This is a genomic window from Pseudomonas laurylsulfatiphila, from assembly GCF_002934665.1.
In the GTDB taxonomy this organism is placed as follows: Bacteria; Pseudomonadota; Gammaproteobacteria; order Pseudomonadales; family Pseudomonadaceae; genus Aquipseudomonas; species Aquipseudomonas laurylsulfatiphila.
This window is the reverse complement of sequence record NZ_NIRS01000001.1, coordinates 743,513-801,183: the sequence shown is the minus strand read 5'-3', so window position 1 is coordinate 801,183 and position 57,671 is coordinate 743,513. Positions and strand designations below refer to the sequence as shown.

Here is a 57,671-nt window from a genome sequence, read left to right as displayed (position 1 = left end):
GAGCCACGAAAAAGCCCGGCTGTTGAGGCCGGGCTTTTCGTTGAGTCCTGCGGTAAAGCACTGCATTCAGACAGCGCGGCTTTCGATCAGACGATCCGAACCGCCTTCAGCGACGCGGTTTTGCAGGAGTTTGTCGGAACCGCCTTCGGCGACGCGGTTCTGCAGCAGTTTGTCGGAACCACCTTCAGCGACGCGGTTCTGCAACAGTTTGTCGGAACCACCTTCAGCGACGCGGTTTTCCAGCAGTTTGTCGGAACCGCCTTCGGCAACACGTTTTTCCAGCAGACGATCCGAACCACCTTCAGCCACGCGATTCTCGATCAGGCGATCGGAACCACCCTCGGCCACACGGCTTTCAATCAGACGATCCGAGCCACCTTCTGCGACCACAGGTTGAGCAGAGCTTGCGGCGAAAGCGTTAACTGCGAAAACCGAGAAAGCGATGCTGAGCAGGGTTTGGCGTTTCATGATGGTGTGCTCCGGGGTGCTGATGGGTTGGTATGGAGCAGATGTTACGCCGGGGATTTTTTAAGAGAACTTCATTGAAATGATGGTGACTATCGATGCGGTCAATGGATCGCAGATCCATGTGGGAGCGAGCTTGCTCGCGATGGCAGTTTCACATTCAACATCTGTGTCGATTGACACACAGCAATCGCGAGCAAGCTCGCTCCCACAGGTTTTCATGTGCCTGACAACGGGGCTCAAGCCTCGCTGATCTGGCTGACGCTGGTGATCTGCCCATTCCAGACCATCTCGTAATGCGCCGCTTGAATGATCGAGGACACGGGCCTCGGCGTCATCAACGCCCAGCAATGACTGCCCGGCATCCGCACCGAGTGATAGCGCAACCCGGGACAACCGGCGTCCCGCACCGCCCGCCCCAGCACGCGGGAATGGCTGTAATCGTCCGACGCATACACCGGATCGGCCAACGGCAGGGCGGTGGCGTCCTTCATTCCGCCATCGCCAAAGGCACAGGCCAACCCGCGGAACACAAACCGCTCATAGTTCAGGCTCGGCACCTTCGACCAATACAGAGCCTGGTGATGCCGCACTTCGGCCAACGCCGCTTCCATCGAATCCGCCAGGTACAACACCCCGAAACTGCCGTCACTGAAGCGCGACCCCGCCGGATTGACATGGGTAAACGGCGCAATGGCGTAAGAGCACCCGGCAATCCCGAACGGGATCTCGCTGCGCGCAATCAACTCCAGCTGACCCACTTCATTCTTCAACCGCGGATTGGTCAGCGCCTGAATCTCGAACAGCACCTCAAACTCATCCGCGTCCGCCACGTCATCAAACAACGCAATCGGCGGAAACTTCGAATTGACCAGGCGATACGCCTGCAACGACTGACCGGCAAATACCGCCAGCTCACTCGCCATCACCATTGCGCACCCCGCAACATGTCGATGCGGCGGAAGGTTTCATACAGCGCAATCATGTCGCCCTGGGCCATGATCTCCAGCGGGCTGCGGCCATTGAAAAATTCGTTGTCGTTGGCCATCGAGGCAAAGCCGTACACGTTGTCCGGGTTGTCGAACACCAAGCGCAGCGTGGCGTGAATGTTCAGTACAAAACTGATGCGCTGCATCTGGTCTGCATCCAATGCCACCGCCCAGTCCGGGTCACGCTGACGGGCGCGGGTGTAGGTGCTGCGGGAAATGCGCAGGATGCGACAGGCTTGGTCACTGCTGGCCTGCCACTTTTCCAGAATGCTCACGGCGGCGCGCAGGCCGGTGACGCATTGGTTTTTTGTGAAGGATTGGGCTTGGATGGAGACGGCCATGCTTGCGTGCTCTATTTGAATCTGTAGATTCAAATGTAGATGTAATGAATCTATAGAGCAAATTTGCCGCGACCGGTGGACTGTCGTATCTCAACAATCGGACGCCCCTTAGGAGCCCGTTTTTATTGATGGCTCACCTCCAAACATCATTGATCCAATGCTTGCGTTACCGCTTGCCCGGCCACCGCCGTTTTCCCATAGGGAATAAACGCCGCACTGCCATTCTCATGCGCATGAAACAACCGGGCGCCGTTGTTGGGCTTGGTGGTAATCAGTTGATGGTCCGCCGTCAGATACTCCAGCGGCAATTGTTTCAGGTCCTTGTATTGCTCGACGATGATCGTGCGCTCGGGATTCCAGGTCTCGCCACTTTTCTTTTCCAGCCACGCCATCAGCGCCGCTGTGTCGCCGGTTTGTGGGATGTCCGAATCCGGGAGCACGTAGTAGAACGGCGAGCCATGATTCTGCAGGTACATGGGCAGCTTGTTGTCGACATCCACCAGCACCATGCGCCATTCGTTCCACGGCGCCGTCTTGACGGCTTCGGCGCGTACATCCTGGGTGAATTGCATGACACCGCCGGCGCCGCTGTTGGTCCAGGGATAGACGACGCCAAGGACCACAAACAGGAACCCGGCCGCCCCGGCAATGCCCTGGGTCCAACCGGGCCCGCCGGCTTTGCCGGCCGCTTCACGCGCCGCCATGCGCCGGGTGACCCACCAGGCCGCCAGCAATTGCGCGAACGGCACCAGCGGTAATACGTAATAGCTGCGCCGGCTGCCACTGGCGGTGAAGAACAGGAACAGCAACCCCAGGCCCCCGATGAGCCAGCGAACATTGGGTTCGGTGTGCTTCCAGCTGCGCACGGCCACCCACAGGCCGAGCATCCAGCAGGGCGCCCAGGGCAGGGTGTAGACCGGCAGATACAGCAGATAGGTGTAGATCGGGCCGATGTTGTCGAACGGCTTGAAAAACCGAACCACGTTCTCCTGAAACACCAGGCCCAATCCGCTCGGACCATAAGTCGGCGTGCCATAACGGTGTGACAGCAAGAACGGCAGCATGTAGACCACACCGCCCACCAGCATCGCCAGAAACAGCCGTGGATTGAGGTGGTTTTTCCAGCGCTTTTCGCTGAGCAGGTGCGGCAACAGCATCAGCCCCGGCAGGATGAACCCGATCAAGCCCTTGAACAGCGACGTCAGCGCCAGCATCAGGAAAAACACGTTGTAGCGACTCAGCCGGGTGTCGTCCGGCCCGCGCCAGTACCACCAGACAGCGGCCAACACTCCGCAAACCGTCAGCACGTCCGCCGTGGCGACCCGGGCCCAGAACACGAAAAAGAACGTTGTCGCCAGAAACCAGCCGGCCATCAGGCCGGTGCCTTTGCTGTACAACTTTTCACCGATCAAATAGACCAGCCAGATACTCAGCCACGCCGCCAACACAGAAGACAAGCGCAGTGACCAGTGCCCGAGGCCGCCCATCAGGTGGGCAGTGGCCGTAATCAACCAATAGGAAGGCAGCGGCTTGTCGTAATAGGGCATGCCCTTGAGGTAAGGGTCGAAATAGTCGCCGGTTTGCAGCATCTGCAACGCGATGTTCGCCCAACGCGTTTCCGCGCCCCAAAGCTCCCTTGCGCCCAACCCGAACAGCAATAGAAACGCCGATACGCCAAGCAGCAGGATCAGCGCACCCCGGTCACTTTTCAGAAACCTGACTATCGAATGGTTCATCATTATTTCGCACGTTGCGCTCACCGTGACGACGGAGAAGCGGCTGGAATAGCAAGGCTATCGGGCGAAATGTGATGGGATTGTCAGTAGATCGAGAACAAACCATTAGTGCTGATGGGACGGTGCGCGCCACATCCATTGAAATCAGGCCGTGATGGACAGGATGAAAAATTGTTCATGCCCATCACGGCTTCCTCATTGATGAAAGGTACGCCCCAGCGCATCCAGCCGCGTGGCAATCGGCGGCAGTTGACGACTGCTCGACGCCAGTGTCTGCACATCATCCGCCGTGTTCTGCGCGATGCTCTGCACCGACTGCAAGCGCCCGACAATCTCGACACTCGCCGTGGATTGTTCGCGGGTCGTCGTGAAAATTCGCCCGTTGAGTTCATCGATCTGCGAGATGTCACTGCCGATGGCCTGCAACATCGCCGCCGCCAACTGACTGTCCTCGACACAGCGCTCCACGCCTTCGCGGCTGTCCTGCATGGCCTCCACGGCTTTGCGGCTGCCTTGCTGCAAGGCCTCGATAATCGTCCGGATTTCCTTGGTCGACACCGCCGTGCGCTGCGCCAGGCTGCGCACCTCATCGGCCACCACGGCAAAGCCGCGGCCTTGCTCGCCGGCTCGCGCCGCTTCAATCGCCGCGTTGAGCGCCAGCAAGTTGGTCTGCTCGGCAATGCTGCTGATCACCTCCAGCACCGTACCGATCTGCTGCGCCTGCCCGGCCAGCACCTGCACGGTCTGGTTGGTGCCTTCCAGGCGCGAAGCCAGCTGGGTGATTTCCTGACGGGCACGGTGCACGCTTTCCTGCCCGCGGGTGATCTGCACACTGGCCTGGCCTGCATGCTCAACGGCATGCTCGACCTGCACCACGATGTGCTCCATCGCATCGCCCATGCGCTGCATCGACCCGGTCATCTGCGCGATTTCCGTCAGCTGATGCCTAGCGCCTTTCTCCAGCGTGTTGCTGGCCTTGGCCAACTCCTGGCCCAACTGGCCCAAGCCGTTGGAGTCACGCACCACACCGTCCACCAACGCGGTGATCTGCATCAGGAACTGATCGAACCGCTGCGCCAGCGACACATGCACCCGCGCCTTGTCACCCTTGCCGGGGTCGGTTGTCAGCTGCGAAGTCGCGGCGAGCATCTTGTCCAGCATGTCCTGGCTCTCTACCGCATCGGCCTGGCTGTGCAGCGCCAGATAGAGCAGTGCGACCGTCTCCATCAGCACATAAAAGGCGTGAACGAACACCATCGTCCAGCCACCGTGATGTGCCATCACAAACACCGGAAAACCCTGGTGCTGCAGCACATGGAACACCACGTGATGCAGCGCAATCGTCACCGCCGCCGCCAGAATCGGCAGCCAGTCCCGATAAAACGTAAGCACCGCCAACAACGCAAAAATCCCGAAGTGCGACTCAATGACCCCCTCGGCCTGATTGATGTGCAACGCCGCCATCACCATCAAGCCTGTGCCGAGCAAACAGCGCATCACCCGCGAGCCGCCGATGGCGCGATACAGCAGCGTCAACAACAGGCTGGTACCGCCACCGACCAACAGCGCCTGCTTGAAGGTGTCGTGCCAGAACGCCAGGCCCACCGCGAAAGCGAACATCAGCCAGATCAGGCCCAGCATGATGCGGTCGGCTTTGCGGTAGTGGTCGAGGAAGCGAGGGGGGAAGGGCATGTACGCGGACTCCATGTAATCGAACCGGGAAGAAGCTGGGGTTGGACTGATACCGGAAGACAAGCCTTTTATCGCTTGAACCATTGAGGCAAACCGGTTGCCGTCATGGTCGAGGTGTTGAGAAATCGTGAGGAGTGTAGCCGTTTGCCATCATCCCTGGATGGGTTGGCGGGGCAGGGGCGAACAATGTCAGATTTAGAGGCAAGGAATGCTGAATTGGCGGGGGGGAGGGGGCCGCATGCATGGACGCGCTGGAGCCTTTGGCGAGGCCGATATCGGTCTATGCAGTCACTCGTTACAAGCAGCGATCGGCTGCGGACTCAACCGCTCGATACATTGAGAAAGTGGCGATTTTTCTTGGCCCGAATACCCCCCACCATCGCACCCTGTATCGGGGGAAATTCCCCGTCATCGGGGCTTTCATCCTGGCTTCTCATACGCCTGCCACACGCCAAAAGACACGGAGAGCATGGCATAGAGCTATTGGTGACCTCCTGTCATTTTTGGCAGGGAAGTTGCGTCGTTACCATCCCGGCTCGAAATCAAGCGTTTCGCCAGCCGGGCTCGGCGCATTGGCTCGTTACACCTGCATTGCCACGCGCTCCGAAGAACCCGTCAGAGGTGTTTGCGATGAAACTGGATACCGGAAGGTTGAATCCTGGTGCATTGTCCAAAACCAGACTGGCGCTGAGTATCTCTGCTGCCGTGATCATGCTGGGGCTGGGCTTTTCCCAGACCCAGGCAGCCCCCCTCGACAACACCGATCCACCGCCTCCCACCGACCCGTCGGCGTTCACCAATCAGCCCGCCGACCCCAATGCCGCCTTGAGGGACTTGCTCAAGCTGCCTCGTGCAAACGTAGGCGCCTTCGACCTGCCCAATGGCGTGGTCGGTAACCGCAAGACCCCCTTGGCCGACAATGTGCTGCCACCCAATCTGCAAACCAGCTTCAACATCCCCACTAACGGAAATGCCAGCCCAGTGTTCGGGGCCCAACCGTTCACGCAGAAGCTCGAGCTTTTCGAGGAGTTCGGCTCGAACAAACTGAACGCAGCCGACCCGCCGTCACCCGTTCCGTTTCCGGTTCCGACGGTGGGCCCCGCACCGGCGCAAGATCCCTTGAAGGTGGCGCGTAGCGGCCCGTCGCCGGCTGCGCTGGATGCCTTTCTCAGGCAGCCGGCATTGACGCCTTTCCCCACAGAGTTCTCCAATGTGCTGGACCGCAACCCCTGGAAAGCGCAGATCGAGGATTTCCTCAATCGCCGGGTCGATTCGCCCGCAGAAGGCCGGCCGCCGGGAAAAGGCTGGTCGCACCAGCGTTTCAATGAGTTTTTCCCGCGCGACGCCTTCAAGACGGTGCAAGCCGGCGCGCACGTCAACAGCGGCTTGCGTGACCGTATGCAACGGCATAACTACGCCGTGGGGGAATTCGCGCCAGGCGGGCTCTATCACAACACCAACGGTAACCCGGCCAACGAGGGCACGACCAAGGGCATTCAAGTGCAGTTTCACCCCAACTTGCCTGTCCAGGACCATAATGCGTTGTGGACGTTCGACGGCACCTTTCCGCCCAAACTGCTCCAGGTACGTTATGGCCAGGCGATGCTGATGCGTCATTACGATGCCTTGCCCATTGACCCGTCGGCCAACCGGGGCTTTGGCTTGCACACCATCACCACCCATGAACATAACGGCCACTCACCTGCGGAAAGCGACGGTTTTACCAACGCGTTCTTCTTCCCGGGCCAGTACTACGACTATCGCTGGCCGATCCAGTTGGCCGGTTACGACAGCATCAATACCAGCGCTCAGGATCCGCGTGCGGCGTTCCCGTGCGATCCCGGAGAAAAGCTTTTCGTCAACGACGCCGCCCCCGGCTTCAAGACCTGCAACAACGGCACCATCAAGATCCGTGGCGATTGGCGCGAAACCATGAGCAGCCACTGGTTCCACGACCACATGCTCGATTTCACCGCGCAGAATGTCTACAAGGGCAATGCGACGGTGATGAACTACTACAGCGCCGTGGATCGTGGCAACGAGACGGTCGATGACGGGGTCAACCTGCGCTTGCCCAGCGGTTCGGCGCTGGGCTGGGGTAACCGCGACTATGACATCAACTTGACGATCGCCGACAAGGCCTGGGACCAGGCCGGCCAGTTGTGGTTCAACCCCTTCAACACCGACGGTTTTCTCGGTGACCAGGTGCTGACCAACTGGGAGTACAAGCCCTTCCTGGACGTACGTGCCCGCCGCTACCGTTTGCGCATTCTCAATGGATCGGTTTCCCGCTACTTCAAGCTGGCGCTGGTGCGTCAGGTCAATGGTAATGGTGGCGAGTTTCCCGGCCCGAAAAACTCCGGGGTTTCCTATAACCGGGTGCCGTTCCACATGATTGCCAACGACGGCAATATCATGGAACACGCGGTGCCGTTCGATGGCAGCCTGGACCTCGATGGTGACGGCGACAGGCAGGACAACAATGCCATTTTGCCGATGCTGGGCGTTGCCGAACGCTATGACCTCGTCGTCGACTTCGCGAAAAACGGCATCAAGCCGGGCGACAGGATTTTCTTCGTCAACATCGAGGAGCATGAAAACGGCAAGCGTCCCAATCGTGACATTCCATTGGCGGATGTACTCTCCGAGAGGTACCTGCCCGTCGTCAGGCAAACCAGCCACGGGCCACAGTGGATCAACGGTGACCCGGGCGTGGGCGTGTTCATGCAAGTGAACGTCAAGCCTTACACCGGCCAGGATGTCAGCATGAATCCGGTCGACTTCGAGCCCGCCAAGCCTGGCAAGCCCGAGGGCAGGTTCATGATCCCGCTGCCCTTGCACCGCGACGACCCTGCCGATATCGCCCGGCTCGCCCAGGCGCGGCACCGCACCTTTATCTTCGGCCGCTCCGACGGCACAGACTTTGCGCCCTGGACGATCAAGACCGATGGCGGCCCAGGCTTCAACATGGACCCGCGCCGGATTTCGGCCGCGCCACAACTGGCTACTGGACCGACACCGGCAGGGTTCAAGGGGGAAGGCACACTGGAAGTCTGGAAAGTCCAGAACGGCGGCAATGGCTGGGATCACCCGGTGCATGTGCACTTCGAGGAAGGGGTCATTCTCACTCGAGGGGGCAAAACTCCACCGGAATGGGAAAAAGGGGCGCGCAAGGATATCTACCGGATAGGCCCCGATCCGGACAGTGGCGACAATGTCGAAATGGCCATACGCATCCGTGAGTTTGCCGGTACCTACATGGAGCACTGCCACAACACACAGCATGAGGACACCTCGATGCTGCTGCGCTGGGACTCCGAGCACCCCGGCCAGATCCAGTTGATGCCCACGCCATTGCCCAGCTGGGACGGCGTGAAATTCGTGGGCTCGGTTGCGTTACCAACCTTCCGTACGGGAGATGGCGTCGGGCCACAGGTCAAGGTCAACAATGACCAGGGAAGTAGCAGTGGCAGTGGGAGTAGCAGTGGAAGTGGCAGTGTTAGCGGAGGCAAAGGCTAGCGTCGTCTATCAAGCCACTTTTCTCGTCGGAAAAAAAACGGGCGCGTTCTGCGCCCGTTTTCATTTACTGCGCCACCTGCGCCCGCAGCCGCCGACCAATCACATCCATCAAGTCACAACCATCGCGCAACGGAATGACCAGCAGCTTGGAAAAGTCTTCCAGCACCACCGTGTCGCAACCGAGCTCGGAACGGTAGGCGATGTTTTCCAGCACCTGCGTGACTGTCCGAATCCGGTAATCGGCCATGGCTTGCAGGACGTCGAGTGGGGCTTGGGTGTCGATGAGCAGGGAGGCCGGAACCAGGTCGATTCCGGTGAGAGGCATGTATCGATTCATTTTGAATGATCTCTGTTTGATGGGCTCAAGGCCGTCAGTTGGTCATTCTCTATGTTCAGGTCGCCAAACCCGGTCGCCATTCTGGGCGACGGCGCCGACTATAAGCCGCACGAGATCAGCGCGGGAAGGTGAGGCATTCCGAGCTTTGTGTAGGACCTTTGAGGATGAAACTTCAGACCTTTCACCTCAGGTTGCTGGAAATCCAGACACAGACCTGAGATGGTCATCGCCCCTTGGTTTCAGCCACCCACGCTATCCTTAATCATCGCTCCTGCCGTCGAGATGGATCTTCGCCCATGCAAACCCCCAACCCCCAACGCCCGCTCTGGAAAACCTACCTGTTTTTCCTCGCCCCGATGGTGCTGTCGAACTTCCTGCAATCCATGTCCGGCACGGTCAACAGCATCTACATTGGCCAGATGCTTGGCACCCAGGCGTTGGCGGCGGTGTCGGGGATGTTCCCCATCGTGTTTTTCTTCATCGCCCTGGTGATCGGCCTCGGTGCCGGCGCGGGGGTGTTGATCGGGCAGGCGTGGGGGGCGCGGGAGACGCATCTGGTGAAGGCGATTGCCGGGGCAACCTTGTTGTTGGGGGTGTTGATTGGGTTGACGGCGGCGGTGGTGGGCAGTGTGTTTGCGCGGTCGGCGTTGGTCGGGTTGGGGACGCCCGCGGATGTGCTGGACGATGCGGTGGCGTATGCCCATGTGATGTTGTGGATCATGCCGTCGCTGTTGGTGTTTGTGCTGTTCACGCAGTTGCTGCGCGGGGTGAGCGATACCTTGTCACCATTGTTGGCGCTGGTGGTGTCGACCATTGTCGGGTTGGCGCTGACGCCGGCGTTGATTCGCGGGTGGATTGGCTTGCCGCCGATGGGGATTCAGAGTGCGGCGATTGCCGGGTTGGTGGGTAACCTGGTGGCGATGGGGTTGCTGGCGTGGCGCTTGATTGGCAAGGGCCATCCGCTGGCGCCGGACCGCGAATTCTTTGCGGCGATGAAGCTGGACATGGCGATTCTCGGCAAGGTGCTGCGCATCGGTTTGCCCACCGGGTTGCAGATGGTGGTGTTGTCATTGTCGGAGCTGGTGATTCTGGCGCTGGTGAACCAGCACGGTTCCCAGGCGACGGCGGCCTATGGCGCGGTGACGCAGATCGTCAATTACGTGCAGTTCCCGGCGTTGTCGATTGCGATTACCGCGTCGATCCTCGGGGCGCAGGCGATTGGGGCGGGGCGCATCGAGCGCATGGGGCCGATTCTGCGCACGGGGTTGATGATCAACGTGTGCCTGACCGGTGGTCTGGTGGTGCTCGGGTATTTGCTGTCGCATTGGCTGCTGGCCTCATTCCTCACGGAGGAGGCGACGCGAACCATGGCTCAGCACCTGTTGCACATCATGCTCTGGAGCCTGTTGGTGTTCGGCTTCCAGGCGATCATCGGCGGCATCATGCGCGCCAGCGGCACGGTGATGGTGCCGGTGGCGATTTCCATTGTCTGCGTGGTGGGGGTGCAGTTGCCGGCGGCCTATCTGCTGGATGCGAAGTTCGGGCTGCAAGGGGTGTGGATGGCGTTTCCGGTGGCGTATCTGGGGATGCTGGTGTTGCAGACGCTGTATTACAAACTGGTGTGGCAGCATCAGAAGATTGAGCGGTTGGTGTAGGCGGCACGTAGAGAGCGGATAATGCTCTGCACCGAAACCTGTGGCGAGCGAGCTTGCTCGCGCTTGAGTGCGTAGCACTCACAAAACCCGGTCATCGTTATCGGTTATTTTGGGCCGCTGCGCAGCCCGGCGGGAGCAAGCTCCCTCGCCACAAAAGCCCTTGCTACAAAAGGCAGGTTTGGCTGAAGTTCGCAGGCGCAATCGCCTGGGGAGGTTTTCACATGAGCCCCTTGTCCCATTCCATCCTGCAAGACCGGCCAGCGGCCGGGCGGCGTTTGATCGAGCCGCTGCTGCCTTACGCCAATCGCCCCGATGTCATCGTTCTGGCCTTGCCCCGTGGCGGTGTGCCGGTGGCTTACGAGGTGGCCACGGCGCTGAAGGTTCGCCTGGACCTGATGCTGGTGCGCAAGCTCGGCGTGCCGACCCACCCCGAATACGCCATGGGCGCGATTGCCAGCGGTGGCATCCGGGTGCGTAATGAAGAGGCGCTGCGGATGCACCCGATTGACCGTGCGGCGTTCGACGCCGTGGTCGAACGGGAAAGCCGCGAGTTGCTGCGCCGCGAGCAGGTCTACCGCGGCACGCGGCCGCCGGTGCAGCTCAAGGATCAGGTGGCGATCCTGATCGACGACGGCCTGGCCACCGGCGCTTCGATGCGGGCGGCGATCCAGGCGCTGCGGGTGCAGGAACCTGCGCGCATCGTGGTGGCGGTGCCGGTGGCACCGATCGAGACGGTGGAGGCGCTGCGCCGCGAGGTGGATGAACTGGTCTGCCCGCTGATGCCCGAGTGGTTCACTTCGATTGGCCATTGGTACATGGACTTTTCCCAAACTGCGGATGCCGAGGTGATCGACCTGTTGCGACGGGCGTGGCAACGCGAGGCGTGCGGATAGCGCTGACGGTCATCGGCAGGTGGTCGCAAATCAACGGCTGAAGTGGAATAAACGCCGGTTGTTTGCTTTAGTCCATCTGGTGCCGGCCTTCGTGTGCGGCACGCCAACTCAACACGGGAGTCCTCCCGGAGAGTGCCATGAACCTTCGATCAGCGCGTTGCATCGCTCTGGCCGGCACGTTGGTGTTCGGCCTGGCGCCGTTCGCTGACGCCGTGGAATACAAGGAAGTCAACGCCAAGGCCAGTACCTTGAGTTTCACCTATGAGCAGATGGGCTCGAGAACCTACGGCACCTTCGGCAAATTCAAGGCCAATCTCGACTTCGACACCGATAACCCGGGCGCCGCCCACGCCGCGCTGACCATCGACCTGAAGAGCATCGACGCCGGCAGCAGCGACGCCAACACCGAGCTGCAAAAACCGCCATGGTTCGACACGGCGACTTATCCGGTGGCGACGTTCGAGTCGACGTCCATCAAGGCCCTCGGCAATGACCGCTACAGCTTCACCGGCAAACTGACCCTGCGTGGGCTCACTCGGGAAGTGAGTGTGCCGGTGCTGCTGAAGTCGGAGAGTTCCATCGGCATCTTCGATGGCCAGCTGGTGCTCAAGCGTGACGACTTCAAGATAGGCGAGGGCGAGTGGGCGGACAGCATGGTGTCCAACGAGATCAATATCCGCTTTCGGATGGTGGCGCCGCAGCGGTGACTGTGTGGCCGCCTTCGCGAGCAAGCCCGCTCCCACAGGGGATCTGCGTCGAGCATAAGCTCCTTGTGGGAGCGGGCTTGCTCGCGAAGGCGTTGTAACAGTCAATAAAAAGACTCTCGGTCCCCCCGCACGATCCGCAAAAAAAAGCGCCCGGTCCACATTGCATGGGCCGGGCGCCGATCAGTCCGCTCTAGTGCACTGGCACTGTCACGGTTTTGCCGAAGGCCGACTTGATGGTTGCTGTCGGGCTCGGCGAGGGGGCACTGCCGACAGTCGTCACCGCTATATTCCAGCGCGCGCCAGTAGCCGTAGGCGTCATGGTGGCGGCGCCAAGGTTCGCCGTACCGGTTGTGGCCGTGGCCGTCGCCGTGATGCTATTGCCCGGGCCACGCGAGGTGGTGCCGGACAGCACCCAATACCAGCGGTTGTTACTGCGGGCGGTGACGGTAGCGCTGGTGACGATCAGGTTCTCGACAACCGCTCCCGAGACCGCCACGGACACCGTTGCCGGTGCCGACTCCGCACCCTTGGCATCGGCAGCCTTATAGGTAAAGGTCGCGGTGAACGGCGCGGGGACCGTGGCCGGTGGTGTATAGATCACGCGCACGCCATCGGTGGTGACCGTGCCCTTGCCGGAGTCCGGTTGCTCCAGGCCCACCACTTTGAGCGGCACATTGCCGTCAGGGTCGCTGTCGTTGGCCAGCACGTTGATGGTCACGGGTTGGCCGTTGCTGGCGGCGCTGTCGGGATTGGCGATTGGTTTTTTGTTATCGCCGTCGGTATTGCGAGTATCGCCAGTGCGGAAGGTAGGCAGCGCGGCGGAGTTCACATAGTTGACGCCGTCCCAGCCAGGCAGGGGCGTTGGCATCAACTGGAACTGGCCAGGGTGCTCGATATCCCAGCGCAGCAGCATGGCGTTGTCCTCGTGCTGGGTGTTGTGGCAGTGCTCCATGTAGGTCCCGGCGAATTCGCGGAAGCGGATCGCCATTTCCACTTCCTGCGAGCTGTCGATGCCTTCGCCGATGCGATAGACGTCCTTGCGTGCCCATTTTTCCCATTCCGGCGGTGCCTTGCCATCGCGGGTGAGGACGACGCCTTCTTCGAAATGCACGTGTACCGGGTGGCTCCAGCCACCGCCGCCGTTCTTGATTTTCCACACTTCCAGGGTGCCGTCGCCGGAGAACCCGGCATCGGTCGGGCCGTTGGCCAGTTGCGGCGCGGCGCTGATCCGCCGTGGGTCCATGTGGTAGCCGAAACCGCCGTCGGTCTTGATGGTCCAGGGTGCCAGGTCGGTGCCGTCGGAGCGACCGAAGATGAACTCGCGATGCCGCACGGTCTTGAGCTTGGCCTGCATCGTTGGATCGTCGCGGTTGACCGTCAGCGGAATCATGACCTTGCCGGCCGCTTTACCCGGTTTGGCGGGTTCGTAGTCGGCGGGGTTCATGCTCACGTCCTGGCCGGCATAAGGCTTCACCACCATTTGCATGAACTTGCCCACCACCGGGTCGCCGGCGTCCCATTCCAGCCCTTTGCTGCCCGACTTGAGCACGGCCTTGTACTTGCCGGACAGCACATCGGCCAGACTCAGCGGTACACTCTCCGGACCCTTGCCGGTCTGGTGCTCCATCAAGTTGACGAAGTACAGCTTGTCGCCGACAGAGATCCCGTTTTTCGCGAAGTTGACGATGATGTCGAAACGTTCGGCAATGCCCTGGGTGGGCAGAATGGCGTTGTGGTCCTGCACATCACCGTCACCGTCCAGGTCCATGCTGCCGTCGAACGGCACGGCGTGTTCCATGAGGTTGCCGTCGTTGGCGATCATGTGGAACGGCACGCGGGTATAGGACACGCCCGAACCTGCCGGGCCGGGAAATTCACCGCCGGTACCAACGACTTCACGCACCAGCGCAATCCTGAAGTAGCGCGATACCGAACCATTGAGGATGCGGAAGCGATAGCTGCGCGCGCGCACGTTCAGGCGTGGCTGGTACTGCCAGTTGACCAGGATCTGATCGCCGAGGAAGCCATCGGTGTTGAACGGGTTGAACCACAGCTGACCGTTTTGATCCCAGGCCTTGTCGGCCACTATCAGATTGACGTCATAGTCGCGGTTGCCCCAGGGCAACGCCGAACCGCTGGGCAGGCGCAGGTTGACGCCGTCTTCCATGGCTTCGTTACCGCGGTCCAGGGCGCTGTAGTAGTTCATCATCACCGCGTTGCCCTTGTAGACGTTCTGCGCGGTGAAATCGAGCATGTGGTCGTGGAACCAGTGGGTACTCATGGTTTCACGCCAGTCGCCACGGATCTTGATGCTGCCGTTGTTGCAGGTCTTCAGGCCCGGAGTGGCGTCGTTGACGTACAGGGTTTCGCCCGGGGCGCAGGGGAAGGCCGCGCGCGGATCCTGTGCATTGGTGTTGATGGTGTCATAGCCGGCCAGTTGCACCGGCCAGCGATAGTCGTAGTACTGCCCCGGAAAGAAAAACGCATTGGCATAGCCGTCGCTTTCGGCCGGGGAGTGGCCGTTGTGTTCGTGGGTGCTGAGGGTGTGTAAGCCAAAACCCATGTTCGCCGACGGATCGATCGGCAGGGCGTTGTAGTGCCGCATCAGCACCGGTTGGCCGTAGCGCACCATCAACAGTTTGGGCGGAAAGGTGCCGTCGAAGGTCCAGAGCGCCTTGTGGTTCTGAATCGGCATGTTGGGGTGAAAACGCGTGTCGATGCCTTTGGTGGTGCCCGCGATGACCGGGGCGTCCGACGTCTGGTTGTAGAGCCCGCCTGGCCCGAATTCACCGACGGCGTAGTTGTGCAACTGGCGGCGGTCACGCATGCCGCCGTTGAGCTTGGCGCCCGCTTGAGCGGTCTTGAAGGCGACCTGTGGGTAGAACTCGTTCCAGCGCTGATGGGACCAGCCTTTTCCTGGCGGACGCCCCTCGGCCGGCGAGCCGACCGGATGGCGATTGAGGAAAGCTTCGATCTGCGCTTGCCACGGGTTGCGGTCCAGCACGTTGGAATACTGTGACGGAAACGGGTACAGCCCGGGCTGGCGCATGAAGGCTTCGAGCGCCGTGGCCGAAGGGCCGCTGCGGGCGATGCTGTTCGGGTCCTGCACGGGCGCCGGGCCGACGGTCGGAGGCGGGAACGTCAGGGGCGGTGCTGGCAGTGTCGGGTCGAGTTTTTCCGTGCCGAATTCTTCGAGCAGCAGCAGTTGCTGAGTGTACGGCTGGGCTCCGAACAATGGGCTGGGCTTGCCATTGGTGGGAATTTTGAATGATGTTTGCTGGGCTGGCTGCAGCACGTTGTCGGTCGTTGGCGTGGTGCGGGTGCCGTACATACCATTGGGCAGGGCGATGGCGCCCTGGTAGGTGGGTGGCATGGTCAGAATGGCATCCAGCGCGGCCTTGGGGTCGGCAGGCGGATTGGTATACGCCGAGGGGTCCGTTGGTGGTGGCTGGTTGACATCGTCCAGCGGTGCGGCGTGGACAGTGCTGAGGCTGAACAGCATCACAGCGGCGATGCCCGGTTTGCTGAAACTGAGCGGTTTGAGGTCAGGCAGGCTTTTCATAGTGTTTCCCTCGGGGCGCGCCGATGTGGCTGACGATCGCAATGCGGTCGATGCAAGAGCTACGCCAATCGCGAGGAAGTCTCGGAGGGTATGGAGGGCTGATTTGTATCAAGATATTGAAGACTTTTCTGCAGCGCCGAATTGGGTGGCAATCCTCAGGTTCGGGGGCCTTGACCCACCCACTTCCCCCAATCATCTGCCACACCCCCATCACCCTTCGGACCGCAGGTGTCAGGCGCGTTATGATAGGCGGCCCTTGCCTCCCGGAGCCTGTCACCGCAATGCCCCTGATCAGCCACTTCAAGACCCCATGCCCCGAGCACATCAATAGCCAGATCCTGCAGATGGTGGTCGACAACCTGACCGACATCAGCATGGTCGCGATCCCGCCCAGCAACCTGCTGTACAACCTTTATCAATACGCGATCGGCTATGAGGTGCACCTGTACCTGGAGGCGCTGAACGGTGAAAAGGGCATTGCCGTGGAGTTGATCGTTGCCACGGACGAAGACGATCCGCAGAAGGTGCTGGGCTTTGTGCTGTACCTGCCGGTGCAGGACGACCCCGACGCGTGTGGCGTGGCGTACATGGCGGTACAGGCCGAGTATCGGCGCCAGGGTGTGGCCCGACGGATGCTGCGGGAAATGGTCGGCCGCTATCCCCATGCCGAGCTGACCTGCGCGGTGGCCAAGGTGCCGTATTTCGAGGCGATGGGTTTTCAGGTGGTGGGCGTGCGTGCGACCCAGGTGTTGATGAACACCCGCGACCACAGCACCGGTGGCTTGATGGCGCTGCTGGACGTGGCGTCGATCTACAGCTCGCTGGAAGTGCGGCAGATTCATACCTACCTGCTGCAAAAGCACGGCAAGCGGGCCATGACCGACGCGGAAAAACAGCGCGACCGGCATCTGGACCAGTTGACGCGCAAGGCCAATGAATGTGTACGCGAGCGCTTGGGTGATGAGGCGGTACCGGCGTCTGGCCCCTGGCTGCGCCTGGTCTGACCACAGGCTCCCAAACACCACAAATCCTCTGTGGGAGCGGGCTTGCTCGCGAAAGCGGTGCATCAGCCAACATTTTTGGCGACTGACACACCGCCTTCGCGAGCAAGCCCGCTCCCACATTGGTCCGCGCAGTGTCAGGCCAGCTTCACATTCATGGTAATCCGCGCCGTGAATACCTTCTTGCCCTCGGCATCGTGAATGTCCACCGGCACGATCTTGTCGCCCTCGGTGGTCCAGTCCACTGCATCTCCTTCGGCTACAGCCGTCACATCGCTCTTGGCCTTGGCCAGGTATTCCACGGTCATGCCCTTGGGAATCCAGCGGGCGCCGGCGGGAATGGACACGTCGGTCATCATCCCGGCGGCCAGCTCGGCGGCGTTGCACATCGCTATCGCATGCACCGTCCCCAAATGATTGGTGATTTCCCGGGCAAACGGCACGTGCACGGTGGCCGAGCCTTTGCGCAAATCCTGGACCAGCGGGTTGATGGTGGAGAAGTAGGGCGCCACCTGGCAGGCCATTTTGCTGAACCCTTCTGGCCCGGCGCTGTTGAACATGCTGAGGAACTGACTCATTTTTTTGCCTCTTGAGGATGACGGTTTGCAGAACAGTCTTCCGTAACAGAATAATGTTCTGTGGCGGAACAGTATTCTGTCGAAAGGAAAACTGTCAACCTGAGGCCACTTGTTCGCTGGCAACCGCCAGCTTCCACCCATGACTTTTGCGGACTGTTTTTCAGCATGGATACCGCCGATCTGCTCGAACGCTGCTACCCCGGACGACGCGCCGAACTCAAGCGCGACATCTTCAGAAAGGCCCTGTGCCTGTTCAACGAACAGGGAATCGAGGCCACCACCATCGAAATGATCCGCGCCGAATGCGATACCAGTGTCGGCGCCATCTATCACCACTTCGGCAACAAGGAAGGCCTGGTGGCGGCGCTGTTTTTTACCGCCCTGGATGATCAGGCCCGCTTGCGCGACAGCTACCTGGCGGACGCACAAACCACCCAGGCGGGGGTGCACGCGCTGGTGCACAGCTATGTGGATTGGGTCGATAGCCAGCCGGACTGGGCGCGGTTCCAGTACCACGCGCGATTTGCCGTCACCAAGGGGCCGTTCAAGGACGAACTCGCCACCCGCAACAAGGCGCGCAACAAGCAGTTGCTGACATGGCTGGGCGCTCACGGCGATGAATTGGGGGATTTTCCGGCGGAGTTGCTACTGTCGCTGATCATCGGCCAGGCAGACAGTTACTGCCGCGCGTGGTTGTCGGGCCGGGTCAAGGGCAGCCCGAAGGCGTATCGGGACATGCTGGCACAGGCGGCGTGGCGGTCGCTGTGCCAATGACGACTCACTGTAGGAGCTGGCTTGCCGGCGATCACGGCGGTCCATTCGACGTGGATGTGACAGTCAGACCGCTATCGCTGGCAAGCCAGCTCCTACAGGGGGCGTTGTGTTGGTTTTTCAGAGGCAAAAAAAGAGCCTCAAAGCTCTTTGATGGGGAGGAAGTAGAGCCGAGAGGCTCAAGATGCGCATGAAGCAGGCGGTGAGCTTGGTAGGGGTTCAGTTCACTCACCACCTACGCAGCGGCTTGCACAAGCAAGCGACTGCGTAAGTTCATCCTAAAAAGACCGAGTGTTTCACTCAAGTACCGCTAGTCGCATCCCCCGGCCAGCCGGCGCGGCGCAACGCCTTGAGCAGGGTTTCGGCATCCAGCCCCGGCACCCCATGCCCGTTGCCTTCGGCGGTGTCGGCGGCGAGAAGGGCATTGATGATGGCTTCTTCCACGGCTTCGGTGGCGGCCAGGAACAGCTCGCTGATGTGGTCGTTGTTGACCATGCTCAGGTTGTTTGTGGTCGGCGCTTTCTTGCTTTCGTAGGCAGCCGGTGGCACGTGATCGTTACCGGTGGCGAAAGCGATGAAGATGTCGCCGCTGTGGTCTTCATTGCCGCCGCCGGTGCGGGCCAGGCCAAGGCTGGCGCGTTGGGCCAGGCGCGTGCACTGGTGTGGCAGCAGCGGCGCATCGGTGGCCAGGCAGACCACGATCGAACCCATGCCCGGATGGGGTAGCGAGGCCTTGAGGAACGGCGAATCGACCTGTTCCATGTAGCGCCCGACCGGATACCCGTCGACGCGCAGTTCGTTACGGATGCCATGGTTGGCCTGGACAATCGCCCCGACGGTCCAGCCGCCCTGGGCGTTGTTCAAGCGTCGCGACGCGGTACCGATGCCGCCCTTGAATTCGTGGCAGATCATGCCGCTGCCGCCACCGACATTGCCCTCGGCCACCGGGCCACCGACCGCCGAGTGCACGGCCTTGGCTACGTGCTCGGGTTTGACGTGAAAACCGTTGATGTCGTTGAGCAAGCCATCGAAGGTTTCCAGCACCACCGGCATGTTCCAATAGAGGCGTCCGTCATCGGCTTGCTGCTCGCGGTCGACCACGATCAGTGCATCGCGCACCACGCCCAGGCTGTGGGTGTTGGTGAAGGCGATGGGGCTGGTCAGCAAGCCCGCTTCGCGAATCCACTCCAGCCCGGTGGCATCGCCATTGCCGTTGAGTACATGCACGCCGGCAAAACAGGGTTGCTGACTGGTGGAACCGGCGCGTGGTTCGATGACGGTGACGCCGGTGAGGATGTCGCGGCCGTTGGCCGTGCGTCCTCGTACATCACAGTGGCCGACCCGCACGCCGGGGACGTCGGTGATGGCATTGAGCGGACCGGGTTGCAGTTGGCCGAATTGGATGTTCAGGTCGCGGGCGCGTGGTTTCATGGATTTTCTCATCTTCGATTCGTGGCAGAAAAAGTGCGGTCACCCCCTGTAGGAGCTGCCGAAGGCTGCGATCTTTTGATCTTGAAAGATTCCAAATCGACAAAAACAAAAGATCAAAAGATCGCAGCCTTCGGCAGCTCCTACAGGGATTTGGGTTATTGGCCGTTCTTGACCTTGCTCCAGATTCGCGTACGCACGCGCTCGGTCGCCGGCGGCAGGGGCTGGAGGGTGAACAGGGTGGCCATGGCTTCCGCTGACGGGTAGACGGCCGGGTTGTTGCGGGTCGCTTCGGCCACTAGCGTGGTCGCGCTGCGGTTGCCGTTGGGGTAGTTGAGGTGGTCGCTGACCGGGGCGATGACTTCAGGGCGCATCAGGTAGTCGATGAAGGCCATCCCTTGTTCCGGGTGCGGGGCGTCCTTGAGCAGCACCAGGGTGTCGAACCACACCGGCGCGCCTTCCTTGGGCAGGCTGTAGGCGATCTTCACGCCGTTGCCGGCCTGCTCGGCGGTGGTCTTGGCTTCAAGCATGGCGCCGGACCAGCCGACCGCCACGCAGATGTTGCCGTTGGACAGGTCGCTGATGAACTTTGACGAGTTGAAGTAGGCAATGTGCGGCCGCAGCTTGAGCAGCAGCGCTTCGGCTTTCTTGTAGTCTTCTGGATTGGTGCTGTTGGGCGGCAGACCGAGGTAGTGCAGGGCGACCGGCAGCATCTCCGACGGCGAGTCGAGCATGGCCACGCCGCACTCGCCGAGTTTGGCCAGGTTCTCTTCCTTGAACACCAGGTCCCAGGAATCCACCGGCGCCTTGTCGCCCAGTACCGCGCGCACTTTGTCGACGTTGTAGCCGATGCCGTTGGTGCCCCAAAGATACGGCACGGCGTACTGGTTGCCCGGATCATTGTTGGCCAGTTTTGCCAGCAGATCGGTGTCCATGTTCTTGAAGTCCGGCATTTGCGCCCGGGGCAGTGGGGCGAGGGCACCGGCCTTGATCAGGGTCGGCAGACTGAAGTTGCTGGCCACCACCACGTCGTAGCCGCTGCGGCTGGTGAGCAGCTTGCCTTCGAGCACTTCGGCGCTGTCGAAGGTGTCGTAGACCGGCGCGATCCCGGTATCACGCTTGAAGTCGTGCAGGGTCGTGGGGCCGATGTAGTCGTACCAGTTGTACACGTGCACGGTCGGGGCTTCGACGGCTTGCGCCGACAGCGACACCGCCAGACAGGCGCCAAACCCCAGATTGAAATACAAGCGGTGACGACTCATGATGCGGCACTCCTGGCCTGTTGCGGCCGGTGGTAATCAGGAGTTTGCAGCGTATCGACCGGGGTGGCCTTCACCCATTCCCATCATGGGTTACTCAAAAGGGGTAGTGCGTGGACGCGTTGTTGAAAGAGTTGCCGGTGCACCAGGGGCTGGCGCGGGTCTTCACGACGGTGGGGCGGGATGGTTTCTGGCGGGCGCTGGTCGATACCCTGCGGCTGTTGGTGCCGCTGGACAACGCGCTGGTGGCGTTGATGCGCTCGGGCCACGTACCGCACCTGCTGATTGATTTCGATGCCAAGGGCAACAGTGCCGAGCAGGAAGAACTGGCGGATTACCGCGCCGGCATGTACCTGCTCGATCCGTTCTATCAAGCCGTTTGCGCCGGCATCGCCGACGGCTTGCACAGCCTCGAATCGGTGGCCCCCGACCAGTTCCAGCACAGCGAGTACTACCTGAGTTACTTCAGCACCGTGGTCGGTGGCGACGAGTTGCAGTTCATGGTCAACCTCGACGGTGCCGTACTCGGCCTGTCCCTCGGGCGTTCGACGCGCTTCAGCCTTGAGGATCAGGGGCGCCTGCTGTGCGTGCGGGACTGGGTGCTGTCGGCGATGCGCCGACACCTGGATTTGCAGCCTCCGGAAGGGCCGGTCGCCGAACCGCCGGCCGGCGATCTGGCGACCTTGCTCGATCGCTTCGATGCCCGCCTGACGCTGCGGGAAATCGAAACCGCGCGCCTGATTCTCCAGGGCTTCTCCAGCAAGGCCATTGCCCAGCAAATGGGCATCTCTCCGGAGACGGTGAAAGTGCACCGGCGCAACCTCTATCACAAGCTCAACGTGAACGGGCATGGCGAGTTGTTTGCGCTGGTGTTGCAGCCGCGTTAATCCGGATTGTCTGGTTGACCAAGCCGTCGCCTTCGCGAGCAGGCTCGGTCCCACAGTTGAACTGCATTCCATTGTGGGAACGAGCCTGCTCGCGAAGGGCGCTATACGGTCTTCAGCCCTGCTGTTCCTGCCAATGCGCCTTGAGGTATTCGATGAACACTTTCACCTTGCGCGTGTTGCGCCGGTGGGCCAGGTACAGCACGTAGATCCACGGCCCGAACGCACTGGGTTCACGCCAGTACTGCGGCATCAACTCGACCAGTTCGCCACGCGCCAGATAGGGCGCGGCACTCCATTGCGGGATGAACTGCAAACCTTGCCCATCGAGCAGGCAGGCCAGCAGAAAATCAAAGTTGTCGCTGGCTACCCGCGGCGTCGGTTGTGTCAGCCGAATCCGTTGTTCGCCTTGTTTGACCCACCAGAAATGCCGGTTGAGCAGCGGGTGGCGGAAGATCAGCCAGTCGTGCTGCTGATAATTGTCCAGTGAAACATCCTCGCCCTTGCGCGCCAGGTAAGCCGGGCTGGCGCAGAGCAACATCTGATTTTCCACCAGCGGCTGCGCGATCACGCCAGGCAGGTCGATGGGGCCGTCGCGCAGGGCCAGGTCGTAGCCGCCGTCCACCGGGTCTTCGAAGTTATCGCTCAGGTCCACTTCCAGTTTGACCTGCGGGTGCGCGGTCAAAAAGCGACAGCACACCTGGTTCAGAAAAGCCGGTGCGAACGAGGGCGGGGCGGTGATCCGCAGGTCGCCGCGCAGCTCATGCTGCAACTGCTCCACGTCCTCGGTGGCCAGTTGCAGTTGCATCAGCGCCTGGCGTGCGCCTTCCAGGTAGATGCGACCGGCTTCGGTCAGCGCCATGCGCCGGGTGGTGCGGTCGAACAGGCGCGTGCCGAGTTCTTCCTCCAGTTGGGCCACGGCCTTGGTCAAAGCCGATGGGGTCTTACCGAGCAGGTCGGCGGCGCGGCTGAAATTACCCTGTTCGGCGGTGGCGACGAACATGGTCAGGGCACTCATTTTATCCATTTATCTATTCCTGATAGGCACAGAAGTTGTGCGGGAGCAGGCATTCAGTTCTCGATTCGGCTTGGATAGTCTTGGCTACAGCCCAACAAAAATAAAGAGCCACCCATGAAACAGATTCTGACCCTGGCCGCGTCACTTGCTCTGGCCTGTTCCTCGATGGAAAGTATGGCCGCTGTCGATCTCATCCTGCACAACGCCAGGGTGTACACCGCCGAACCTGGCCAGCCCTTGCAGCAGGCCATCGCGGTCGAGAACGGCAAGGTTTCGGCAGTGGGTTCCGATGCCCAGGTGCTGCGGCTCAAACAGCCGGGTACGCGCATCGTCGACCTGGGCGGCAAGGTGCTGATGCCGGGGTTTATCGACTCGCACTCACACACGGTGAAGGGCGGCCTGCAATTGCGTCAGGCCAATCTGGACGGCGAGTTGCTGGTGCTCGATGAGCTGGAAAAACGCCTGCGCCAGTGGCGCGAAGACGGCAAGGCCAAACACGGTGACATCCTCAGCGTCGGCGGCCTGCCATCGACTTACTGGAGCCAGGTCGAGGCACTTGAGCAGCGCTTCAATCAGGGCGAATGGGCTGACACGCCGATTCTCTTTCTGGGCTGGGACCTGCACACGGGGTGGGCCAACCGGGCCATGCTCCAGCGTGCCGGTGTGGATGCCGCGCGGGTCAAGGCGTTGAAGGACGAAGAGCAGGCCACGATCGGGCATCACGACGATGGACAGCCCAATGGCTTCCTGGTCGACGCCGGACTGTATCCGGTGCAGGCCCTGCTGCCCCCGCCGACCACCGAGGAATTGATGGCGGGCGCGCGTGCAGCACTCGACTATTACAAAAGCCTGGGCATCACCGGTTGGATGGACCCCATCGCCAATGAAATTCCCGGCGGCGATGTGAACAATCAATCGCTGGGGGTGTTGCCGATCTACAAGGCGCTGGCCGAACGCGGCGAGCTGACCGCGCATGTGGCCGCACTGCTGATGGCCGATTCGAAAGCCACACCGGCCGATCTCGATGAACTGGACAAGGTTCGCCAGCAGTTCCTCGGCGTGCCCAACCTGACCCTGCCGGGGATCAAGGTGTTTGCCGACGGCGTGGCGGAAGTCCCGGCGCAAAGCGCCGCCATGCTGGAGCCCTACAAGAACTCGAAAAAATCCGGCGAATTGCTGATCGATCCGGCGCACTTCGGCGAACTGGTCAGCGCTGCCGACGCCCGTGGCTGGCTGGTGCACATCCACGCGATTGGCGACCGCGCGGTGCGTGAATCGCTCAACGGCATCGAACAGGCGCGCAAGGATCGACAAAGCGGGATTCCCCACTCCATCACGCACCTGCAAATGGTCAACCCCAAGGAATTCGCCCGGTTCAAAACCCTCAACGTGATTGCCTCGATGCAGCTGTATTGGGCCATGGCCGATGAGTCGAGCATGGATCTGGTCAAGCCCTATGTCAGTGCCATGGCCTTCCTGTATTCGTACCCGGCCCGCTCGTTGCTCAAGAACGGCGCGACCATTGCCGGCGCCAGCGACTGGCCGATCACCACGCCGGATCCGTGGAAGGCGATCTACCAGGCGGTCAGCCGCACCGGCCCCAAAGGCGTGCTCAACGCCGCCGAAGACATCGACCGCCAGACCATGTTCCAGGCCTACACCCTCAACGCCGCCCGCACCCTGCGCCTTGAAGAACAGATCGGTTCGCTCAAGCCTGGCAAACAGGCCGACATGATCGTCCTCGACCGGGATGTCTTCACGGTCAAGCCCGAAGCCCTGCGCGATACCCGGGTGTTGCAGACCTGGTTCGCCGGCCGCGAAATCTACACCCGCAATCCCTAACGCCGGGACCTGTAGGAGCCGGCTTGCCGGCGATGACGGCAGATCAATCAACACCGATGTTTCCTGCCAAATCCTTATCGCCGGCAAGCCGGCTCCTACAGAGACCTGGTGCTCTCAAACATCATCAACGTAAAAAGGAACCCTTCCGTGAAACTGCATTGCTTCGTCACCGACACCCACAACCCACAGATCCGAGGCCAGCAAATCGGCGAAACCTGGGCGGCGCAAATCGGCCAGACGGTGGCGCTCTATCTCGACTTTTTCAATCAGGTGGGCGTGGCGCCCGAGCAGGTGCGCGCCCTGGGCGAAGCCAGCCTGCAAGCACTCACCGACTGGAGCCCGAGCCTGGCCCAGGAACTGCGAGCCACGGCCGAAGGCGCCGGGATTCCCCTGTGGCAACTGGCGAGCCTGAACGCCCGCACGGAAATCCTCGCGGTGATGCCTGCCTCGCTCGAGGGCGAATGCTCGACAGCAGTCTTCGCGCCGTCGGGGGTCGATGCGCCCAGGACCATCCAGACCTGGGACTGGCACGATTCGCTGGTACCCCACGGCATGCTGCTGCAACTGACAAACCGTTGCGGCATGACCGTCAAGCTGTTCACCGAGTTCGGCATGCTGGGCAAGATCGGTGTGAACAGCGCCGGCCTCGGGCTGCATTTCAACATCCTCCACCACGCCAGCGACAACGCGGTAGCCGGCGTACCGGTGCACGCCATTGCCCGACGGATCCTGGAGGAGGCGACCAGCGTTGAAGAGGCCATTGCCCTGGCGCGGTCGGCGCGGGTCAGTGCGTCGACCGTCCTGACCGTGTTCTCGAACCGTGATACGGCACCTCGGGCGGCGAGCATTGAAATGTCCGCCGCCGGCACCGCCGTGGTCCTGCCCGGCGAAGACGGCTGGATCACCCACACCAATCACTTCCTTGACCCGGTGCTGAGCCTTGGCGAGCGAACGCCGGATGCATCGACCACCTACGCACGCCTGGCCCATGTCAACGCGGCCCGGGTCGGCATGATCCATGGCGACTTGAATCGCCGGGCAGCGGCCATGTGCGGTGACGCCGGCGACGAGGCGCCGATCTGTTTCCATCCGGACCTGAGCCTGCCGGCCACCGAGCGCTGGGAAACCCTGCTGACCATCGGCATCGACAGCGAAAACGCGGTCCTCGAATACGCCGCCGGCAACCCGATGCTGCTGGCCCGCGACGGCTTCCAGCGCTTCTGAAACGACGTCCTCCATAACAACAAAAAGAGCACTCGATATGGCTAGTTACGGTCATTCCCCGGCGGGTTCGCAGTCCGCCCTCAGAACCTTCTTCGTCTCCGGCATGGGCACCGCGCTGGAGTTCTATGACTTCGTCATCTACGGCACGGCGGCGGCGCTGGTGTTTCCCAAGGTGTTCTTCCCGCAGATGGACCCGCTCACCGCCACGCTGTTTGCCTTTGGCGCCTTTGGTGCGGGCTTTTTTGCCCGGCCATTGGGCGGCATGGTGTTCGGGCACTACGGCGACAGGATCGGCCGCCAGAAAATGCTGGTGATCACCCTGTTGCTGATGGGCTTGAGCACCCTGTTGATCGGCTGCCTGCCGGGCTATTCGTCGATAGGCCTGGCCGCGCCGGCACTGCTGGTGTTGCTGCGGTTGATACAAGGCTTCGCCGCCGGTGGTGAGTGGGGCGGGGCGGCGCTGTTCGGCATCGAGTCGGCGCCGCCCGGTCGACGAGGGTTGTGGGGCAGTTTCACCAGCATGGGGATCGGCATTGGCGGCATCCTCGGCGCAGCAGTGTTCGGCATTGTCAGTGTCGCCTCCAACGATAATCTCGCCGATTTCGCCTGGCGCATTCCCTTCTGGCTGGGCGGTGTGCTGGTGTTGATCGGGCTCTATGCGCGGCTGCAAAAATCAGTTGAACAGCGCGTCGAACACAAGACGCCGGTGCGTATGCCACTGATCGCGGCACTGCGGGCGCGGCCGAAAGAAATGCTGCTGTGCACCGGGATCGCGTTTGGCTACGTGACCATTGCCTACATCGGCAGCACGTTCTTTTTATCGTACGCCACGCAGATCGGTTACGGCAGCACCGATGCACTGATCTTCGATTTTTCGCTGTCGGTGGCCATCGTGGTGACCGCGCCGCTGTTTGCCCTGCTGTCCGACCGGATCGGCCGCCGCAAGGTCATGATCCTCGGTGCAGTCATCATGGCCGTCGGGTTCTTTGCTTTCTTCCCATTGGTCGGCATGAAAAGCCTGCTGGTATCGACCCTGGCCTACATCGCGGTTGGCGCGTTCATGGGAGCGACACAGGGGCCGATTCCGGCCTTCCTCGCAGAGCAGTTCCCCCGGGAGATGCGCTATTCGGGGATGTCCGCCGCCTACCAGATCGGCGCTGCACTTGGCGGCGGTACGGCGTCGAGCGTGGCCACGGCGATCCTGATTGCCACCCATCACAATGCGGTGGGTGTAGCCGTGTACGGCTCGGTGGCGCTGGCGATTGTCGCGGTCTGCTCGTTCTTCTTGAGGGAAACCGCGCACTTGAGCATGGCGCAGATTGATGAGGTGGCGGGAGAGGGAAGGCATCCGTCGGTGGCTGGTTTAGCTACACGCCCTTAGAATCAAAAGATCGCAGCCTGCGGCAGCTCCTACAGGGTTTTGTATATCCTGTAGCAGCTGCCGCAGGCTGCGATCTTTCGTTTTTCAATTGCCGAGCCTGAACACCAACGCCTTCAACCCACACTCAACATCCGCATCCGGAAACTCCGGCGGATTCTCCAGCCGCTGCTCGAACCGCAGGCTCGGCGCCTCACGTGTCACGCCATCGATCAGGAAGTCGGCGCCAAACGCCGGGTCGTTCATGCAGGCCAGCACGGTACCTTGTGCGCTGAGCAATTCCGGCAACCGACGCAGCACCCGCTGGTAATCCTTGGTCAGCAAGAAACTGCCTTTCTGGAACGACGGCGGGTCGATGATCACCAGGTCATACGGCCCCTTGCCGATCACTTTGCCCCAGGACTTGAACAGGTCGTGGCCGAGGAAGCTGACCTTGCTCAAGTCGTGGCCGTTGAGGCGGTGATTGTCGCGGCCGCGGCTCAGGGCCGGGCTGGACATGTCGAGGTTGACCACGTGGCTCGCGCCGCCTTCGATGGCCGCCACCGAGAAGCCGCAGGTGTAGGCGAACAGGTTCAGCACCCGCTTGCCCTGTGCATTGGCGCGGACCCAGTCGCGGCCATAACGCATGTCGAGGAACAGCCCGGTGTTCTGCTTGCGGCCCAGGTCGACCCGGTACTTCAGGCCACCCTCGGTGATGGTCATTTCATCGATGACTTCGCCCAGCAGCCATTCGGTGGTGCTTTGCAGCAGGTAGCGATGTTGCAGCAACAGCGTATGGGCGCCGGATTGTGCCCACTGATCAGACTGGGTGATTGCCATCAGCCGCTGTTTCAGGTCTTCCAGTTGCGCCGCCTCCGGCTCCTTGAACAACGCCACCAGCACTACGCCCTGCAGCCAGTCCACGGTCACTTGCTCCAGCCCCGGCCAGCAGCGGCCACGGCCGTGGAACAGGCGACGGGTTTCGGCAGGGGCGGCTGCGAGGGCGGTCAGCAGGTGCTGGTCGAGGGTGGCGAGGGCTTCAGGGTTCATCGGTTTGGGTCGGTCATTTGTGGGGGGCGGCATTTAAGCATAATTGCGCATCCGACGGACTACCACAGAACCCTGTAGGAGTGAGCCTGCTCGCGATGACGGTCCATCAGTCGCCTTCAATGTTGAATGACAGACCGCTATCGCGAGCAGGCTCACTCCTACAGGGGGGTGGTCGGCAGTGAATGAGCAGTTATCACGTTTAATTTAACTTTACGTGAGGATTTGGCGATCTTCCGGCTCCCATACTCGGCCCCAACGAACAACAACACATGGGAGCCGGACATGTCGCAGTCAACTGCTTCACCCAAGGCCAGTCATCCACGCTGGTTACGCCTGACCCACTGGCTCAACGCCCTGGCGGTGCTGGTGATGGTCACCAGCGGTTGGCGCATCTACAACGCCTCGCCCCTCTACGAATTCAGTTTTCCCACGTCGATCACCCTCGGCGGCTGGCTCGGTGGCGCGCTGCAATGGCATTTCGCGGCGATGTGGTTCCTGGCGATCAACGGCTTGATCTACCTGGCCTTCAACCTGTTCAGCGGGCGCCTGAAGCGGCGCTTCTTTCCGGTCTCGCCCAAAGGTGTACTGCATGACCTGTGGGCCGCCTTGCGCGGAAAACTCGGGCACGCCGACCTCAACCATTACAACCAGGTACAACGCGTTGCCTACCTGTTCGTGATGGTCGACATCACGCTGCTGGTGCTCTCCGGGCTGGTGCTGTGGAAGTCGGTGCAGTTTCCGCTGCTGCGTGAATTGATGTTCGGTTACGAAGGCGCACGCCGTGTGCATTTCTTCGCCATGGCGCTGTTGGTGGCCTTCGTGGCGGTCCATCTGCTGATGGTCGCGCTGGTGCCGAAAACGTTGTTGGCCATGATCGTCGGCCGCAAGGAGCAAGCATGAAAAAGCGTATTCAGATCCCCGGGCTGGACGAATCTTCGATCCTCACCGATGCCCGCAAGATCCTCGCCCCGCAAATCGAAGACCGCTCGCGGCGTTCGTTCCTGCTGCGTGGCCTGACCCTCGGCGGCGTGGCCATGTTGTCCGGTTGCAACATCACCGACAACGAAAGCGTCGACACCGCGCTGTCCTCCATGTCGCGCTTCAACGACCGGGTACAGGGCTGGCTGTTCAACCCCAACGCGATGGCGCCGACCTATCCCGCATCGATGATCACCCGGCCGTTTCCGTTCAACGCTTTTTACGGCATCGACGAGGCGCCGACAGTGGAGGAGGAGACCTATCGCCTGGAGGTCAGCGGCCTGGTTGCCAACAAGCGCAGCTGGCGCCTCGAAGAACTGCGCGCCATGGCCCAGACCGAGCAGATCACCCGGCACATTTGCGTCGAAGGCTGGAGCGCGATCGGACGGTGGGGCGGCGTGCGCTTCAGCGATTTCCTCAAGCGCATCGGCGCCGACACCGACGCCAGATACGTCGGCTTCAAATGCGCCGACGACTACTACACCAGCATCGACATGGCCACTGCGCTGCACGCGCAAACCTTGCTCGCGCTGACCTGGGACGGCGCGGTGCTGCCGCGCGAATACGGCTTCCCGATGAAGCTGCGCATGCCCACCAAGCTTGGCTACAAGAACCCCAAACACATTCAGGCGATTTTCGTCAGCAACACCTACAGCGGCGGCTACTGGGAAGACCAGGGCTACAACTGGTTCGGTGGCAGCTGACGGATGCCTGGCCCTTTCAAACCTCCACACCCCACGCTCCAAGGAGTTTCATCATGAAAAAGTTGACCACCGTTGTACTGTCCGTGTGCCTGGCTGTTGGCGCTGCCTCCGTGTTCGCAGCTGACACGATGAGCAACGACAGCATGAGCAAGGGCGCCATGTCCAAAGATGCCATGAAAAAAGATACGTCGATGAAAAAGGATGCAATGTCCAAGGACACGATGAAGAAAGACACCATGTCGAAAGACACGATGAAAAAAGATGCCATGTCCAAGGACTCCATGAAAAAGCAACCGATGACGCAATAATCACGATCCCTGTAGGAGCTGCCGAAGGCTGCGATCTTTTGATTTTGATTTTAAAGATCAAGATCAAAAGATCGCAGCCTTCGGCAGCTCCTACAGGGATCGTCAGGGTATGACTTGAAGTCATGCCCTCATGACTTTTAATGGTTACAGCCCCGCCAACCCCCGGTGTTAAAAAATCGCAAACCAGCTCATCAACAACAAAAAAGAGCGTTTGCAACCATGACTCATCATCACTGCCGCGTCTTCGCCAGCGATCTGCTGCGCTCTTCGAGCCCAGACATCTGCCACGCCAGGCCTCGTGCTTGCGTGCGCTGCTGATCAACCAAAACTCCCTGAAGAGTAACGACTCATGAAAGAACTCGACCTGTACATCGGTGAAGGCTTCGAAGGCCCTGGCGTGAACGCCGCGCACATCAACATCCTGATCGGCCCGCGCAACGGCCCGGCAGGGCAGGCGTTCGCCAACAGCCTGGCGTCGCCAAGCCAGGGCCATTGCCCGTTCATGGTGATCGCCCAGCCGAACATCCCGGTCAAGCCGATGACCCTGTATGTGAACAAGGCCGCGATCGGCAGCGACCTGCACGGCAATGCGACCTGGGGCGCGTCCCAGGCCGGTATCGCCAAGGCGGTTCTGGAAGCGCTGCTCGACGGCACCCTGCCGCCGGAAGCCGAGGACGAGTGGGCCATCGTGACCGCCAACTGGGTCAACCCGGCCTGCGACGACCTCGATGCGGTGTACCTGAACAACTACAACGCCTGCCGCACCGCGATCCGTGCCGCCCTGACCGGCAAGCCGGAAACCGCACAGCTCAAGGATGTGGTCGATCACATCAGCAACCCTTTCTACACGCCAAAAGCCTGAGGTCCGCGCCATGCAATACATTCGTTTGGGCAACTCCGGCCTTGAAGTCTCCCGCCTGTGCCTGGGCACCATGAACATGGGCACCCCGGACTGGAAACCGTGGATCTTCGATGAGAAGAAAAGCGAACCGATCGTCAAGCACGCACTGGACAACGGCGTGAACTTCATCGACCTGGCGGACTTCTATTCCGCCGGTGTCGGCGAGGAAGTGGTGGGGCGCATCGTCAAGCGATTGGCCCGGCGCGAAGACCTGGTGATCACCACCAAGGTCGGCTACGGCACCCGCAGCGGTATCAATGCCAGCGGCCACTCGCGCAAGCACATCATGGACAGCATCGATGCTTCGCTCAAACGCCTGGACATGGATTACGTCGACGTCTTCATGCTGCACTACTTCGACGTCAACACCCCGGTCGAAGAAACCATGAGCGCGATGAATGACATCGTGCGTTCCGGCAAGGCCCGCTACATCGGCGTGTCGACCATGCTCACCGGGCAACTGGCAAAAATTCTCATGGCCTGCGAGCGCAATGGCTGGGTCAAGCCGATCAACATGCAGCTGCAACTGAACTGCGCCTACCGTGAAGAAGAACGCGAGATGATCCCGTTCTGCCGCGACCAGGGCCTCGGCGTCTCGGTGTTCAGCCCGTTGGCCCGTGGCTTGTTGACCGGCGACGCACAGTCGACCCGCAACCAGACGGACTTCTTCACCCAGCAGATGTACAGCGACGAAGCTTCGTTCGAAATCGCCCATTCGGTGCAGCGCGTGGCCCGTGCCCGTGGCGTGTCCAACGCGCAGATCGCCCAGGCGTGGGTGGCCAACCACCCAGGCGTGGATTGCATGCTGGTCGGCGCCGACACCACCGAGCAATTCGACAGTGCCCTGGCGGCCCTGGAGACCAGGCTCGACGCCGAAGAACTGCATGAACTGGAGCGCAACTACACGCCGTGCGACGTGATCAACGATTACACCGCCGGCAAGCGCATCCTGCGTACCGCCCGTCCGGGGCTGGAGCGCTTCAACCTGACCGAGGCCGTGGCATGAGCGCGTTGATTCGTCACGGCAATTTCATCGATGGCCAATGGTCCGGCGGCGGGCAGACTTACCCGGTGCTGAACCCGGCCAACGGCGAGCTGATCGCCGAGGTGCAAAAGGCCGGCGCTGAAGAGACCCGGTTAGCCATCGAAGCGGCCAACCGCGCCTTGCCGGCGTGGCGCAAGCTGACCGCCAAGGAGCGCAGCCAGCGCCTCAAGCGCTGGAGCGACTTGATGCTGGGCAACCAGAAGGAACTGGCCACGCTGCTCAGCCGCGAACAGGGCAAGCCATTGGCCGAAGCCATGGGCGAAGTCGTCTACGCCGCGAGCTTCCTGGAGTGGTTCGCGGAAGAAGCCAAGCGTGCCTACGGCGATGTGATCCCGAGCCACAAGGCCGATGCGCGGATCATTGTGGTCAAGGAGGCCATAGGCGTGGTCGCGGCGATCACGCCGTGGAATTTCCCCCTGGCCATGGTCACCCGCAAGGTTGGTCCGGCGCTGGCTGCCGGTTGCACGATGATCCTCAAGCCTTCGGAAGAAACCCCGCTGTCGGCCTTCGCCCTGGCGGTGCTGGCCGAGCAGGCCGGGATTCCGGCCGGTGTATTCAACGTCGTTTCCGGTGATGCCGTGGCGATCGGTGGCGCGCTGCAAGCGTCGAGCATCGTGCGCAAGCTGTCGTTCACCGGCTCGACCCGCACCGGCAAATTGCTGATGCGCCAGGCCGCCGACACTTTGAAAAAGGTCTCGCTGGAACTGGGTGGCAACGCGCCGTTCATTGTGTTCGACGACGCCGATCTGGACGCGGCGGTCAAAGGCGCGATGGCTTCGAAATTTCGCAACACCGGGCAGACCTGCGTTTGCGTGAACCGCTTCTTCATTCAGGACGGCGTGTATGAAGCCTTCACCGGCAAACTCGCCGAAGCCGTTGCAGCCATGCGCGTCGGCAGTGCGTTGGACGGTGAAACCGAACAAGGCCCGCTGATCAACGGCGCCGCACTGGCCAAGGTTGAGCTGCACGTGAGCGATGCGGTGGAGAAGGGCGCCAAGGTCCTGTGCGGCGGTCGTCGTCATGCCCTGGGCGGTACGTTCTATGAGCCGACGATTCTTGCCGAAGCCAGCAGCGACATGCTGATCGCCCAGGATGAAACCTTCGGACCGGTGGCTGCCTGCTTCCGTTTCAAGGATGAAGCCGAGGTGCTGCAAAAGGCCAACGACACGCCATTCGGTTTGTCCGCCTACTTCTACAGCCGCGACATCGGCCGCGTCTGGCGCATGGCCGAAGGCCTGGAAGCCGGCATGGTCGGGATCAACGAAGGAATCATTTCCACGGAAGTGGCGCCGTTCGGCGGCATCAAGGAATCGGGCCTGGGTCGCGAGGGTTCGAAGTACGGCCTGGATGACTACCTGGAAATCAAATACCTGTTGATGGGCGGTTTGTAATCCCCCAACACCCCTGTAGGAGCGAGCTTGCTCGCGATGGACGTCAACGATATCGCAGGGAGCCTGACACCCCGCAGAGTTCTCAAGTCCATCGCGAGCAAGCGCGCTCCTACAGGAGTTACACGCTTCATTTCTCCGTCAATAACAACAATTGGAGATTTACATGTCCGTACAACCGGTAAAAATCGACGACCTGCCCATCGGCCGCTTTCATATCAAGATTGCCGGCCTGACGTTTGGCGCACACTTCACCGACGGCTATATCCTCGGCCTGATCGGTATCGCATTCACCTTGCTGAGCCCGCAGATGCAGCTGGATGCATTCTGGCAGGGCCTGATCGGCGCTTCGGCCCTGATCGGCCTGTTTCTCGGCAGCCTGTTCTTCGGCTGGATTTCCGACAAGGTCGGCCGGCAGAAAATCTTCCTGGTCAGCTTCGTGCTGATCACCCTCGCCTCGGTCATGCAGTTCTACGTCGAGTCGGCCATGGCGCTGTTCCTGTGCCGGGTGCTGATCGGTATCGGCCTGGGCGGTGACTTCAGTGTCGGCCACGCCATGCTCGCCGAGTTTTCACCAAAGAAGCATCGCGGTGTGTTGCTCGGCTCGTTCAGCGTGATCTGGACCTTCGGCTATGTCGCCGCGACTTTCGTCGGCACCGCCATGCTCAGCCTCGGCGACGACGCCTGGCGCTGGATGCTGGCCTCGTCGGCGATCCCGGCGGCGATGATCCTGATCGCCCGCATCGGCACCCCGGAATCGCCGCGCTGGCTGGTCAATCAGGGCCGCATCGCCGAGGCCCGGGCCATCGTCAAGAAACACCTGGGCGAGCACGTCGAACTCGACGAAACCCCGTCGACCGAAACCCGTTCCGGCTACGCGGTGCTGTTCAGCCGTGAATACCGCAAGCGCACGGCGTTCAACTGCCTGTTCTTCGTGTGCATCGTGATGCCGTACTTCGCCATCTACACCTTCCTGCCGTCGATCCTGCAGAAGATGGGCCTGGCCGAAGGCTTCGGTACCGAACTGATGTTGAACATGCTGCTGATCCTCGGCGCACTGATCGGCATCTGGTGCACCATCAAGTTCACCCGGCGCGGGTTCCTGATCAACTCGTTCATCATTCTGGCGCTGGCGTTGTTCCTGCTGGCAGTATTGCCGGGCAGCGCGGCGTGGCTGATGGTGCTGGTGTTCGGCGTGTTCACCCTGGTGCTGTCGGCGGTGAGCAATCTGGTGGGCGTGTTCCCGGCCGAGAGCTTCCCGACCGAAGTGCGCGCCAGTGGTATCGGCCTGGCCACGGCGGTGAGTCGCCTGGGTTCGGCGATCAGCACTTTCCTGTTGCCGGTGAGCGTGGCGGGGATTGGCTTGAGCCCGACCATGGGCATTCTCGCGGCGATTCTGGCGCTGGGTGCCTTGCTGTCCTGGGCCTGGGCGCCGGAGACCAAGTCGCTGACCTTGAGCCAGGCGTGCAAGGCGCAGAGTCCGGTGGAGGAGAGCGTGGTGGTATCGGTGAAAGCCGCAACACCCATCTGACAGATTGGCACGCCCCCTGTAGGAGCTGCCGCAGGCTGCGATCTTTTGATTTTGATTTTTCAAAAAAACAAGATCAAAAGATCACAGCCTGCGGCAGCTCCTACACCAGTCCCAGCCACTCGGTAAACAACTGCACCTTCGACAAGCCCTGCTTGTCATTCGCCACATCCAGCCAATAGCCATAGGGCCCGACCACCTCCACCGGGGTGATCGGCAGCAGGCTGCCATTGGCCAGTTCCTTTTCGATCATCTGCCGGTCGATCACCGCCAGCCCGCCGCCCGCCAGTGCGGTGTGGATCACCTGGTCCAGGGTGCTGAATTCCAGCCCTTGCCCGGCATCGACATCCTCTCGGCCCATGGCCGCCAGCCAGTTCTCCCAGACCTTCAGGCGCTTGCCGTCGTGCAGGATATGCAGCAATGGAAACTGCCGCAGGTCCGGTGGCTGCTCGCCATTGAACAACTCCGGACTGGCCACGGCGATGTGCCGTTCCATCACCAGCAACCGACTGCTGCAATGGCTGGCGGCTTCGAGGCCGAAGCGGATATGGCAGTCGATTTCCGCAAGACTCTCGTGGCCCATCTGGTTGGTCACGCTCAGACTGATATCGGGGTAGCGCTGAACGAAGGCGCGCAGGTGTGCGGAAAGCCAGCGTGTGGCCCAGGTTGGCGGCGCGACGATGCGCAGGCGTTGGCGCAGATTGGGCACGCGCACCGCTTGCAGGGCGCGTTCGATGTGGTCGAAGGCTTGCGCCAGGTGCGGGGAGAGGGCGGTGCCGGTTTCGGTCAGGGTCAGGCCCTGGGGCGTGCGGACGAACAGCGCCACGCCAAGGTAGTCTTCCAGTTGTTTGATCTGCCGGCTGACGGCGCCCTGGGTGACGTTCAGTTCCAGGGCTGCCTGGCTGAAACTGCGATGCCGCGCGACCTCTTCGAAGACGCGCAGCATGTTGAGCGAGGGCAGTTGACGCATGGGAGGGGGCTCATTTCTGATGTGTTTTGTAGCGTCTATCTGACTATTGGCAATGAGCCGATGCAAGTGTTGTTTGGGCTGACGCCATCGCGGGCAAGCCCGCTCCCACAGGTTCTTTGGTGTGCACAGATTTTTTTGTACGACGCGGACATTGTGGGGCTTGCCCGCGAAGGCGTCCTCATGGACGCCAAAACCTCCGGATCAGAAGTAGTACCCGATGTTCATGTACAACTGATTCTCCCAATGACCCGTCCCACCCGCCCCAAGACTCTGGGTGTAGCTGCTGCCACCAATGTACGGATCGTTCTTGCCGAATATCCATTCCGTGGCGATCCACAATTTGCTGAACGAGAACGAAGTACCGAGGATCGCCCGCTCGGAGGTCTTGAAGTCATCGGCGGATTTGTCGAAGGCGCTGTAGTTGGCGTAGAGCTTGACCCCGCTGATCTGGTCGAACAGGTACTTGCCGGCCACGTCATAGCTGAGGTCCGCCACGTACAGGTTGCCGCGGCTGGCGACGTTGTAGGTGCCGTCGTAACCGCCGAAAGTCACCAGTTCATCGGTGCCGGGGTTGCGTGGAGACATCTGCTGGCGCGCTGCCTGCAACTGCACGCCCCAGGGGCCGTTCTTGCCCAGGTAGTGCAGTGCGACGGCATTGCGCCGGCCGTCTTTGTCGGTGTCGCGGTTTTGAATGTTCGACGTCAGGCCGGACAGGCCGACCTCGGATTTCCATGGTCCCAGGTCCAGCGCCCTGGCCACGCGCAGCACCACGGTGTGGCGTTCCTGGTTGTCGCTGCCGTCGGTCACGTAGCTGTCGGCTTCCGACACCACGCTGGAGTAGGTGACGCCGTTGCTGGTGCCCTTGCCTTGCCAGGCCGGACGCAGGTAGTAACCGGCCTGGACGTTCCAGTCGCCGCTTTGCTGGATGTACTTGGCGCCGACCTGCTGCACGTCTTCCAGGCCGATGACGTTGCCCAGGGTTTCGTAGAAGGTGCTGCCGAAGTATGGCTGCAGTCCGAACGGCACCGAGTTCAGGCCCACTTGCACCTGCTGGTCGGGGTTGAACCTGTAGCCGGCCCACGCGTACTTGGCGAACTGGATGTCGCCGTAGTTCCTGGTGTACTGGTAGGGATAGGAGCGGCCGTAGAAACGGTACTGGGCCTCACCGATCCAGGTGTCGGAGTTGTACTTGGCACTGAGGAATACGGTGTCCAGGCCGAATTTCTGGATATCGCGATCCGGGTCGTAGTCCCAACGGGCACGGACGGCGCCGCCAAGGTCGAGGTTGTCGGTGACTTGCACGGCCATGGCCGGGGCCGCAAAGGTGCAGAGTAGAGCGAGGTACAAAGGACTGAAGCGCAGGGAAACAGGGAAGGGCATGTGGCAGCTCTCGGTTATTTTTATTTGAGATGCCGGCCAGTCTTGCGATCTGAGCTGCGATGAACAAACGATTAAAAATCCGCTGAAACCTTCCTCGAACGCATGTTACTGAAAAAATCCTGTAGGACAATGCATCGCCGCCATGGGATCCTTGCGCCCTGTCACTGGTCCTTGAGAGCCTTTCATGAAACGCAAAATGCCCGGCCTGAATGCGCTCAAAGCGTTCGAAGTGGCCGGTAGCACAGGCAGCTTCACCCGCGCCGCCGAACTGCTCAACGTCACCCAGAGCGCGGTCAGTCGCCAGGTGCGGCAGCTGGAAGAGCAACTGGGTGAAAACCTGCTGAAGCGCCGTCACCATCACCTCGAACTGACCAGCGCCGGCCGGGTTTTGCTGCGGGCATTGCACCAATCCTTCGACAAGATAGAGCTGACGGTGCGCAGCATCCAGCAGAAATCCCATGCCAACCGCCTGCACATCAACGCGCCGCCGACCTTCACCAACCGCTGGCTGATGCCGCGCCTGGGGCGCCTGCGCGAGAAGCATCCAGAGCTGGAACTGAGCATCACCACGCGCCTGCAGGACAGCCTGGCGGAAACCAGCACGCTGGACTGCGCGATCCGGTTCGGCAACGGCGAATGGGACGGCCTGGACAGCTCGTTACTCTTCAAGGAGCGGCACATCGCGGTGTGCGCGCCATCGCTGTATGCGCGGGAGTGGAGCGAGCAGGGTATCGACTTCAATCGCCTGACGCTGCTGCATGTACTGGCCCGGGAAGACCAGCGCTACCTGACCTGGAAACACTGGCTGGACGCGGCGCGCATCAGCGGCGTCGACACCCAGGGCGGTTATGAATTCGACCTGCTCGACCTGGCGATCCGCGCGGCCATCGATGGTCTGGGCATCACCATCGCCGACTGGCACATGGTCGCGCCAGAGCTGGCCAGCGGGCAGCTGACCCAGGTGCTTAACGTGCATGTCGAAGGCCATCAGTCGTATTGGCTGGTGACCCGGCCGGAACAGTCACTGGCGCAGTTGCAGGTGTTCAGCCAGTGGTTGCAGGAAGAAATCTGGTTGGCGCAGAGGCAGCTCGAACCCTCCACCGCCGTCACCTGAACCCCCAACCCCCCCTGTAGGAGCTGCCGCAGGCTGCGATCTTTTGATCTTGCTTTTAAAAGCCAGGATCAAAAGATCGCAGCCTGCGGCAGCTCCTACAGGGTAACGTGCGTTTTTTGAATGTTATCTCGCTCAATAAATCGTTTGTCCAACTCGCGTCGGATGCCAAGACTGCTCGAACTGGATAAAAACAACGATGGGCGATGCACATGCGACTCGAGCGAAACTTTGTTAACGGGCAATTCAATGAGCCGGCCAGCGCTGCGCTGATCGCCGTCTACAATCCGGCCACCGAAGCGCTGATAGGCCACGTCTCGGCCGCCACCAGCGACGAAGCCACGGTTGCCGTCGAAGCGGCCGCAGCGGCGCAGAAAACCTGGGGCAAGCTGACCAGCATCGAGCGCGCCGAACACCTGCGCGCCTTCGCCGATGCCCTGGAAGCCTGCGCCGAGAACATTGGTGAAGCCCTGGCCGCCGAGTCCGGCAAAAGCGTGAGCGATGCCAGCAACGAAGCCCGTTACGCTGCGCAGATCACCCGTTATCACGCCGAATGGGCGCGCCGCATCGAAGGCGAGATCATTCCCAGCGACACACCGAACGAAAACCTCTTTCTGCATCGCGAGCCGATTGGCGTGGTCGCCTGCCTGATCCCGTTCAATTACCCGGTCTACACCCTGCTGCGCAAGATCGCCCCGGCGCTGATCGCCGGCAACACCGTGGTCGTACGCCCGAGCAACAACACGCCGACCTCGGCCTTCGAAATCGCCAAGGCTGTACAGCAATCCGGCATGCCGGCGGGCGTGATCAATATCCTGACCATGGATCACGCCACCGCCGCCACGGTTTGCACCCACAAAGCCGTGGGCCTGATCACCCTGACCGGCAGCGTCAACGCCGGGCGCATCGTGCTCGATTACTGCAAGGCCAACATCGCCAAGCCGTCCCTGGAACTGGGCGGCAAGACCCCGGCGATCATCGAGGCCGACGCCGATCTCGAAGCCGCCGCCACTGCAATCGTCGCCTCCAAGACCACCCACTGTGGCCAGTTGTGCACGGCGGTGGAGCGGGTCTATGTGCAGGAAAGCGTCTACGACCAATTCCTCGGCCTGTTGAAAGAGAAAATCAGTGCCGTGAAATTCGGCGACCGCGCCACCGATGCCAGCCTGATGGGGCCACTGGTCAACGCCAGTTCGCAGCAGAACATCCATGCCATGGTCGAGCGCGCCATCGCCGACGGCGCGGTGCTGGAAACCGGCGGCGTGCTGCCTGAAGGCAAGGGCCATTTCTATCCGCCGACCCTGCTCAGTGGCTGCCGCCAGGACATGGAAATCATCCAGGAAGAAATCTTCGGCCCGGTGCTGCCGGTGCTCAGGTACCGCGACATCGACGAAGCCCTGGCCATGGCCAACGACCATCAGTTCGGCCTGTCGTCGGTGCTGTACACCGAGAACTATCGCACCGCGCAGAAAGTCGCCAACGCCATCGAGGCCGGCGAGCTGTACGTCAATCGCACCCCGGCCGACCCGTACCAGGGCTTCCACGCCGGCTGGAAACGCTCGGGCCTGGGCGGCGATGACGGCAAGCACGGCATGCTCGAATTCACCCAGACCCGTCTGGTGGTGATGAAGTATTGATCCACTGGCAACACGCCTCACGCTGCACTTATAAAAACAATTATTCAGGGGCTCCCGGACACCGGGCTGCCCGAGGTTTCTCAAAATGTCCAAGCCTGCAACCACTGTTGCCGCTGTTCAGGGTTCGAACGCGGGTTCAAAAAGCCAAAGCGACAAGGGAAGTCGTTATTTCCAACTGATGCTGTTGGTGCTCGCCGCCGGTGCGATCTATCCGATCCTGTACCTGCGCCAGGTCTACCAGACCACCATGCTCGAAGTGTTCCAGATCAACCACAGCGAGCTGGGCTACCTGTACTCGATGCTCGGCACGATCTTTCTGCTCTCGTATTTGCCCAGCGGCTGGCTGGCGGATCGCATCGCACCGCGCTTCCTGATTTTCTTCTCGCTGGTGGCCACCGGCGCCCTGGGGCTGTGGTACTCCACCGCGCCGTCGATGACCGGTTTGATGATCATCTTCGGTTGCTGGGGCCTGACCACCGGTTTGACCTTCTGGGCCTCGGTGCTCAAGCGGGTGAAGATGATTGCTCATCACACCGAGCAGGGTCGGTTCTTCGGCATCCTCGACGGCGGTCGCGGTCTGGTGGAGGCCCTGCTGGCAACCGTCGCCCTGGCGCTGTTCGCCTTCGCCACCGAAACCCGTGGCGAGTCTGTGGCCGAAGGCTTCAAGCACGTGGTCTACCTGTATTCCTTCACCTGTATCGCCATCGGCTGCGTGCTGGTGCTGATCAAGGACCCGAAGGCCATGGAAGACACGCCGGCGGTGGAGAAGGGCAAGTTCAACCTGCTCAGCGACTTGACCACCTTGGTGAAAATTCCTGAACTGTGGCTGGTCACCGCCATTGTGTTCTGCGGTTACCACATCTTCTGGGCCACCTACAGTTTCTCCGATTACCTGCAGGGCGGCGGCATGACCGCGGTCATGGCCGGCACCATCACCACCATCAAGCTGTGGATGCGCCCCATCGGCGGCATCGGCGGTGGTTGGCTGGGTGACAAGTTCTCCAACATTTCGGTACTGGTCGTCGCGTTGTTCCTCGCTTCCCTGGCGATGATCGGCCTGATCGTGTTCCCGGCCCTCAACAGCCTCGGCCTGCTGATCGGCACGGTGATTTTCATCGGCCTGATGACCTACGCCATTCGCGGGCTGTACTGGGCGATCCTGGACACCTGCAACATTCCGCTGCGCATCACCGGCCTGGCCATCGGCATCGTCTCGGTAGTGGGTTACCTGCCGGATGCCTTCATTCCCTTGATCAACGGCTACCTCACCGAGCATTTCCCCGGTGCCTTTGGCTACAAGCTGTATTTCGGCTACATCGCGTTCGTCGGCCTGCTCGGGACCCTGGCGGCCCTCACGCTGCGTGCGCGCATCAATCGTAAATCCATGAATAAGAAGACAGGTGCCTGAGATGAAAATCGTCGCCCTTGAAACCCATATCGTTGCCGTTCCGCCACCGCACATCGGCGGGATGTACTGGCTGTTCGTCAAGATCAAGACCGACTGCGGCATCGAAGGCGTCGGCGAAATCTACGCCGCGACCTTCGGCCCCAAGGCCATGCTGCCGATCATCGAAGACGTGTTCGAACGCTACCTGCTGAACCAGGACCCGCACCACATCGAACGCTTTTTCCGTCAGGCCTATTCGAGCGGCTTCACCCAGCGCCCGGACCTGACCATGATGGGCGTGGTCAGCGGTCTGGAGATGGCCTGCTGGGACATCATCGGCAAGGCGGCGAACAAACCGGTCTACGAGTTGCTCGGGGGCAAGGTCCACGAAAAGCTGCGTTCCTACACCTACCTGTACCCGGTCAACAGCAAGGGCGAGTATGACTACGACGACCCGGACCTGGCCGCCGAGTGCGCCATCGAAAACATGAACAAAGGCTTCACCGCCGTGAAGTTCGACCCGGCCGGGCCGTACACCGCGTACTCCGGTCACCAGATCTCCCTGGAAGTGCTGGAGCGCTGCGAAACCTTCTGCCGCAAGATCCGCGAAGCGGTGGGCGACAAGTGCGACCTGCTGTTCGGCACCCACGGGCAGATGGTGCCGTCCTCGGCCATTCGCCTGGCCAAGCGCCTGGAGAAGTACGACCCGCTGTGGTTCGAAGAGCCGGTGCCGCCAGGCCAGGAAGATGCGATGGCGCAAGTCGCGGCCAAGACCAGCATCCCGATCGCCACCGGTGAACGCCTGACCACCAAGTACGAATTCTTCAAGCTGCTGCAGGCCGGCGGCGCGTCGATCCTGCAAATGAACGTCGCACGCTGCGGTGGTCTGCTGGAAGCGAAGAAGATCGCGAGCATGGCCGAGGCGTATTACGCGCAGATCGCCCCGCACCTCTACAACGGACCGATCGGCGCGGCGGCGAGTTTCCAGTTGGCGACCTGCACGCCGAACTTCCTGATCCAGGAAAGCATCATGACCTGGGGTGGTTTCCATGCCGAAGTCCTGACCAAACCCTTGCAGTGGGAGGACGGCTACATCATCCCGTCCACCGAGCCGGGGCTGGGCGTGGAGCTGAACATGGACGTGGTGCGCAAGCATTCGCCGTACACCGGTGAACGGTTGCACCTGCAAATGGCGCCGACTCCGGCGGATGTCAAAGACACTTCGCCGGCCAGGGGCTGACGGGAGAGGGCGCAATCCCCCTGTAGGAGCTGCCGCAGGCTGCGATCTTTTGATCTTGCTTTGAAAAATCAAAAGATCGCAGCCTCGTTGCACTCGACAGCTCCTACAGGGGGAGGCGCGGTTTTTTTGTACAACGACTTACGCGGTAACCGTGCATGACATACGACTACATCATCGCTGGCGCCGGCGCAGCAGGCTGCGTTCTGGCCAATCGCCTCTCGGCTTCCGGGAAACACACGGTGCTGCTGCTGGAAGCGGGCGGGAAAGACTCGTCCTTCTGGTTCAAGATCCCGGTCGGCTTCGCCAAAATGTATTACAACCCGACCTTCAACTGGATGTACTACAGCCGCCCGCAAAAGCAACTGAACAACCGTGAGATCTATGCCCCGCGCGGCAAGGTGCAGGGTGGTTCGGGCTCGATCAACGCGATGATCTACGTGCGTGGCCAGGCTCATGACTTCGATGACTGGGCGGCCAACGGCAACGACGGCTGGGGCTTCAAGGACGTGCTGCCGTACTTTCGCAAGCTGGAAAACCATCCGCTGGGTGACAGCGATTACCACGGTGGCAGCGGCCCGATCAGCATCACCCCGATGAAGGGCCAGACCCATCCGATCTGCGATGTGTTCCTCAAGGGCTGCGACGAACTGGGCTACCCCATCAGCGACGACTTCAACGGGCCGAAATTCGAAGGTGCGGGCATCTACGACGTCAACACCCGCGACGGCCAGCGCTGCTCCAGCAGCTTCGCCCATTTGCACCCGGCATTGAGCCGGCCGAACCTGACGGTCGAGCATTTTGCCCTGGTCGACCGGGTCCTGTTCGACGACCGGCAACGCGCTACCGGGGTCTCCATCACCCAGCACGGCGTGGTGCGCACCTTCAGAGCCAACAAGGAAGTAATCCTCTGCGCCGGTGCCGTGGACACGCCGAAGATCCTGCAACTGTCCGGCGTGGCCGATCAGGCGCTGCTGGCCAGACACAACATCCCGCTGGTCAAGCACCTGCCGGCGGTGGGGCAGAATCTGCAGGACCACCTGTGCGCCAGTTACTACTACAAGGCCAACATCCCGACGCTGAACGACCAGCTCAGTTCGCTGTTCGGCCAGTTCAAGCTAGGCCTGAAGTACCTGTTTACCCGCAAGGGCGCGCTGGCGATGAGCGTTAACCAGGCCGGCGGGTTCTTCCGTGGCGACGCGCAGCAGACCAACCCGAATTTGCAGCTGTACTTCAACCCGCTGTCGTATCAGATCCCGAAGAACAACAAGGCCAGTCTCAAGCCGGAGCCTTACTCAGGCTTCCTGCTGTGTTTCAACCCGTGCCGGCCGACCAGTCGCGGGCATATCGAAATCGCCTCGAAAAACCCGCGGGATGCGGCGCTGATCGACCCCAATTACCTGAGCACCCAGAAGGACATCGACGAGGTGATCCAGGGCAGTCGCCTGATGCGCAAGATCATGCAGGCGCCGGCGCTCAAGGGCATCACCGTCGAAGAGGTGTTGCCGGGACCGGTGGTCGAAACCGACGAGCAGATGCTGCAGTACTTCCGCGAAAACAGCGGCTCGATCTACCACTTGTGCGGTTCCTGCGCCATGGGCCAGGACGAGCAGAAGTCGGTGGTGGACAAGCGCCTCAAGGTCCACGGGCTGGACGGTTTGCGCATCGTCGATGCGTCGATATTCCCCAACGTGACGTCGGGCAACACCCACGCCGCTGTGTTGATGGTGGCGGAAAAGGGCGCCGACCTGATCCTGCAGGACGCGTGATGCCGGTCACCTGGCTGTATCAAAAATGAATTTCCGCGGTCTGCGCTGCTCATACCTTTATAGGCAGCGGATCCAATTCCGCGAAATCATTGAGGCAATCAGGGAGCGACACGGTCATGAGTCGAGTACCGACGGCGGACGGACATCGTCCTGGCGGGTTGATTCTGGTGGTCGAGGACGACCCGCTGATCCTGGAGTTTCTCTGTGAGATTCTTCAGGAGGAGGGGTTTGTCGTCGAGCCGCACATCAGTGCAGACGCGGCAGCGATCTATCTGGAACAGCATGCGCCGCAGGTGGGCATGCTGCTGACAGACATCACCATGCCCGGCACCCTCAATGGCGCGGACCTCGCCAACCAGTTCGGCGATCGCTGGCCGGACAAGCCGATCATGATCATGTCCGGCTTCGAAACTCCTGAAAGCTCAGGCGTGCGGCACGCGGTCTCGTTCATCAAAAAGCCCTGGATGATTGGTGGGCTGCTCGATTGTGTGAGCCAGACCTTCAAGTCCAAACGACTCAACTGAGCCGTTCGCAGATGCTACATTGCCGGGCAAATCCGTCCGGCAGCTGCGAGGTTCCTTTCCTTGTCCGATCACCCTGTATTCAACTCGACTTACCGTGCCTTTCTGTTCGACATGGACGGCACCGTCCTGACGTCCATTGCCGCTGCCGAGCGGGTCTGGACCACCTGGGCCGTGCGCCATGGGGTCGATGTCGAGTCCTTCCTGCCGACCATTCACGGCGCCCGCGCCATCGACACCATCAGGCGCCTGGGCTTGCCCGGGGTGGATGCCGAGGCCGAAGCCGCGTGGATCACCGAAGCGGAAATCGACGACGTCGACGGGGTATACGAAGTGGCGGGCGCGGCGGATTTTCTCAAGTCACTGCCAGCTCATCAGTGGGCCATCGTCACCTCCGCCCCACGGGAGCTGGCGTTGCGGCGGATGGCGGCGGCGGGGATTCCCGAACCTGAGGTTATGGTGACTGCTGAGGACGTCACGGTCGGCAAGCCTGACCCCGCGGGGTATCGACTCGCGGCCCGACGCCTGGGCGTGGAGCCTGGGCAGTGCCTGGTTTTTGAAGATGCCACGGTGGGGATTCTGGCGGCTGAAGCGGCGGGGGCGGATTTGGTGATTGTCACGGCGACCCATGAGCAGCCGATCGAGACATTGCATGGGACCTTGGTTGACTATGACCGGGTCCGGGTTCAGGTGGATGCCGAAGGTCTGCGCCTGCACGCCGTCTAATGTGGGAGCGGGCTTGCTCGCGAAAGCGGTGTGTCAGGCAATACAGATGTCGACTGACACACCGCTTTCGCGAGCAAGCCCGCTCCCACAGGGTCCTGCGTTGCTTCAGTAAAGTCCCGGAACCAACCGCCAGGTGCGGGCGCAATAGGCTTCGTATTCGCTGCCGAACTGCGCCCTGAGCAAGGCCTCTTCCGAGTGTATCCGGGCAATCAGCGGGATCAGGGTCAACGCCGCCAGCAGTAGACCGACCCCCGAGCGAAACGCCAGCGCCCAGCCCACGGCGATGACCATCATCCCCAAGTAACTGGGGTTGCGCAGGCGCCGGTAAATGCCCTCGGTGACCAGTCGATGCCCCGGCTGGATCGCCACCAGCCCGCTGAAGCGCTTGCCCAGCACAAATACCGGCCACAACCGCAGCGCGCCGCCCGCGATGAACAACAGTGCCCCGAGCCAGCGCACGCCTTCACCTCCAAACGTCCAGAAATCGATGCGGTCGGTATAGGCCGGCAGAAAGCCGCTCAGCACGCCGATCACACCGAAGACCGGGAGGACCCAGCGATTGGCCCGGTCTTCGCGTTCTCCCGAACTCAGGTTGACCTCGGTGAACAGCGATGCGACGGCCATGACCAGGGTGGCCAGGGCAATGACGACCAGTGAGCCGTGGCTGAAGTAAGCCGCGAAACCGCCCAGTGCCCAGATCGCCAGGGCGAGGTAGGCGAGGGTGCTGACGATGGCGAAAAACGCCAGTTTGGCCGAGATTTTCATCACTACCTCATACGCGCAATAGAACCTCCCTTCATTGTAGGAGCTGCGATGCGTCCGACTTGCCAGCGATGGCATTTCCAGACTCAACACATCTTTCTGAGGCTATCGCCGGCAAGCCGGCTCCTACACGAGCATATCCGCCCGCGCATTGCGCCGGATCACCTGGGGCGGTTGTCCGAACACCCGCAGGAAGGTCTCGCGCATGCGTCGGCGGTCAGTGAACCCGGTTTCCAGGGCGATCTGGTCGAGGGTCAGGCGTCCGCGCTCGAGCAGCTGTCGCGCCGCTTCCAGACGCAGGTTCTCGATGGCCTTGGCCGGAGATTGCCCGGTTTCGGCGCGAAACGCCCGGCTGAATTGCCGGGGGCTGAGGTTGGCCACTTGTGCCAGTTGTTCCACCGAAAGGGGCTGGGCGAGGTGTTCCCGGGCGTAGCCGAGCACGGTCTGGATGCGGTCGGATTTCGGCGCCAGTTCCAACAGCGCCGAATGCTGCGACTGGCCGCCGGCGCGGCGGTGGTACATCACCAGTTTCTGCGCCACGGCCCGGGCCAGCTCGGCGCCGTGGTCCTTTTCCACCATCGCCAGTGCGAGGTCGATACCCGCGGTCATGCCGGCGGACGTCCAGATCGAACCGTCGATCACGTAGATGCGATCCGCCTCGACATTGATCGCCGGAAACCGCGCCTGCAGTTCCCGGGCGTAGGCCCAGTGGGTGGTGGCCCGCCGTCCGTCGAGCAAGCCGGCCTGGGCCATGACGAACGCCCCGGAGCAGATCGACGCCGTGCGGCGCGCGCTGTGGATGCTGGCCTTCAGGTAGCCCAGCACGGCCTCGGGCGCCTGTTCGACGATCGAATCGCCGCCGACCACGATGACCGTGTCGAACACGCGCCCGTCGAAGGCCTCGGTGCAAACGCTCAAGCCACCCGAGGCGCGCAGGGTGTGACCGTTTTCCGACAGCACGCGTACGTCATACAGGGTCTGTGCGGCACTGAAATTGGCGTATTCGAACACCGGCATGGCGGCCAGCGCCATGGACTGGAAACCCTCGAAAACCACGAACGCCACGCTGATCATCGGCCTGTCCTCAAACGGTATGTCCGAAAAACGTACTTTAAACGTCATTTGAGACGGGCGTAAGTCCCTTTATAACGGACGGCACCCGGCGAATCTCTCGCCTCACCCTAGAGGAATTGCACCATGGCTCTCTCATCCAAAGGCACTGCACTGATCACCGGCGCTTCTTCGGGCATCGGCGCGGTGTATGCCGACCGCCTGGCCCGCCAGGGTTACGACCTGATCCTGGTGGCCCGCAGCCGGGGCAGACTCAATGCCTTGGCCAACCATCTGAGCGACCAGACCGGGCGCACCGTGGAGGTGGTGGTCGCCGACCTGACGAACAAGGCGGATTCGCTGCGGGTCGAACAGATCCTGCGCAACGACGCCAGCATCACCTTGCTGGTCAACAACGCCGGGGTCGGTGGCGTCATGCCGCTGCTCGCCAGCCCCGTGGACGACATGGAAGCGATGGTCAGCCTCAACGTGACGGCGTTGATGCGCCTGGCCTACGCCGCTGTACCCGGCTTCGTTGCCCGGGGCGCCGGCACCGTGATCAATATCGCCTCAATCGTCGCCATCGCCCCGGAAATCCTCAACGGCGTGTACGGCGGGACCAAGTCGTTCGTCCTGGCCCTGAGCCAGTCGATGCAGCATGAACTGGCGGACAAAGGCATACGCGTCCAGGCGGTGTTGCCGGGGGCGACCGCCACCGATTTCTGGAGCGAGGCCGGCAACCCGGTGGAAAACCTGCCGCAGGAGATCGTGATGTCCGCCGAAGACATGGTCGATGCCGCGCTCGCTGGCCTGGCGGCCGGTGAAACGGTGACCATCCCGGGCCTGCACGATGGCGGCCAGTGGGATCGTCACGAAGCCCAGCGCAAGACGCTGTCCGGGTTGTTTGGCAACAGCGTGGCGGCGCCGCGTTATCGCTGAGACTGTCCCCGGACCGGGTGAACTAAACTTGCATGAGAGGACCGTTCACCGCTGGCTCGTCGACTTGTTCGGCGAGCCGGTGGCGTGTAACAGGAACCGACATGCTTCATATCCGCACACCTTTGATCCTGCACCCCGGCCTGTCGACCCCGACCCGCCGTATCTGGCTGAAACTGGAAAATCTGCAACCTGGCGGCTCGTTCAAAATACGCGGCATCGGCTTGCTGTGCAGCCGGGCGGCGCAGCAGGGCAAGCGCAAGGTGGTCTGTCCCTCCGGCGGTAACGCGGGACTGGCCACGGCCATGGCCGCCGCCTGCCTGGGGCTCAAGGCCTGCATCGTGGTGCCGCACACCACCCCGCACAGCACCCGGGCGCGGATCAGCAAGACCGGCGCCGAGGTGATCGAGCACGGCAAAGTCTGGGACGAAGCCAATCAATGGGCCCGGGAACTCGCCCAGGACCCACGCAGCGAATTCGTGCCGGCCTTCGACCACCCGGTGTTGTGGGAAGGGCACAGCACGATGGTCGATGAGATCCTTGCCGACTGCCCGCCAGTGGATGTGCTGGTGGCATCGGTGGGCGGCGGTGGCTTGCTGGCCGGGCTGCTCACCGGGCTGATTCGTCATCGGCACACCGATTGCCGCATCGTCGCCTGCGAAACCGAAGGCGCGGCGTCATTTGCCGCGGCGGTGGCGGCCGGGCACCCGGTCAGACTGCCGAAAATCGACACGGTCGCTACGTCCCTGGGGGCCGCGCAAGTGGCCGCCTGGCCGGTCAGGCACATCGACGATTTCCCCTATGAGTGCGTGGTGCTCAGTGATGATGAGGCGATCATGGGCGTGGTGCGTTACGCCAATGATTTGCGTCAGCTGGTCGAGCCGGCGTGCGGCGTTTCATTGGCGATCGCCTACCTGGATCACCCGGCGATTGCCGACGCCCATGACGTGGTGATCGTGGTGTGCGGCGGGGTGAGTATCAACGCGCAGCTCGTGGCCGGGTGGGCACGCATGTCCACTGGCACGCACGCAAGGCAGGGCTGGAAACGCTATCCCGGTGTCACAAGCCCTACCGCTGGCGATGACGGTCTTCAGTGATCGGTGGCAACGCCTTCCTGGACGAGGATGGCACGGGCCAGGTCTTCGTCGCTTGCGTTATTGAGGGCGGGATTGTCCTGACGGATTTTTTTCAATACCGCTTCCAGATAAGCACCACGAATCGCACCGCCGCTGGCGACGAAGCTGGAGGCGTCATCGCGGGCGGGAATCATGAGTTTGTGGTCTTTGAACGTTGAGTACAGCGAGGCGGAAACCCCGGCGGAAGTGGCGACGTCACCGGCATCCACTTTGGCCAGAGCCGAACCTGCGGGCAAACAAAGTACCAGTGCAGAGATGATAAATAGGCGGCGCATGACGGTATCCTCCGACTGCATGAAGCATAAGGGATGTATCACATAGTTTAGGATACGTGGCAGTCGACGAGAGTTCCGTGACGTCTGTGACGAGAGCTGCGAGGCATTGTCGGCGAGAACCGGTATGGGAGGGCGGGGTCGTTGAACGTCGATATTCAAAGCGTGGTGATTGGGGCCGGCGTCGTCGGGTTGGCGGTGGCCAGGTGCCTGGCCATGAGCGGGCGGGACGTGCTGGTGGTCGAGGCCGGGACGGGCATCGGCACGGGCATCAGCTCGCGCAACTCGGAAGTGATTCATGCCGGTATCTATTACCCGGAAGGCAGCCTCAAGGCGCAACTGTGCGTGGACGGCAAGCAGCGTCTTTACGCTTTTTGCGATGAGCACGCCGTTGAATACCGGCGCGTCGGCAAGCTGATCGTGGCCACCGATGCGCAACAGCAATCGGCGTTGCAGCGTCTGTTGGAGCAAGGGCGGCTTAATGGTGTCGATGACCTGCAATGGCTCGACAGCGCACAGGCCCGGGAGCTTGAACCGGCGTTGTCCTGCGTCGCGGCACTGTGGTCGCCCTCCACCGGCATCGTCGATTCCCACGGGCTGATGCTGGCACTTCAGGGCGACGCCGAGCAGTTCGGTGCGACGTTGGCCTTGCACACGCCGTTGCTGTCGGCCCTGTGCATCGACCAGGGTTTCGAGCTGCACATGGGCGGCAGCCAACCCATGACCCTGCGCTGCCGCGAAGTGATCAACTGCGCGGGGCTGTCCGCTCCGGAGGTGGCGCGCGCTATCGTCGGCCTGCCTGAACAGTGCGTTCCCCAGGCGCATCTGTGCAAGGGCAGCTATTTCAGTTTCAGCGGCCGGGCACCCTTTCGGCACCTGGTGTATCCGGCCCCGGAGAGTGCGGGACTGGGCGTGCACATGACCCTGGACCTGGGCGGCCAGGCGCGCTTCGGGCCGGATGTCGAATGGGTCGAGCACATTGATTACCGCGTCGAACCCCGTCGGGCCGAGGGCTTCTATCAGGCGATCCGCCGTTATTGGCCGGGTTTGCCGGACAACAGCCTGCAACCGGCCTACAGCGGCATTCGCCCGAAAATCAGCGGACCGACCGAGCCGGCCGCCGATTTTCTCGTCAGCGGATGCGCCGAACATGGCGTGCCGGGGCTGGTGAATCTGTTCGGCATCGAGTCACCGGGGCTGACCAGTTGCCTGGCGCTTGCCGAGTACGTGGTGAAACGCCTCGACGACCGATGATCAGTGCTGGCCCTGCCTTGTGGGCATCGGGTCTATGCTAGGGAGTGCGCTTACTGCCATCGGAGACCTCTGATGATCACCGTACGCACTGCCTGCCTGCTGGCCGATTACAAACGCTGGGCCAATCAACGTCTGTTTGACAGCCTTGCGGCACTTCCCCCGGGCGAAGTCAAAAAACAACGGGTGTCGGTGTTCAACAACATGATCGGCACCCTCAATCATGTCTACGTGGTGGATTGCATCTGGCGGGCGCACCTTGAAGGCCGGGGACATGGCTTCAAGACCTCGCACGATCTGTTGCATGCCGACCTGTTCGAACTGCGCCAGGCGCAAAAAGAGATCGATCGCTGGTACTGCGACTGGAGCGCCCGGCAAACCGATGCCTCCCTGGACAAGCCTGTGGAGTTCACCTTTGTCTCGGGCGAAAGTGGCACCATGAGCGCCGGCGCGATGCTGATGCATGTGGTCAACCACGCCAGCTATCACCGTGGCTGGGTGGTGCAGATGTACTTCGAGATTCCGGCCATGCCACCGGTGACCGACATGCCGGTGTACCTGCGCGAATCCGAGCCGGTGCTCCTGCAGTCGATCAATGCCCCGACGGTGGCGCCGCCATGTGCTGTGCAATTTTCGAGCGCAACCAGCGTTCTGCCGGATCGTTATCGTTGACCCCGTTCCAGACCATCGACAGTTCGGACAGGTTGATCTCAAAGGGCGCATCGTCTGCCCGTAACTGGTTGCTGCCTTCGATCAGCGCACTGGCCGCGTAATCCGGTACGGTGGCGAGCATATCAGTACCCGCCAGCAACGCCCGCAAACCCGCGAACTGTGGCACCGCCAGCACCACCCGGCGCGAACGGCCGATGCGGGCCAGGTCATTGTCGATGGCACCGCTCAGATCCCCGGAAAACGACACCAGTGCGTGAGGGCGTTCGCAGAACTCGTCGAGGGTCAACGGACCGGGACGGTCATCGCCGCGCAGGATCTTTACACTCAGGTCGCGCAGTTTCTTGCGCTTGGCGTTGGCTGGTAATTCCGTGGTGTAGCTGATGCCGACGGAAATCTCGCCGCTGGCCAGCATCGACGACATCAGCAGGAAATTCACCCGGCGCACCACCACCACAACGTTCTGCGCCTCCTCGCGAATCTGCTTGAGCAGCGGCGGAAACAGCCCGAACTCGGCGTCGTCGGACAAGCCGATGCGAAACACATCGCGACTGGTGGAGGGCTCGAAATCCTTGGCCCGGCTGACCGCCCCGGAAATGGTGTCCATCGCCGGCTGCAATTCCTTGAGAATCTGCAACGCCCGCGGGGTCGGCTCCAGGGTTCGACCGTTGCGCACCAGCAACGGGTCGTCGAACAGATCGCGCAACTTGGCCAGCGACGCACTGACAGCGGGTTGACCGAGGAACAGCTTTTCCCCGGCCCGGGTCAGGTTCTTCTCGAACATCAGGGTTTCGAAAATCACCAGCAGGTTCATGTCCACGCGGCGCAGGTCGTTGCGGTTCATGCCGGGGTTCTCGGTGGGATTTTGAGTCTTCTCAGTAAAGCACCAAACCCTGTAGGAGCGAGCCTGCTCGCGATGGCGGAGTGTCAGGCGCCAGGTATGTTGGCTGTCATCGCGGGCAAATCGGATCGGCGCACCGCCGCTCCCACAAGGTTATTGGGTATTCCTTACCTCTGTGTCTGGCGTTGACCCCTCACCGGCAAGCGACACCTGTTATTTCTGTCAGTAGTCAGCGCTACTTCCGCGTGCTACTTAAGCGGCATGAACAACCTCGGCCTGCACAGCCATACACCCAGCCTTGCGGTCGTCGACCCGCGAGGTCTGGCGGTGCGCGCTGTTGCCTACTGCCGTTCCGAGGTGGGCCAACCGGCTCAGCCGCATATCAGCCGGACGGCGTTCGATCCCGTGGGCCGTGAAGTCGAGCGTTGCGATCCCAGGCTGTGGGATCAGGGCCTTGGGCCAAATCGCGTGTCCCTTCACAGCGTATCGGGGGTCGAGTTGCTGCGCACCAGCGTCGATGCCGGGTGGGTGCTGGCGCTGCCGGGGCAGGCTGCTCAAACGTTGGAGCGCTGGGACAGCCGAAGCCATCAGCAACGCGACTACGATGAACAACTGCGCCCTGTCGTCATTACCGAGCGACTCGGCGGGGAGGCGCCGCGGGTGGTCGAGCGTTTTCTCTACGGCGACCCCGGCGGCAGTGCCCGCAACCAGTGCGGGCAATTGATCCGCCACGATGACCCGAGCACCACCCGGCACATGCCCGATTACGACCTGCACGGTAACCCTTTGCTGGAAACCAGCCACTTCCTGCAGTCCCTGGAGCCGGCGAACTGGCCCGCGGACGTCGAGGCCCGTGACGCCCTGCTCGAAACCGCGCCGGGTCTGGACAGTCGCTGGAGCCATGACGCGTTGGGCGAGGTCGTGACGCAAACCGATGCCCTGCTTAACCGCCGGCGTTTGCGTCGCACCTGTGCCGGCCAGTTGCAGGCGGTGTACTTGCAGCGGGCGGGGGGCGATGAGGTGCAACTGGTGGGTGACATTCGCTACAGCGCCGGTGGTCAGGTGGAACAGGAAACGGCGGGTAACGGGGTGATCACCTGCGCCGTGTTTCGAGCGGAGGACGCACGTCTGCAACGCTTGAGCGCCGGCCTGCCCGGACAGCCGTGGCACCAGGATCTGCAGTATGACTACGACCCGGTTGGCAATGTCGTGCGCATCGCTGACCTGTCCAAAGCCACGCGCCATTTCAAGAATCAGCGTGTCGACCCGGTCAGCACTTATGGCTACGACAGCCGCTATCGCCTGGTCAGCGCCACCGGGCGGGAGGTCCTGCGCGCGGCCAATGATCCCGCTGCGCTGGTCAACTATCGCGAAGAATACGATTACGACGCGGGCGACAATCCGTTGGAACTTCGGCACCTGGGCGTGCAAGCCTTCACCCGGCGTTGGGCCGTGGCGGCGCAGAGCAACCGCAGCCTGATCCGTCACGACGGCGACGGTCCGCCAGACTTTGCCCGGGCATTCGATGGCAACGGCAACCAGGCCGAGTTGTTGCGCGGTCAGTCGATGCACTGGGATGCACGCAACCAGCTGAGCCAGGTGACCCCGGTCACCCGCGAAGACGCGCCGCACGACACCGAGCTGTACCGCTACGGCGGTGGCGGCAAACGCCTGCGCAAGGTGCGCTGCGCACTGACCTCAGGCCGTACGGTGATCAGCGAAGTGCGCTACCTGCCCGGTGTGGAGATCCACCGAGGCGCCAACGGCCGGGAGCACCACGTGATAGCCGTCGAGGCCGGGCGCAACAGCGTGCGCTTGCAGCATTGGGTGGGCCCACCGCCGTCCGGTGTCGACAATGATCACTTGAGTTACAGCCTCAACGATCATCTGGGTTCGAGCCTGCTGGAACTGGATGAGCGGGGCGCGGTGTTGAGTGATGAAGGCTATCTGCCGTTTGGCGGCCGGGCCTGGTGGGTTGCGCATGACGGGGCCAAGGCGACGTACAAGACGCGAGGGTATTCGGGCAAGGAACGCGATGCGACCGGGCTGTATTACTACGGTTATCGGTATTACGCCGAGTGGCAGCACTGCTGGATCAATCCGGACCCGGCGGGGGAGGTGGACGGGTTGAACCTGTACTGTTTTGTCGGGAATTCGCCGCTGCGGTATGCGGACGGGGATGGGCGGGGGAAGGAGGACAGAGATGGGCGGGAGGAGGAGGTCTCAGTACCGGAAATGCTGGGATTCATCGAATCGCTCGCGGAAGACTTTGCGCGAGGCGACGCAAATGCTCGTGCTGTTGTCGAGTCGCTTCGAACCCCCGCAGCGGAATTTCTACATCTGATCAATAGTTTTCCGGAGCAGGGATCACCTGAGATCGATGTAATGGTTCAGTTTGACGATCTACTCGACATATTGAAACGTGACCCGATGGGAACCTTGCCTGTTCTTTTCGTGCCTTTCGGGATGCGGACGGATGCACCTGGCGTTATTTGGGCGGAGCATGGAGTTCAAATCTTAAACCTCAACCCTCAACCTCGGCTGCGGCTTACGGGGCCGATGCGTGCCGATAGTCATAGACTGAGCTGTCCGTATTGTGGCAGGGATTTTACACACACTGGAAATTTTGAGGGCCACAAACGGACCCACACCGGAGAAAAACCTTTCATATGTAGGATTTGCGGCAAAGATTTTACACGCGCTGGAGGTTTGACGGCCCACGAACTAACCCACACCGAAGAAAAATCTTTCCAATGTACGACTTGTGGAAAAAGTTTGAAAACGGCCACAACTTTGAGGCGCCACGAACTAACCCACACCGAAGATAAACCCTTCAGATGTTCGACTTGCGACAAAAAGTTTATACAGCGCAATGATTTGAAGCTCCACGAACGAACACACACCGGAGAGCGACCTTTCAAATGTACGACTTGTGATAGCACTTATATCCATCGCAGTAGTTTAAAAGCCCATCAGCAGCAGTGGCACGCCGGGACAAACCCGTACTAGTTCGAAGAAATCCGGGCACGAAAGTTCTGCCCCATCAGTGCTGCCCCATCCAATTAAACGCCCCCTTGCGCCTGCAGGTTGGTTCAAGGAGGCCACCGTCCGCGACAAAAAAGGCGCAGCAACTCCGGAGTTTGACCGATCGAGTTGATCCAGAGACCTGCCGGCTACCTGACAATGCGCGGTGACAGGTTTTGGGGCCGCTGCGCGACCCGGCGGGAGCAAGCTCCCTCGCCACAGGTTTCAATCAATCGATTCTGGTTCCGTCAGCACCTTCCTGAAGGTCTCCACCAACGGTCGCAAATTGATCCGGTGCCACGCCGCCCACAGCGGTCGGGTGAGGGAAATCCACGGCACTTCCCGCAGCACCACGCCCGGCGGTGCGTTGCGGCTCAAGCCTTTCTGGATCATGGCGATGCCCAGTCCCGAGGCCACCAGTGCCATTGCGGTGAACGGGCCGGTGGCTTCCATGCGGATATCCGGGGTGAAGCCGGCGCGGATGCAGGCGCTGACGAAATTTTCGCGGCTGGCGACATTCTGGTGTTGCACGCCAATCCACTCCTGACCGGCGAGGTCTGCCGGGGTCAGCACGGTCTGCTGTGCCAGCGGATGGTGCTCGGGCAGGGCCAGCAGCATCGGGTCGTCCAGCACCTGGAAGCCCAGCAGGTCCGGGTCGTCTTCGGTCGGTGGTTCGCTGACCAGGGCGATGTCCAGGCTACGCTGGCGCAAGCCTTCGAGTTGTTCGGCCGAGCGCAGGTTGTACAGCGCCACGTGGACGTTCGGGCGGTTGACCCGCAGCACGCGCAAGGCATTGGGCAGCACGCCGGCGTGCATGGCATTTTCGATGTAGCCGATGCACAGGCCGCCTTCCTCGCCGCGCCCCAGGCGTTTGCCGAGGGATTCCAGGCGATTGGCGTGGGTCAGCAGGGCGCGGGTTTCGGCGAGGAAAGTCTGGCCGTCGCGGGTCAGACGGATGCGTTGCTGGCTGCGCTCGAACAGGGTCAGGCCCAGGCGCTCTTCGAGCTGGGCGATCTGCCGGCTCAGGGGCGACTGGGAAATGTGCAGGCGTTCGGCGGCGCGCCCGACGTGTTCTTCCTCGGCGACGGCGACGAAGTAGCGCAATTGGCGGATGTCGATCATGTCAGACCTTCAGGGACTCAAGTGCTGCACATTATGTCTTGGACGGTCCGATACTCGCAATCTAGGATCGGCTCAACGGTCACCTGCAACGAGGTGACCCTCTGTAGGAGCCGGCTTGCCGGCGATAGCGGTTCGTCAGGCGACACCTGCTTCGGCTGTTCCGGCGCCATCGCCGGCAAGCCGGCTCCTACAGGTTGACCTGATACTCAAGAGGACTCATTCATGAGCTTGAAAGACAAACTGCCCGGCGCGCTGGGCTTGGGCACCGCACCACTGGGCAACATGTTCCGCGCCATTCCCGAAGACGAGGCGATGGCCACCGTCCATGCCGCCTGGGACGCCGGTGTCCGTTACTTCGATACCGCGCCGTTCTACGGTTCCGGCCTGTCGGAAATTCGCCTCGGCGCCGCTTTGGCCCGCTACAACCGCGACGACTATGTACTGAGCAGCAAGGTCGGCCGGGTGATCCTCGATGAAGTCGAAGACACCGCCGCCCGTGACTTGGGCGAGAAGAGCGGGGTGTTCGAGCACGGCCTGCCGAACAAAATCGTCAACGACTACAGCGCCGACGCGACCCTGCGCTCCATCGAAGACAGCCTCAAGCGCCTGCAAACCGATCGCCTGGACATCGTCTGGGTCCACGATATCGCCCAGGATTTCTATGGCGACCAATGGCTGGAGTACTTCAACCAGGCCCGCACCGGCGCGTT

The 57,671-nt window shown here is 61.6% G+C and carries 50 protein-coding genes (2 of these 50 running past the window's edge); 31 read left to right on the top strand and 19 right to left on the bottom strand.

Annotated elements, in window-relative coordinates:
- Positions 1-2, top strand: a 2-nt sliver of a protein-coding gene (locus tag CD175_RS03740; protein ID WP_007979246.1) for a cupin domain-containing protein. Its footprint begins 412 nt before the window's first position; just 2 of its 414 coding nucleotides fall inside the window; its start codon lies off the left edge, out of view; the stop codon is cut by the window's left edge — 2 of its three bases fall inside, at positions 1-2.
- A gap of 64 nt (positions 3-66) precedes the next feature.
- On the opposite strand, the gene CD175_RS03735 is transcribed toward CD175_RS03740, so the two are convergent.
- The 5 genes from CD175_RS03735 to CD175_RS31865 all read right to left on the bottom strand — a co-directional run bounded on the left by CD175_RS03735 (position 67) and on the right by CD175_RS31865 (position 5,223).
- Positions 67-468, bottom strand: a complete 402-nt coding sequence (locus CD175_RS03735; RefSeq protein ID WP_104447719.1) for a hypothetical protein — start codon at positions 466-468, stop codon at positions 67-69.
- A 236-nt stretch (positions 469-704) separates the two neighbouring features.
- The gene (locus CD175_RS03730) at positions 705-1,397 is read right to left on the bottom strand and encodes an RES family NAD+ phosphorylase (RefSeq protein WP_104447718.1); all 693 of its coding nucleotides are present in this window, start codon (positions 1,395-1,397) and stop codon (positions 705-707) included.
- Positions 1,391-1,795, bottom strand: coding sequence for an antitoxin Xre-like helix-turn-helix domain-containing protein (locus CD175_RS03725; protein WP_104447717.1), 405 nt, complete (start codon positions 1,793-1,795; stop codon positions 1,391-1,393). Before CD175_RS03725 ends, CD175_RS03730 begins: the two co-directional genes overlap by 7 nt.
- Before the next feature lie 146 nt (positions 1,796-1,941).
- Positions 1,942-3,531, bottom strand: coding sequence for an ArnT family glycosyltransferase (locus CD175_RS03720; protein WP_104448073.1), 1,590 nt, complete (start codon positions 3,529-3,531; stop codon positions 1,942-1,944).
- A gap of 195 nt (positions 3,532-3,726) precedes the next feature.
- Positions 3,727-5,223, bottom strand: coding sequence for a methyl-accepting chemotaxis protein (locus CD175_RS31865; protein WP_104447716.1), 1,497 nt, complete (start codon positions 5,221-5,223; stop codon positions 3,727-3,729).
- Positions 5,224-5,853: 630 nt separating this feature from the next.
- On the opposite strand from CD175_RS31865, the gene CD175_RS03710 reads away from it, so the two are divergent.
- The gene (locus CD175_RS03710) at positions 5,854-8,742 is read left to right on the top strand and encodes a multicopper oxidase domain-containing protein (RefSeq protein ID WP_104447715.1); all 2,889 of its coding nucleotides are present in this window, start codon (positions 5,854-5,856) and stop codon (positions 8,740-8,742) included.
- 64 nt (positions 8,743-8,806) lie between these two features.
- Here CD175_RS03710 and CD175_RS03705 read toward each other — a convergent pair whose 3' ends face one another.
- On the bottom strand, positions 8,807-9,079 hold the full coding sequence (locus CD175_RS03705; RefSeq protein WP_104447714.1) for a hypothetical protein: 273 nt from the start codon (positions 9,077-9,079) through the stop codon (positions 8,807-8,809).
- A gap of 296 nt (positions 9,080-9,375) precedes the next feature.
- Between CD175_RS03705 and CD175_RS03700 the strand changes: the two genes are divergently transcribed.
- The 3 genes from CD175_RS03700 to CD175_RS03690 all read left to right on the top strand — a co-directional run bounded on the left by CD175_RS03700 (position 9,376) and on the right by CD175_RS03690 (position 12,334).
- Entirely contained in the window at positions 9,376-10,734 is a 1,359-nt protein-coding gene (locus tag CD175_RS03700) for an MATE family efflux transporter (protein ID WP_104447713.1), read from the top strand.
- Positions 10,735-10,955: 221 nt separating this feature from the next.
- Complete coding sequence (locus CD175_RS03695) at positions 10,956-11,627, top strand: phosphoribosyltransferase (protein WP_104447712.1); 672 nt, start codon at positions 10,956-10,958, stop codon at positions 11,625-11,627.
- A 137-nt stretch (positions 11,628-11,764) separates the two neighbouring features.
- A complete protein-coding gene (locus tag CD175_RS03690) occupies positions 11,765-12,334 on the top strand; it encodes a YceI family protein (RefSeq protein ID WP_104447711.1) in 570 nt (189 codons plus the stop codon).
- Between the two features lie 190 nt (positions 12,335-12,524).
- On the opposite strand, the gene CD175_RS03680 is transcribed toward CD175_RS03690, so the two are convergent.
- On the bottom strand, positions 12,525-15,896 hold the full coding sequence (locus tag CD175_RS03680) for an Ig-like domain-containing protein (protein ID WP_104447709.1): 3,372 nt from the start codon (positions 15,894-15,896) through the stop codon (positions 12,525-12,527).
- A gap of 281 nt (positions 15,897-16,177) precedes the next feature.
- Between CD175_RS03680 and CD175_RS03675 the strand changes: the two genes are divergently transcribed.
- On the top strand, positions 16,178-16,900 hold the full coding sequence (locus CD175_RS03675; RefSeq protein WP_104447708.1) for a GNAT family N-acetyltransferase: 723 nt from the start codon (positions 16,178-16,180) through the stop codon (positions 16,898-16,900).
- A 134-nt stretch (positions 16,901-17,034) separates the two neighbouring features.
- On the opposite strand, the gene CD175_RS03665 is transcribed toward CD175_RS03675, so the two are convergent.
- Entirely contained in the window at positions 17,035-17,475 is a 441-nt protein-coding gene (locus CD175_RS03665) for a hotdog fold domain-containing protein (protein WP_104447706.1), read from the bottom strand.
- A gap of 165 nt (positions 17,476-17,640) precedes the next feature.
- Here CD175_RS03665 and CD175_RS03660 point away from each other — a divergent pair, with 165 nt between their 5' ends.
- Entirely contained in the window at positions 17,641-18,249 is a 609-nt protein-coding gene (locus CD175_RS03660; protein WP_104447705.1) for a TetR/AcrR family transcriptional regulator, read from the top strand.
- Between the two features lie 297 nt (positions 18,250-18,546).
- Here the strand turns inward: CD175_RS03660 and CD175_RS03655 are convergent, their stop codons facing one another.
- Both CD175_RS03655 and CD175_RS03650 read right to left on the bottom strand, forming a co-directional pair.
- On the bottom strand, positions 18,547-19,677 hold the full coding sequence (locus tag CD175_RS03655; protein WP_104447704.1) for a DmpA family aminopeptidase: 1,131 nt from the start codon (positions 19,675-19,677) through the stop codon (positions 18,547-18,549).
- 155 nt (positions 19,678-19,832) lie between these two features.
- Positions 19,833-20,936, bottom strand: coding sequence for an extracellular solute-binding protein (locus CD175_RS03650; RefSeq protein ID WP_104447703.1), 1,104 nt, complete (start codon positions 20,934-20,936; stop codon positions 19,833-19,835).
- A gap of 110 nt (positions 20,937-21,046) precedes the next feature.
- Here CD175_RS03650 and CD175_RS03645 point away from each other — a divergent pair, with 110 nt between their 5' ends.
- Positions 21,047-21,820 carry a helix-turn-helix transcriptional regulator gene (locus tag CD175_RS03645; RefSeq protein ID WP_104447702.1) on the top strand — a complete coding sequence of 258 codons (774 nt, stop codon included), beginning with the start codon at positions 21,047-21,049 and terminating at the stop codon, positions 21,818-21,820.
- A gap of 112 nt (positions 21,821-21,932) precedes the next feature.
- Here the strand turns inward: CD175_RS03645 and CD175_RS03640 are convergent, their stop codons facing one another.
- A complete protein-coding gene (locus tag CD175_RS03640; protein WP_104447701.1) occupies positions 21,933-22,844 on the bottom strand; it encodes a LysR family transcriptional regulator in 912 nt (303 codons plus the stop codon).
- 105 nt (positions 22,845-22,949) lie between these two features.
- On the opposite strand from CD175_RS03640, the gene CD175_RS03635 reads away from it, so the two are divergent.
- The 3 genes from CD175_RS03635 to CD175_RS03625 all read left to right on the top strand — a co-directional run bounded on the left by CD175_RS03635 (position 22,950) and on the right by CD175_RS03625 (position 27,282).
- Entirely contained in the window at positions 22,950-24,677 is a 1,728-nt protein-coding gene (locus tag CD175_RS03635; RefSeq protein WP_104447700.1) for an amidohydrolase, read from the top strand.
- Positions 24,678-24,824: 147 nt separating this feature from the next.
- Positions 24,825-25,901, top strand: a complete 1,077-nt coding sequence (locus CD175_RS03630; RefSeq protein WP_104447699.1) for a C45 family autoproteolytic acyltransferase/hydrolase — start codon at positions 24,825-24,827, stop codon at positions 25,899-25,901.
- 37 nt (positions 25,902-25,938) lie between these two features.
- Positions 25,939-27,282, top strand: a complete 1,344-nt coding sequence (locus CD175_RS03625; RefSeq protein WP_104447698.1) for an MFS transporter — start codon at positions 25,939-25,941, stop codon at positions 27,280-27,282.
- 84 nt (positions 27,283-27,366) lie between these two features.
- Here the strand turns inward: CD175_RS03625 and CD175_RS03620 are convergent, their stop codons facing one another.
- Positions 27,367-28,308, bottom strand: coding sequence for a class I SAM-dependent methyltransferase (locus CD175_RS03620; protein ID WP_104447697.1), 942 nt, complete (start codon positions 28,306-28,308; stop codon positions 27,367-27,369).
- 282 nt (positions 28,309-28,590) lie between these two features.
- Between CD175_RS03620 and CD175_RS03610 the strand changes: the two genes are divergently transcribed.
- The 7 genes from CD175_RS03610 to CD175_RS03575 all read left to right on the top strand — a co-directional run bounded on the left by CD175_RS03610 (position 28,591) and on the right by CD175_RS03575 (position 35,163).
- Positions 28,591-29,208, top strand: coding sequence for a cytochrome b/b6 domain-containing protein (locus tag CD175_RS03610; protein ID WP_104447696.1), 618 nt, complete (start codon positions 28,591-28,593; stop codon positions 29,206-29,208).
- Entirely contained in the window at positions 29,205-29,990 is a 786-nt protein-coding gene (locus tag CD175_RS03605) for a molybdopterin-dependent oxidoreductase (RefSeq protein WP_104447695.1), read from the top strand. The genes CD175_RS03610 and CD175_RS03605 overlap by 4 nt, the downstream gene beginning before the upstream one ends.
- Positions 29,991-30,043: 53 nt before the next feature.
- Entirely contained in the window at positions 30,044-30,298 is a 255-nt protein-coding gene (locus tag CD175_RS03600) for a pentapeptide MXKDX repeat protein (RefSeq protein ID WP_104447694.1), read from the top strand.
- 349 nt (positions 30,299-30,647) lie between these two features.
- Positions 30,648-31,160 (top strand): formaldehyde-activating enzyme, encoded by a 513-nt coding sequence (gene fae, locus CD175_RS03590; RefSeq protein WP_007984954.1) that lies wholly within the window; start codon positions 30,648-30,650, stop codon positions 31,158-31,160.
- 10 nt (positions 31,161-31,170) lie between these two features.
- A complete protein-coding gene (locus CD175_RS03585; RefSeq protein ID WP_104447693.1) occupies positions 31,171-32,205 on the top strand; it encodes an aldo/keto reductase in 1,035 nt (344 codons plus the stop codon).
- Complete coding sequence (locus CD175_RS03580) at positions 32,202-33,635, top strand: NAD-dependent succinate-semialdehyde dehydrogenase (protein ID WP_104447692.1); 1,434 nt, start codon at positions 32,202-32,204, stop codon at positions 33,633-33,635. The genes CD175_RS03585 and CD175_RS03580 overlap by 4 nt, the downstream gene beginning before the upstream one ends.
- 163 nt (positions 33,636-33,798) lie before the next feature.
- Positions 33,799-35,163, top strand: coding sequence for an MFS transporter (locus CD175_RS03575; RefSeq protein ID WP_104447691.1), 1,365 nt, complete (start codon positions 33,799-33,801; stop codon positions 35,161-35,163).
- Between the two features lie 100 nt (positions 35,164-35,263).
- On the opposite strand, the gene CD175_RS03570 is transcribed toward CD175_RS03575, so the two are convergent.
- Together CD175_RS03570 and CD175_RS03565 are read right to left on the bottom strand one after the other, a co-directional pair.
- Positions 35,264-36,130 carry a LysR substrate-binding domain-containing protein gene (locus CD175_RS03570; protein WP_104447690.1) on the bottom strand — a complete coding sequence of 289 codons (867 nt, stop codon included), beginning with the start codon at positions 36,128-36,130 and terminating at the stop codon, positions 35,264-35,266.
- A 201-nt stretch (positions 36,131-36,331) separates the two neighbouring features.
- Positions 36,332-37,510 (bottom strand): hypothetical protein, encoded by a 1,179-nt coding sequence (locus tag CD175_RS03565; RefSeq protein WP_104447689.1) that lies wholly within the window; start codon positions 37,508-37,510, stop codon positions 36,332-36,334.
- A 184-nt stretch (positions 37,511-37,694) separates the two neighbouring features.
- Between CD175_RS03565 and CD175_RS03560 the strand changes: the two genes are divergently transcribed.
- From CD175_RS03560 to CD175_RS03525, 7 genes are all read left to right on the top strand, one after another.
- Complete coding sequence (locus tag CD175_RS03560) at positions 37,695-38,624, top strand: LysR substrate-binding domain-containing protein (RefSeq protein ID WP_104447688.1); 930 nt, start codon at positions 37,695-37,697, stop codon at positions 38,622-38,624.
- A gap of 209 nt (positions 38,625-38,833) precedes the next feature.
- Entirely contained in the window at positions 38,834-40,258 is a 1,425-nt protein-coding gene (aldA, locus tag CD175_RS03550; protein ID WP_104448072.1) for an aldehyde dehydrogenase, read from the top strand.
- Positions 40,259-40,343: 85 nt separating this feature from the next.
- On the top strand, positions 40,344-41,666 hold the full coding sequence (locus tag CD175_RS03545) for an MFS transporter (RefSeq protein ID WP_104447687.1): 1,323 nt from the start codon (positions 40,344-40,346) through the stop codon (positions 41,664-41,666).
- A 1-nt stretch (position 41,667) separates the two neighbouring features.
- Positions 41,668-42,885, top strand: coding sequence for a mandelate racemase/muconate lactonizing enzyme family protein (locus tag CD175_RS03540; RefSeq protein WP_102701959.1), 1,218 nt, complete (start codon positions 41,668-41,670; stop codon positions 42,883-42,885).
- 155 nt (positions 42,886-43,040) lie between these two features.
- Entirely contained in the window at positions 43,041-44,651 is a 1,611-nt protein-coding gene (locus CD175_RS03535; protein ID WP_104447686.1) for a GMC family oxidoreductase, read from the top strand.
- A gap of 116 nt (positions 44,652-44,767) precedes the next feature.
- Positions 44,768-45,175 (top strand): response regulator, encoded by a 408-nt coding sequence (locus tag CD175_RS03530; protein WP_104447685.1) that lies wholly within the window; start codon positions 44,768-44,770, stop codon positions 45,173-45,175.
- A gap of 60 nt (positions 45,176-45,235) precedes the next feature.
- Positions 45,236-45,898 carry an HAD family hydrolase gene (locus tag CD175_RS03525; protein WP_104447684.1) on the top strand — a complete coding sequence of 221 codons (663 nt, stop codon included), beginning with the start codon at positions 45,236-45,238 and terminating at the stop codon, positions 45,896-45,898.
- Between the two features lie 105 nt (positions 45,899-46,003).
- Here CD175_RS03525 and CD175_RS03515 read toward each other — a convergent pair whose 3' ends face one another.
- Positions 46,004-46,663: a methyltransferase family protein gene (locus CD175_RS03515; protein WP_104447682.1), complete on the bottom strand. Its 660-nt coding sequence runs from the start codon at positions 46,661-46,663 to the stop codon at positions 46,004-46,006.
- A 123-nt stretch (positions 46,664-46,786) separates the two neighbouring features.
- The gene (locus CD175_RS03510) at positions 46,787-47,734 is read right to left on the bottom strand and encodes a GlxA family transcriptional regulator (RefSeq protein WP_104447681.1); all 948 of its coding nucleotides are present in this window, start codon (positions 47,732-47,734) and stop codon (positions 46,787-46,789) included.
- A 123-nt stretch (positions 47,735-47,857) separates the two neighbouring features.
- Between CD175_RS03510 and CD175_RS03505 the strand changes: the two genes are divergently transcribed.
- Together CD175_RS03505 and CD175_RS03500 are read left to right on the top strand one after the other, a co-directional pair.
- Positions 47,858-48,649: an SDR family NAD(P)-dependent oxidoreductase gene (locus tag CD175_RS03505; RefSeq protein ID WP_104447680.1), complete on the top strand. Its 792-nt coding sequence runs from the start codon at positions 47,858-47,860 to the stop codon at positions 48,647-48,649.
- A gap of 101 nt (positions 48,650-48,750) precedes the next feature.
- A complete protein-coding gene (locus CD175_RS03500) occupies positions 48,751-49,743 on the top strand; it encodes a pyridoxal-phosphate dependent enzyme (RefSeq protein WP_104447679.1) in 993 nt (330 codons plus the stop codon).
- Here CD175_RS03500 and CD175_RS03495 read toward each other — a convergent pair.
- The gene (locus CD175_RS03495; protein WP_007973734.1) at positions 49,737-50,057 is read right to left on the bottom strand and encodes a DUF2388 domain-containing protein; all 321 of its coding nucleotides are present in this window, start codon (positions 50,055-50,057) and stop codon (positions 49,737-49,739) included. The genes CD175_RS03500 and CD175_RS03495 overlap by 7 nt on opposite strands.
- Before the next feature lie 141 nt (positions 50,058-50,198).
- On the opposite strand from CD175_RS03495, the gene CD175_RS03490 reads away from it, so the two are divergent.
- Together CD175_RS03490 and CD175_RS03485 are read left to right on the top strand one after the other, a co-directional pair.
- The gene (locus CD175_RS03490; protein WP_104447678.1) at positions 50,199-51,308 is read left to right on the top strand and encodes an NAD(P)/FAD-dependent oxidoreductase; all 1,110 of its coding nucleotides are present in this window, start codon (positions 50,199-50,201) and stop codon (positions 51,306-51,308) included.
- A gap of 72 nt (positions 51,309-51,380) precedes the next feature.
- On the top strand, positions 51,381-51,977 hold the full coding sequence (locus CD175_RS03485) for a DinB family protein (RefSeq protein ID WP_104447677.1): 597 nt from the start codon (positions 51,381-51,383) through the stop codon (positions 51,975-51,977).
- On the opposite strand, the gene CD175_RS03480 is transcribed toward CD175_RS03485, so the two are convergent.
- A complete protein-coding gene (locus CD175_RS03480; RefSeq protein WP_104447676.1) occupies positions 51,898-52,818 on the bottom strand; it encodes a LysR substrate-binding domain-containing protein in 921 nt (306 codons plus the stop codon). The genes CD175_RS03485 and CD175_RS03480 overlap by 80 nt on opposite strands.
- Positions 52,819-53,076: 258 nt before the next feature.
- Between CD175_RS03480 and CD175_RS03475 the strand changes: the two genes are divergently transcribed.
- Positions 53,077-55,824, top strand: coding sequence for a C2H2-type zinc finger protein (locus CD175_RS03475; protein WP_104447675.1), 2,748 nt, complete (start codon positions 53,077-53,079; stop codon positions 55,822-55,824).
- A 240-nt stretch (positions 55,825-56,064) separates the two neighbouring features.
- On the opposite strand, the gene CD175_RS03470 is transcribed toward CD175_RS03475, so the two are convergent.
- Positions 56,065-56,961 (bottom strand): LysR substrate-binding domain-containing protein, encoded by an 897-nt coding sequence (locus tag CD175_RS03470; RefSeq protein ID WP_104447674.1) that lies wholly within the window; start codon positions 56,959-56,961, stop codon positions 56,065-56,067.
- A 222-nt stretch (positions 56,962-57,183) separates the two neighbouring features.
- Here CD175_RS03470 and CD175_RS03465 point away from each other — a divergent pair, with 222 nt between their 5' ends.
- A protein-coding gene (locus CD175_RS03465; RefSeq protein ID WP_104447673.1) for an aldo/keto reductase crosses the window boundary here: on the top strand, positions 57,184-57,671 show its start. It continues 529 nt past the right edge of the window; 488 of the gene's 1,017 nt are visible here — the first part of the coding sequence; its start codon is at positions 57,184-57,186; its stop codon lies off the right edge, out of view.

Coding starts and splice junctions, on each gene's coding strand:
- CD175_RS03735 (WP_104447719.1), bottom strand. CDS start 468: ATGAAACGCCAAACCCTGCTCAGCATCGCTTTCTCGGTTTTCGCAGTT.
- CD175_RS03730 (WP_104447718.1), bottom strand. CDS start 1,397: ATGGTGATGGCGAGTGAGCTGGCGGTATTTGCCGGTCAGTCGTTGCAG.
- CD175_RS03725 (WP_104447717.1), bottom strand. CDS start 1,795: ATGGCCGTCTCCATCCAAGCCCAATCCTTCACAAAAAACCAATGCGTC.
- CD175_RS03720 (WP_104448073.1), bottom strand. CDS start 3,531: ATGAACCATTCGATAGTCAGGTTTCTGAAAAGTGACCGGGGTGCGCTG.
- CD175_RS31865 (WP_104447716.1), bottom strand. CDS start 5,223: ATGCCCTTCCCCCCTCGCTTCCTCGACCACTACCGCAAAGCCGACCGC.
- CD175_RS03710 (WP_104447715.1), top strand. CDS start 5,854: ATGAAACTGGATACCGGAAGGTTGAATCCTGGTGCATTGTCCAAAACC.
- CD175_RS03705 (WP_104447714.1), bottom strand. CDS start 9,079: ATGAATCGATACATGCCTCTCACCGGAATCGACCTGGTTCCGGCCTCC.
- CD175_RS03700 (WP_104447713.1), top strand. CDS start 9,376: ATGCAAACCCCCAACCCCCAACGCCCGCTCTGGAAAACCTACCTGTTT.
- CD175_RS03695 (WP_104447712.1), top strand. CDS start 10,956: ATGAGCCCCTTGTCCCATTCCATCCTGCAAGACCGGCCAGCGGCCGGG.
- CD175_RS03690 (WP_104447711.1), top strand. CDS start 11,765: ATGAACCTTCGATCAGCGCGTTGCATCGCTCTGGCCGGCACGTTGGTG.
- CD175_RS03680 (WP_104447709.1), bottom strand. CDS start 15,896: ATGAAAAGCCTGCCTGACCTCAAACCGCTCAGTTTCAGCAAACCGGGC.
- CD175_RS03675 (WP_104447708.1), top strand. CDS start 16,178: ATGCCCCTGATCAGCCACTTCAAGACCCCATGCCCCGAGCACATCAAT.
- CD175_RS03665 (WP_104447706.1), bottom strand. CDS start 17,475: ATGAGTCAGTTCCTCAGCATGTTCAACAGCGCCGGGCCAGAAGGGTTC.
- CD175_RS03660 (WP_104447705.1), top strand. CDS start 17,641: ATGGATACCGCCGATCTGCTCGAACGCTGCTACCCCGGACGACGCGCC.
- CD175_RS03655 (WP_104447704.1), bottom strand. CDS start 19,677: ATGAAACCACGCGCCCGCGACCTGAACATCCAATTCGGCCAACTGCAA.
- CD175_RS03650 (WP_104447703.1), bottom strand. CDS start 20,936: ATGAGTCGTCACCGCTTGTATTTCAATCTGGGGTTTGGCGCCTGTCTG.
- CD175_RS03640 (WP_104447701.1), bottom strand. CDS start 22,844: ATGGATAAAATGAGTGCCCTGACCATGTTCGTCGCCACCGCCGAACAG.
- CD175_RS03635 (WP_104447700.1), top strand. CDS start 22,950: ATGAAACAGATTCTGACCCTGGCCGCGTCACTTGCTCTGGCCTGTTCC.
- CD175_RS03625 (WP_104447698.1), top strand. CDS start 25,939: ATGGCTAGTTACGGTCATTCCCCGGCGGGTTCGCAGTCCGCCCTCAGA.
- CD175_RS03620 (WP_104447697.1), bottom strand. CDS start 28,308: ATGAACCCTGAAGCCCTCGCCACCCTCGACCAGCACCTGCTGACCGCC.
- CD175_RS03610 (WP_104447696.1), top strand. CDS start 28,591: ATGTCGCAGTCAACTGCTTCACCCAAGGCCAGTCATCCACGCTGGTTA.
- CD175_RS03605 (WP_104447695.1), top strand. CDS start 29,205: ATGAAAAAGCGTATTCAGATCCCCGGGCTGGACGAATCTTCGATCCTC.
- CD175_RS03600 (WP_104447694.1), top strand. CDS start 30,044: ATGAAAAAGTTGACCACCGTTGTACTGTCCGTGTGCCTGGCTGTTGGC.
- fae (WP_007984954.1), top strand. CDS start 30,648: ATGAAAGAACTCGACCTGTACATCGGTGAAGGCTTCGAAGGCCCTGGC.
- CD175_RS03585 (WP_104447693.1), top strand. CDS start 31,171: ATGCAATACATTCGTTTGGGCAACTCCGGCCTTGAAGTCTCCCGCCTG.
- CD175_RS03580 (WP_104447692.1), top strand. CDS start 32,202: ATGAGCGCGTTGATTCGTCACGGCAATTTCATCGATGGCCAATGGTCC.
- CD175_RS03575 (WP_104447691.1), top strand. CDS start 33,799: ATGTCCGTACAACCGGTAAAAATCGACGACCTGCCCATCGGCCGCTTT.
- CD175_RS03570 (WP_104447690.1), bottom strand. CDS start 36,130: ATGCGTCAACTGCCCTCGCTCAACATGCTGCGCGTCTTCGAAGAGGTC.
- CD175_RS03565 (WP_104447689.1), bottom strand. CDS start 37,510: ATGCCCTTCCCTGTTTCCCTGCGCTTCAGTCCTTTGTACCTCGCTCTA.
- CD175_RS03560 (WP_104447688.1), top strand. CDS start 37,695: ATGAAACGCAAAATGCCCGGCCTGAATGCGCTCAAAGCGTTCGAAGTG.
- aldA (WP_104448072.1), top strand. CDS start 38,834: ATGCGACTCGAGCGAAACTTTGTTAACGGGCAATTCAATGAGCCGGCC.
- CD175_RS03545 (WP_104447687.1), top strand. CDS start 40,344: ATGTCCAAGCCTGCAACCACTGTTGCCGCTGTTCAGGGTTCGAACGCG.
- CD175_RS03540 (WP_102701959.1), top strand. CDS start 41,668: ATGAAAATCGTCGCCCTTGAAACCCATATCGTTGCCGTTCCGCCACCG.
- CD175_RS03535 (WP_104447686.1), top strand. CDS start 43,041: ATGACATACGACTACATCATCGCTGGCGCCGGCGCAGCAGGCTGCGTT.
- CD175_RS03530 (WP_104447685.1), top strand. CDS start 44,768: ATGAGTCGAGTACCGACGGCGGACGGACATCGTCCTGGCGGGTTGATT.
- CD175_RS03515 (WP_104447682.1), bottom strand. CDS start 46,663: ATGAAAATCTCGGCCAAACTGGCGTTTTTCGCCATCGTCAGCACCCTC.
- CD175_RS03510 (WP_104447681.1), bottom strand. CDS start 47,734: ATGATCAGCGTGGCGTTCGTGGTTTTCGAGGGTTTCCAGTCCATGGCG.
- CD175_RS03505 (WP_104447680.1), top strand. CDS start 47,858: ATGGCTCTCTCATCCAAAGGCACTGCACTGATCACCGGCGCTTCTTCG.
- CD175_RS03500 (WP_104447679.1), top strand. CDS start 48,751: ATGCTTCATATCCGCACACCTTTGATCCTGCACCCCGGCCTGTCGACC.
- CD175_RS03495 (WP_007973734.1), bottom strand. CDS start 50,057: ATGCGCCGCCTATTTATCATCTCTGCACTGGTACTTTGTTTGCCCGCA.
- CD175_RS03485 (WP_104447677.1), top strand. CDS start 51,381: ATGATCACCGTACGCACTGCCTGCCTGCTGGCCGATTACAAACGCTGG.
- CD175_RS03480 (WP_104447676.1), bottom strand. CDS start 52,818: ATGAACCGCAACGACCTGCGCCGCGTGGACATGAACCTGCTGGTGATT.
- CD175_RS03475 (WP_104447675.1), top strand. CDS start 53,077: ATGAACAACCTCGGCCTGCACAGCCATACACCCAGCCTTGCGGTCGTC.
- CD175_RS03470 (WP_104447674.1), bottom strand. CDS start 56,961: ATGATCGACATCCGCCAATTGCGCTACTTCGTCGCCGTCGCCGAGGAA.